The organism is Massilia sp. HP4, from assembly GCF_005222695.1.
Taxonomy (GTDB): Bacteria; Pseudomonadota; Gammaproteobacteria; order Burkholderiales; family Burkholderiaceae_D; genus Telluria.
The window spans coordinates 112,070-159,664 of record NZ_STGG01000013.1 but is presented as its reverse complement, the minus strand read 5'-3'; the positions used below and the strand labels follow the sequence as shown (position 1 = coordinate 159,664).

Here is a 47,595-nt window from a genome sequence, read left to right as displayed (position 1 = left end):
GGTTGGCGGCTTCGCCGCCGACGCGTCGATCGTTATCGACTCCGATGTCGTGCCGGATGATCTTGCTGCCAACCATCACCGCGTCGGCGGCGCAGCCGCCAACCCTATGCGAATTCGATCGATGATATGAAAAGGCCGGAGACGCTTGCGCGTCCCCGGCCTTTTTTGCTACTTGACCAGCCGCAGCTTAGGCCGCAGCGGCAGCCGTAGCGGCGCTGGCAGCATTGCCAGCTTTAGCAGCAGTCGCAGAAAATTGCGACACGGCTGCGTTCATATTGGTTTCCAGCGCTTCGACCGCCTGCTTGGAGGTCTTGCTGAACTGCTCGTAGCCGGCGTTGGCGTTGCTGATCGCGGTCTTGACGGCGGCAACGAAGCTCTCGGAGCCGGCCGGGGCGTTCTTGCTCACTTCGTCGACCAGCGAGATCACCTTGCGGTTGGCTTCGACGATCTGGCTTTCGGCGGCTTTCGAGAATTCGGCGCCGGTGCCGGTGGCGATCGAGGCCAGCTGGCGGCTGTAGGCCAGGGCTTTCTCGGCGTTAGGCTGGGCTTGCGAAGCGGTCAGCGAGAAGAATTCTTGCGGGTCTTTCGCGCCCAGCAGCTGGCGCGCGGCGGCCGACGAATCCTCGAGGGTGGAGCGGGCAGTGCTGAGGTTCAGCTCGACCAGCTTCTCGACGCCTTCGAAGGTTTTCGCGGTCAGCGACGAAAACAGGGCGAATTGCGATTCCAGGCTGGCCTTGGTGGCGTTCGAAAACTGTTCAGGGATTGCAAACATGTGGCTCTCCAAATATGTCGTTTCAAGAATGGACTATTGCTTCGTGAGACAGGTTCTTCATTAAAACGCGACGAAACTCTTTTTGTGCACCGCAACAGGGCAGATTTTCTGTCAGTTCGTTTGACGAGTCAAGCATTTTTGATGCAATGCACCATCCAAGATACATAATTTTCTTGAATGCATTTATTGCAAGAAAAGTCAATTGACGTAGCGCAAAGCATTGGCAGTTTTTGACTGGCCAAAACGCCGTACCTGCGAGCATGCTAGACTCGGTGCTTGCGTTTTTAATAAGTGCCGTGCACCACAACGGCGCATCGCCAGGACCATGTCGACCCACGCCACCACCATGCCCGGCAGCTCCTGGCTGTCCCCCGTTCCGCTGTTCTTCGTCTTCCTCTGGAGCACGGGCTTCATCGTCGCCAAGCTCGGCCTGCCATACGCGCCGCCGCTGACCTTTCTCATCGTGCGCTGCCTGGGCGTGCTGGCGGTGCTGCTGCCGCTGATGCTGATCTGGCGTGCGCCATGGCCGCGCGGCCAGGTCGGACATATCGCGCTCTCTGGCCTGCTGCTACAGGCAGGTTACCTGGGCGGCGTGTGGGCCGCGATCAAGCTCGGCATGCCCGCCGGGCTGACCGCGCTGATCGTCGGCATGCAGCCGATCCTCACCGCCGCCGCAGCGCCCCTGATCGGCGAGCGGGTGCGGCCGATCCAGTGGCTGGGCCTGCTGCTCGGCCTGTCCGGCGTGGGCCTGGTCGTGTATGCCAAGCTGGGCCTGGCAGGCTTGTCGCCAGCCGCCCTCGGCCTGTGCGTGTTCGCGCTCTTCTCCATCACGGCCGGCACCATGTACCAGCGCCGCTTCTGCCCGCGCTTCGACCTGCGCAGCGGCACCGCGATCCAGTTCGGCGCCACGGTGCTGGCCTTGCTGCCGCTCGCACTCTGGCTGGAAGACCTCGACCCCGCGTTCTCGACCGTCACCTGGAGCGCCGACTTCGTCATTGCCTGGCTGTGGTCGGTGTTCGCGCTGTCGATCGGGGCGATCTTTTTGCTCTTCAAACTCATCGGGCGCAGCCAGGCGACGGAGGTGACGAGCCTGATGTACCTGACCCCGCCGACCACGGCCATCATGGCCTGGCTGCTGTTCGGCGAAGCATTCAATGCACTCGGCCTGGCCGGGATGGCGGTGGCCGTCACCGGCGTCGCCTTCGTCGTGCGCAAACCACGGGAGACCTCATGATTTTGAATCCGAGCCAGGCGGCCGTCGATGCCGCCATCACCTCGCGCCGCTCGATCCGCGCCTTCCTGGATACACCGGTCGAGCGCGATGAGATCGCCCGTATCCTGGACGTGGCGGCGCGCGCGCCGTCCGGCACCAACACCCAGCCGTGGAAAGTCCATGTGTTGACCGGCGCCGCGCGCGCGCGCCTGTCGCAGGCGATCCTGGCGGCCTACCACGACCCGGCGCAGGCCGATGCGCATCACGAGGAATATCCCTACTATCCGCGCGAATGGGTCTCGCCCTACATCGACCGGCGCCGCAAGGTCGGCTGGGATCTGTATAGCCTGCTGGGCCTGACACGCGACAACAAGGCCGGCATGGCTGCCCAGCACGCGCGCAATTTCGCCTTCTTCGATGCGCCGGTCGGGATGATCTTCACTATCGACCGCATCATGGAGCAGGGCTCCTGGCTCGATTATGGGATGTTCCTCCAGAACATCATGGTGGCGGCGCGGGCGAGGGGGCTGGACACCTGCCCGCAAGCCGCCTTTACGCAGTATCATCGGATCATCGCAGCCGAACTCGGGCTGGCGGCGGGCGAGATGGTGGTGTGCGGCATGGCGCTGGGCTGGGCCGATCCTGGCCGCGTCGAGAATGCGCTGGAGACCGAGCGCGAGCCCAGTCATGTGTTTACGCGCTTCATGGACTAAAGTAGCAAGTATCAATATCTCATTGATATCAAACGAAAGTTTCGCCGAAGGTGGCGTGTGGTTTTAAGTGGGTTATTGCCGCACAGAATGTGATTTTCTCTTGCGATCGTGCGTCGTTCCGCTACACTCCATACGTATCTCATCAGTTCGGACCAGGGGCTTTTCGATGTTTAAACTTGCTTTGGCAGCTGTTGTCGCCACGTTGTTCGCTATTGCGCCGATGCAAGCATCCGGTGCGGGAGCGGGAGCGGGAGCGGGCGCCGGCGCCGGCGCCACTGAAAAAGCCCAGAAGTCCACGCCCAAGAAGGCCGTCAAGAAAAAGCCCAAGCGTAAAGCGACGACGGCCAAGCGCACCAAACGCAAGGAGGTCGCGAGCGCTGGCGACAATGGCCAGCGCACCGTGCGCCGGGTCAGGACGGTCAATGGCAAGCGCGTCGTCACTTATCACCCGGCGCGCACCGCTGCGGTCGCCGTCGCGGCAATGACGGCAGCCGATGCCGCCGGCCTCCATAAGACATCCGACCCGCTGGCGCTGCGCTCGAGCGTGGCCTACGTGGTCGACCAGAACAGCGCCGAAGTGCTGTTCGAGAAGAACGCCGACGTGGCATTGCCGATCGCCTCGATCACCAAGCTGATGACCGGCATGGTCGTGATGGACGCCAAACAAGACATGGACGAGGTGCTGCGCGTGACCGACGCCGACGTCGACCGCCTCAAGTACAGCAGCTCGCGCCTGCCGGTCGGCGCGCGCATGACCCGTCGCGAACTGCTGCACATCACCCTCATGAGTTCCGAAAACCGCGCCGCCTCGGCGCTGGGCCGGCACTATCCGGGCGGTAAAGAGGCTTTCGTGGCGGCGATGAATGCCAAGGCCCGTCAACTCGGCATGGCCGACACCCATTACGTCGATACCAGCGGCCTGTCGAGCAGCAATGTGTCGAGCGCGCGCGACCTGGCCAAGCTGGTGGTGGCGGCGCACGAAGACCCGGTATTACGTGAATTCTCGACCACGCCAAAATCGACCGTCCAGGCCAGCGGCCGCACCATGCACTACGCGAATACCAATTACCTGGTGTCGCTGCCCGACTGGGATATCGGCCTGCAAAAGACCGGCTTCATCAACGAAGCGGGGCGCTGCCTGGTGATGCAGGCCATGATCCATGGCCGCAATGTGGTGATGGTGTTCCTGGATTCGAAGGGCAAGATGTCGCGTACCGCCGATGCGGGCCGCATCCGCCGCTGGATCGAGTCGCTGCCCGATCGTATGGATGTCGACGCGGTGCGCACGCCGACCATCACGGCCAGCGCGCCGAGCTTGTCGCACTGACCTGCCAGCTCATACGTTGGCGACCGGCCGATAACCGAGCGTCGACGAAATCCGCGACGCCGTCTGCACCAGGTCTTCCAGCCAATCCTCTTGCAGCCGGTCGGCCGGCGCCGAGATCGACAAACCCGCCACCAGCTTGCCGCTGTCATCATGGATGCCGGCCGCCATGCAGCGCACGCCCAGTTCCAGTTCTTCGTTGTCGCGTGCATAGCCGCGCGCCCGCACCAGGCTCAGTTCGCGCTCCAGTCGCGCCAGCTCGGTGATCGAGTTGCGCGTGTGGCCCGCCAGGCCGGTGCGGGTGGCATAGGCGCGGATCGCCTTGACGTCGTCCACCGACAAGAACAGCTTGCCGGTCGAGGTCAGGTGCAGCGGGCCGCGTCCGCCGATGGCGCGCACCACCTGCATCCCCGAGCGCTCCGAGAAGGCGCGGTCGATGTACACGATCTCGTCGCCCTGGCGCACCGACAGGTTCACCGTCTGCTGGGTCTTGCGGTGCAGCGCGCGCATGGCGTCGAGCGCCGCCTCGCGCACCGACAGCCGGCTCTTGACCACATTGCCCAATTCGAGCAGGCGCATGCCGAGACGGTAGGTGCCCGGCTCGACCCGGTCGACGAAGCGCGTGACCACCATATCGTTCAGGATCCGGTGCGCGGTGGAAGGGTGCAGGCCCGATACCCGCGACAATTCCTTGAGGCTGACCGGGTCGGAATAACTCGCCAGGGCGTCGAGCAGCGCCATCATGCGTTCGATGACCTGGATCGATGTCTTGGCTGCTGGAGTGGGCGTTTCCATTTTCATGATGTGGTTGGTGCAGTGCAGTATCGTTCACTTTATACCATGATGTGAAACGGAGGCGCAAACGGCGACTTGCAAACTTGGCTGGTTTGCCACATGCTGCCCGTGGACGCGGCATAATGCTGTTCCCGCATCCACTGTATTGAGACGATGGAAAACCCGATCAGCGAATTCAAGACCTTGCGCGGCCTCGAGCGCATAGGCGCCGCCTGCCGCAATACCTGGGACGGTCTGCGCTGGGCCTGGCGCAGCGAAGCGGCGTTCAGGCAAGAGCTGGTGCTGATCGTGGTGGCGAGCATATTGGCGCTGCTGCTGCCGGTGTCCGGATTCCAGAAGCTGGCCCTGATCGGCGTGCTGGTGGTGGTGCTGGTGGTCGAGCTGATCAACTCGGCGATCGAGGCGGTGGTCGACCGCATCTCGCTCGAGCGCCATCCCTTGTCGAAGGCCGCCAAGGACCTGGGCAGCGCCGCCGTGGCCTTGACCCTGCTGCTGGCGTTCGCGACCTGGGCCGTCGTACTCTATAACCGCTTTATGTAGGCTTTTAGTGGCATCGTCCGCGGACGCTGCCGTGTGAATCAACCATGGAGAAGACTATGACCTTACGCCTCGGCGACACCGCACCCGATTTCGAGCAGGATTCCAGCATCGGCAAGATCCGCTTTCATGAATGGGCGGGCGATTCGTGGGTGGTGCTGTTCTCGCACCCGGCCGATTTCACGCCGGTGTGCACGACCGAACTGGGCCTGACCGCCAAGCTCAAGCCCGAGTTCGACAAGCGCAACGTCAAGGCGATCGCGCTGTCGGTCGACCCGGCCGACAAGCACGTCGACTGGATCAAGGATATCGAAGAAACCCAGCAGACCGTGGTCGGTTTCCCGATCGTGGCCGATGCCGACCGTTCGGTCTCGACCCTGTACGACATGATCCACCCGGAGCAGTCGGCAACCGCCACCGTGCGCTCGCTGTTCGTGATCGACCCGAACAAGAAGATCCGCCTGACCATCACCTACCCGATGAGCACCGGCCGCAACTTCGACGAAGTGCTGCGCGTGATCGACGCCTTGCAACTGACCGACGGCTATACCGTCGCCACGCCGGGCAACTGGAAGGATGGCGACAACGTCATCATCCCGCTGACCGTCACCGATCCCGAAGTCATCAAGCAGAAGTACCCGAAAGGCTTCGAGGCGCCGCGTCCTTACCTGCGCCTGACGCCGCAGCCGAACAAGTAAATGTCGCCCGGGCCGCAGGCCCGCGCGCCGCTACGGCGAGCCCGGCAATGCCAGGCTCGCCGTTTTTATTTGGAAATCAGCAACGCCAGTCGACAATCATTCGTCCGTCTTCGAATTTCTCCGTATAAGCACATGCGGTTTTGCCTCGCTGCCACATAGCAATTCGCATCTATGCAAATAATTATTCTTTCGTTTGCTTTATGAACATAGCGTGAGAATATGCGACTCCGATAGAAGAATTTGTAATAAGGACTCGCATGACTTCGCTTGCCATGCCAGGCAGCACAGCAGCGCACAAGCCCGCCAAGCGCCCGGGCCGGGTGATTCCCGGCTTCGGCATCTCGCTGGGCTTTACGCTGTTCTACCTGGCGCTGATCGTCCTCATCCCGCTGTCTGCGGTGTTCCTGAATACCTTCAGCATGAGCTGGGCCGATTTCTGGGCGACCGTCACGTCCGAGCGCGTGATGGCGTCGTATCGCCTGAGCTTTGGCGCCTCGCTGATCGCGGCCGCCCTGAACGTCGTCTTCGGCGGCATCGTGGCCTGGGTGCTGGTGCGCTACCAGTTTCCCGGCAAGCGTTTCGTCGACGCCCTGGTCGACCTGCCGTTCGCGCTGCCCACCGCGGTGGCCGGCATCACGCTCACCGCGCTGTATGCCCATAACGGCTGGATCGGCCAATACCTGGCGGAGCTCGGCATCAAGGTCGCATTCTCGCCGCTGGGCGTGGTGGTCGCACTGACCTTCATCGGCCTGCCGTTCGTGGTGCGCACGGTGCAGCCGGTGCTCGAAGAAGCCGAGCGCGAACTCGAGGAAGCCGCCGCCAGCCTGGGCGCCGCGCCGCTGCAAACCTTCATCCGCGTGGTGCTGCCGACCATTACCCCGGCGCTGCTGACCGGCTTCGCACTGGCCTTCGCGCGCGCCACCGGCGAATACGGTTCGGTCATCTTCATCGCCGGCAACCTGCCGATGGTGTCCGAGATCACGCCGCTCTTGATCATTTCCAAGCTGGAACAGTACGACTATGCCGGCGCTACCGCGATCGCGGTCGTGATGCTGGTGTTCTCCTTCATCCTGCTGCTGGCGATTAACCTCCTGCAGGCGTGGACGCGCAAACGGGCGGGCAAGTCATGAGCGCGGTCCTGGATAATATGGGGCAGCCGGTGGCTGCCAGCCGGGGCAAGCGCCTCGATACCAGCGTGCTCGAGCCGCGCTGGGTGCGCGTCGCGCTGATCGCGGTCGCGCTCATTTTCCTGACGCTGTTCCTGTTCATCCCCCTGGCGGCGGTGTTTACCGAAGCGCTCAAGAAGGGATGGGAGGTCTATGTCGAATCGGTGATCGACGCCGATGCGCTGTCGGCGATCAAGCTGACACTGATCGCGGCGGCGATCTCGGTGCCGCTGAACCTGGTGTTCGGCGTGGCGGCGGCGTGGGCCATCGCCAAGTTCGAATTCCGGGGAAAAAGCATCCTGCTGACCCTGATCGACCTGCCGTTCTCGATCTCGCCGGTGATCGCGGGCCTGATGTATGTGCTGGTGTTCGGCGCCTCGGGCTGGTTCGGTCCTTGGCTGGCCGAGCACGACATCAAGATCCTGTTCGCGGTGCCGGGCATCGTGCTGGCGACCGTGTTCATCACTTTCCCGTTCGTGGCGCGCGAGCTGATTCCCTTGATGCAGCAGCAGGGCACCGAAGAAGAAGAGGCCGCGCTGGTGCTGGGCGCCTCGGGCTGGTCGACCTTCTGGCGCGTGACGATGCCGAACATCAAATGGGGCCTGCTGTATGGCGTGATCCTGTGTAATGCCCGGGCGATGGGCGAGTTCGGCGCGGTGTCGGTGGTTTCGGGCCACATCCGCGGCGAGACCAACACGATGCCGCTGCACGTCGAGATCCTCTACAACGAATACAACTTCACGGCCGCCTTCGCCGTCGCATCGCTGCTGGCGCTGCTCGCACTGGTGACCTTGGCCATCAAGTCCTTTATCGAATGGCGTTTGCACGAGTCCCGCAAGGCCTCGACCAGCGCCCCTCACTGAATAAGCCGGAGTCACGCATGACGATCGAAGTACAAAACATCCGCAAGCAGTTCGGCCAGTTCACGGCGCTCGACAACGTCTCGCTGCAATTCCCGGACGGCGAACTGACCGCCTTGCTCGGCCCATCGGGCTGCGGCAAGACCACGCTGCTGCGCATCATCGCCGGCCTCGAATACCCGGATTCCGGCGCCGTGCTGCTCGACGGCCAGGATTCCTCGCACCGCCACGTGCGCGAGCGCCAGGTCGGCTTCGTGTTCCAGCACTATGCGCTGTTCAAGCACATGACCGTGTTCGAGAACGTGGCTTTTGGTTTGCGCGTAAAACCGCGCAAGGATCGTCCGAGCGAACAGCAGATCCGCGACAAGGTCAAGAAGCTGCTCGAGCTGGTGCAGCTCGACTGGATCGCCGACCGCTATCCGCCGCAGCTGTCGGGCGGCCAGCGCCAGCGCATCGCCCTTGCCCGCGCGCTGGCGGTGGAACCGCGCGTGCTGCTGCTGGACGAACCATTCGGCGCGCTCGACGCCAAGGTACGCAAGGAACTGCGCCGCTGGCTGCGCCGCCTGCACGACGAGCTGCACGTGACCTCGATCTTCGTCACCCACGACCAGGAAGAAGCGCTCGAGGTGGCCGACCAGGTGGTCCTGATGAACAAGGGCCGGGTCGAGCAGCTGGGCAGCCCGGACGAGGTCTATAACAACCCGGCCTCGCCTTTCGTGTACGGCTTCCTGGGCAACGTCAACCTGTTCCACGGCCGCGTCAACGACGGCGTGCTGGCCAGCGGCGACATGAACTTCCAGGCGCCGCAGCATGCGGGCGTGCGTGACGGCGCCGGCATCGGCTACGTGCGTCCGCACGACCTGGACGTTGAACGTTATACCCCCGGCGCGACCGGCGTGGTGGCCAGGCTGCGCCGCGCGCACGCGATCGGCCCACTGGCCCAGCTCGACCTGGAACGCTCGGACAACCAGCAGATCATCGAGGCGGTGATGCCGAACGAGCGCTTCATCAGCCTGGGCCTGAAAGAAGGCGAGACGCTGGTCGTGCGTCCGCGCCGCATCGAAGTGTTCGTCGACGAAGGAAACGCAATATGAATTTCCAGCAACTGCGCTCGGTCCGCGAAGCGGCCCGCCGCGACTTTAACCTGACCGAAGTCGCCAACGCCCTGTTTACTTCGCAGCCGGGCGTCTCGCGCCAGATCCGCGAACTCGAAGAAGAACTGGGCGTGGTCATCTTCGAACGCAACGGCAAGCGCCTGACCGGCCTCACGCCGCCCGGCAAGGGCATCTTGCGTATCGTCGAAAAACTGCTGGTCGAAGCCGAGAACCTGCAGCAGGCCAGCGCCGAGTATGCGGCCCAGGACAGCGGTACGCTGACGGTCGCCGTGACCCACACCCAGGCGCGCTACGCGCTGCCGCAGGTGGTGCAGTCGTTCCGCGCGGCCTTCCCGAACGTGCGCATCGCCCTGCAGCAAAGCTCGCCGGAACACATCGCCGAATGGGTGGCATCGGGCAAGGCCGACGTCGGCATCGCGACCGAGGGCCTGTCGGCCTTCCCCGAGCTGGTGTCCTTCCCGTGCTACCGCTGGAGCCACCTGGTGGTGGCGCCCGAAGGCCATCCGATCTTCGCCAGCAAGACGCCGCTGCGCCTGGAAGACCTGGCCGAGCATCCGCTCATCACCTACGACGTCGGCTTCACGGGCCGCAGCCATATCGACGCGGCCTTCGTCGAAGCCGGGCTGGCGCCAGACATCGTGCTGACCGCGATGGATTCGGACGTGATCAAGCAATACGTCTCGCTGGGCCTGGGCGTGGGCATCGTGGCCTCGATGGCCTTCGACCACGGCCGCGACAAGGGCTTGCGCGCGATCGAGGCGTCACACCTGTTCGCGCAGAACGTGACGCGCCTGGCGGTGCGCCGCGGCAGCTACCTGCGTGCCTACGCTTTCCACTTCATCGAGCGCTTCGCCCAGGGTTATACGCGGGCGGATATCGAGAAGGCGATCGCGACCGCCGACTGACGAGCCAACTCAGGCCCGCCATGCAGGCGAAGGCGGCATCGAAGCCGAGGAACAGGCGGCCGGTGGTCCAGGCGTTCACCAGCGGCAGGCTGGCCCACAGCAGGCAGGAGGCCAGCGCCAGCGCGCGCCAGCCCTGCGCCGCCGGGCGGCAGGCCGCGAACAATGCCGCCACGCCCCAGGCCGCGAAGAAGCAATGCACTTCCCACTGGGCGCGCGCCGGCAGGTCCAGCGGCAGCAGGCGATTGGCCAGCATGAAGCTCGCCACCGCGATCGACAGGCCGGCCACGCAGGCCACATTGCCCCGTTCCACCAGCAGCAGCCCGATGCCGGGCCGCGCCGTCTTTTGCCGGCGCTTGGCGACCCACAGCATTATGCCGCTCGCCACCATCGCGGCGCCGGCCAGGCTGCTCATGAAGTACAGCCAGCGCAGCAGGGGATCGGCGAAGCGGCCCAGGTGCAGGGCATAGGCGCCGCCCCAGGCACTCACTGCAGCGCTGGCGCGCTCGTGATCCTCCAGCAGGGCGCCGCTGGCGCCGTCGAACAGCAGCCAGGATGGGGCGACCGACACCCGGTCGCCATCGCCGCGCACGATGGCGATGCGGGCCGCGCTGTCGCCGGGATGGGTCACGATGACGCGGCCAACCTTGCCTTCGCCCCAGCGTGCATTCGCCTCTGCCATCAGCGGCGCCAGGCCGGCCAGCGGCGCCGCCTGGCCGCTGCGTGCCGGCGTGTCGAAGCGCGGCTGCATCACCTTTGCCATTTCGCTGCGCGCCTGCTGCGGGCCGAAGGCCGCCAATGCCGGCCATGGCATGTAGAAGAACATCAGGGTCACCAGCCCGGTGTACAGGATCATCAGGTGGAAGGGCAGGGCGAGCACCGAGAAGCCATTGTGCGCGTCCAGCCAGGAACGCTGTCCCTTGCCGGGCCTGAAGGTGAAGAAGTCGCTGAAGATGCGGCGGTGGATCACGATCCCGCTGACCACGACAACCAGCGCCATGATCGTGCACAGGCCGACGATCCAGCGGCCCAGCGTGGCCGGCAGGTAGTGCAGCGAGAAGTGGAAGTAATAGAAAAATTCGCCGCCCTGGGTCGCGCGCGGCGCGAGTACGGCGCCGCTGGCGGGGTCGAGCAGCGCACGTTCCCTGGCATCGCCACGTTCCCATGCGACCTCGATCGCATTGACGCGCGGACCGGGCAGGATCACATGCCATGCATCGGCGCCGCCGCCTTGCCGTGCCAGCGCGTCCAGCGCGCGCTGGCTTGCTGCGGCCTGGTCGAGCATGGCGGGGCGGGCCGGGATCTCGGGCCGCAGCCACTGCGTGAGTTCGTCGCGATAATAGCTGATGCCGCCGGTGACGAAGATGGCGAACAGCAGCCATCCGGCCAGCAGGCCGGCCCACAGGTGCAGGCCGGCCATCGACTGGCGCAGGCCGCGTTCGATCGGCGCCGGCATGCGTCAGAAGCGGTAGCTGGCGCTCACATTGGCGGTGCGCTCCGCATTGCGATAGCAGAAGGTGGCGTCGCAATCGAGCAAGACCTGCTTGTCGAACAGGTTGTTGACGTTGACCGAGAAGCGCCACGGCCCGCGCTCGATGCCGAAGGCGGCATCGACCATGCCGTAGTCCGGATTGCTGATGTTCTCGTTATCGTAGTCCTGGTAGGAGCGCGACTTGCCGTAGTAGCGCAGCCCCAGCGCGCCGTAGGCTTGCACGGTGTCGAGCAGCCTGAAGTCCTGGCGCGCCCACACCGAGGCGCTGTGCTTGACGGCGCCCGGTTGCCACAGGCCGCGGTCGCCGTAATTGCTGCGCGTGATCTCGGTATCGAGCCAGGTGTATTGGGCCACCACGCTCAGGTTGCGCGTGATGTTGGTGCGCGCCTCTAGCTCGAGGCCCTGCGATTCGACTTCGCCGGTCTGCACCGTGGCGGCCGGATCCTGCGGCGCGGCGGTCGTCACGTTCTGGCGCGCCAGCTTGAAGACCGAGGCGGTGTACACGGTGCTGGCGTTGTCGGGCTGGTAGCGCAGGCCGGCCTCGAGCTGGCGGCCGGTGGAAGGCTTGAGCAGCTCGCCGTCGACGTCGCGCCCGATCGTCGGCGTGAACGAGGTCGCGTAGCTGACATAGGGTGCCCAGCCGGAATCGAACAGGTAGACGGCGCCCAGGCGGCCGGTGGTCTTGCTGGCCGACTGGCGGTAGGCCAGCGTGGACGTGCCGGCGGCCGGCAGTTCGCGCGTGTTCGAATTCCTGGCGCGGTCGTGGCGCAGGCCCGCGGTCACCACCCATTTGTCCCATTTCAGCTGGTCTTGCAGGTACAGGCCGGTCTGCTCGAGCGGAAGCACCTCGTTGCGCGGCGCGGCGGCCGGCACGATCGTCTCGTGTCCGCCATGGACCGGCGCGTACAGGTCGAGGTTCGGCATCGGCGTGATCGCGTACGGGTAGCGGTCGGTAGTCTTGTTGTCCGCATAGTCCACGCCGACCAGCACATTGTGGTCCAGCGCGCCGGTCTGGAAGCTCGCTTGCAGCCGGGTATCGGCCTGCAGGCCGCGCCAGGCCGAGCCGCGCGGATAGAACAGGCGCGTGACCGAGCGGGCATCAAGCAGCAGCGCGCGCGGGAAGACATTGGTCTCGTCGCGAGCCAGTTCGGTGTAGCGCAGGTTCTGCTGCAAGGTCCAGGTGTCGTTGAAGCGGTGCTCGAACTCGTAGCCGAAGGCGTGGTTCTCGCGCTCCCAGCGGTTGTCGCGCCCGCCCAGGTTCACGCTCGCCGCCGGCTGGCCCAGGGGGCCGGGATTGCGCAGCTGGTTGGGCCAGGCATACGACTGGTCGTCCTTCTGGTATTGCGCCATCAGGGTCAGGCTGGTATCGGCGTTCGGCCGCCAGGTCAGGGCCGGCGCCACGTAGACGCGGTCGTCGCTGTCGAGGTCGAGGCGGGTGCCCGATGCGCGCGCCAGCACGGTCAGCCGCCAGGTCCATTCGGCACGCTCGTCAAGCGCGCCGCCGATGTCGGCCTTGAACTGCTTGCGGTCATAGGTGCCGTATTCGATGCCGATCTCGCGCACGGCATCGACCGAGGGCCGCTTGGAGACGGCGTTGATCATGCCGCCCGGCGGCGACTGGCCGTACAGCACCGAAGCCGGGCCGCGCAGCACTTCCAGGCGCTCCAGGCCATACGGCTCGATCGGCGCCGCGTAGGCGCGGCCCGAGGTCAGCAGGCCGTCGCGGAAGATGCCGGCCGCGCCCAGGTCAAAGCCGCGCAGCATCGAGAATTCGTCGACCGCCCACGGCTTCATGTTGGGCGTCACGCCGGCCGTGTAGCGCAGGGCTTCGTCGAGCGTCTCGGCCTTGCGGCTGGCCAGTTCGTCGGCCGTGATCACCGATACCGATTGCGGATTCTCGATCAGGCGCGTCAGGGTCTTGGTAGCGGTACTGCTGCGCCGGGCGACGAAACCGTCGACGTCGCCCGGGGCCTGGTCGCGGTCGGCCCGTACCAGCACCTTGGGCAGCGCCGGCAGGGTGGCCGAGCGCGGCGTGGCGGCGCCTGGTGCTGCCGGGGCCTGCTGCAGGATGTAGCGGCCGTCGCCTTGCGATACGGCCTGCAGCCCGCTGCCGGCCAGCAGGCGGAGCAAGGCATCCTGCGGCGCCAGCCGGCCCTGTACGCCGGGGCTGGCAACGCCGGCGGTGAGCGCGCCGTTGGCGGCGATGTACACGCCCGATGCGGCCGAGAAGCGCGCCAGCACGGCGTTCAGCGGGCCGGCCGCGATGCTGTAGTTGCGCAGCGTGGCTTGCTGGACCGCGGCGGCGTCGGCCGCGACGGCGGGCAGGGAACAGGCGAACATGCCGCATACCAGCAGGCGGGCGGCGAGGGCGGTTGGCGATGGTGTCATACGGGCTTTCGGAAAGGAGCAAAATGAAGGTCTTCACCCTGCTTTCCGAACGGCGCGCAAAAAGGGGAACCGGCCGCCGGATTATTTTCTCGGACCGACGCTGACCCACCACGGCAACACCTGGCGCGCCCGCACCGGCAGCGCCGCTTCCAGCATGGCGAGCGCCTTGTCGGTGTCGTGGATCGGGAAGGCGCCGACCACGCGCAGCCTGGCGATTGTGGGATCGCAGCCCAGGAAGCCATGCCGGTAGCGCGACAGCTCGGCCAGGAAGGCGTCCAGTGGCAGGTCGTCGGCGACCAGCATGCCCTGCGTCCAGGCCTCGCGGGTTGCCGGCAGGGGACGGGGCGCCGCGACGCCGTCCCGCGTAAACGTTATTTCCTGGCCGGGCTCGACAACCAGCATGGGGCCGTGGGCATCGAACGGCGTGACTTCGACCCGGCCTTCGCTCACGCCCAGGCGCGTGCTGCCGTCGAATTGCCGTACCTGGAAGCGGGTGCCGAGCGCGCGCATGCTGCCCTGGCGGCTGCGCACGACGAGGGGACGGCGCGCATCCTGGCCGCTTTGCAGCAGGATCTCGCCCCGGTGCAGCACCACCAGGCGCAGCGCGTCGTCGAAGCGCTGGTCGAGGGCCGTGCCGGAGTCGAGCCAGAGCCGGGTGCCGTCGGCCAGCACGGTCTCTCTGCGCTCGCCCACGCCGACGCGGTGCGATGCCTTGATCCCGGCGAGCGCCACCTGCACTTCTTCTTGCCGCGCCAGCTGCCAGCCAAGACCGGTGGTGATGGCGGCCAGCGCCAGCGTCTTGACCAGCTTGCGGCGCTGGCCCTGCGCCTGGCGCGCATGCAGGGCCGCGCCCGACGCCTCCGGCGTCTGCCTGGCGATGGCGACATGCTGGCTGATGGCTTCCACCCGCGCCCACGCCTGCCGGTTGCCGGCGTCCCGCGCCAGCCAGTCCTGCCAGCGCCGCCGTTCATCGTCGTCCACCGCGCCGGAGCGGAAGGTGGCGTACCACGCGGCCGCCTGTTCGAGCGTGGCGTAGGGGATATCCTGGGTGTCAGGCATGCTCACGCCAGCGCCGCGTGGAACGAGGACGCCGCCGTCAGGCAGTGCAGCATGGCCTGGGCCATGTATTTCTTGACCATGCGTTCGGACACCCCCAGCCGGGCGCCGATCTCGGCATAGGTGAGGTCGTGCAGGTGGGCCAGCAAGAAGGTTTCGCGCGGCTTCGGCGCCAGGGCGGCCAGGACGCGGTCGACTTCGACCAGGGTCTCGACGATGATGGCCTGGTGCTCGGCCGACGGATGCAGCGCCTCGGGGCGCTCCTGCATGGCGGCCAGCCAGGCGCGCTCGATGTCGGCGCGGCGCCAGTGGTCGACCACCAGCCCCTTGGCGATGGTGGTGAGATAGGCACGCGGGTTCGTGCCGGCGTCCAGCGCGCGCGGCCGCACCAGCAGGCGCAGGAAGGTGTCGTGGGTCAGGTCTTCGGCGGTGAAGGCGCAGCCCAGCTTGCGGCGCAGCCAGGCCTGCAACCAGCCGTGGTGGTCGGCGTACAGCGTAGTCAGCTGTGGCTGCGCAGTGGAATCGAGGCCCGCCATTCGGTGTCACCCGTATAATAATTGAGAATAATTCTCATTATTATATAGGTGTTGCCGAAGTCAATACAATTACTGGCCCGGATTGGTGATCCGGGCGTGGATCTCATCGATCCGCTTCACCACCTCGTCGCCCAGCACCACCTCGGCCGCATCGATGTTTTCCTTGAGCTGTTCGAGCGTGGTCGCCCCGACAATCGTCGATCCCATGAACCAGCGCGAATAGCACCAGGCCAGCGCCATCTGCGCCGGCGTCAAGCCGTGCTCGCGCGCCAGCGCCGCATACGCGCGGGTCGCTTCGAACACGCTTGGCCGCAGGTAACGCGGGCTCCAGGTCGGCGGATAGATCGTCAGGCGCCCGCGCGCCTGCGGGTCGTCGACATATTTTGCGCTGAGCTGGCCGAAGGCGAGCGGGCTGTAGGCCAGCAGGCTCACGTCTTCGCGGTAGCAGACTTCGTCGAGCAGCGTGGTCTCGAAGGCGCGCGCGGTCAGGTTGTACAGGTTCTGGACAGTGGCGATGCGCGGCAGGCCGTGGATCTCGGCCTGCTTGATGAATTCGCAGACACCCCACGGGCTTTCGTTCGACACGCCGATGTGGCGGATCTTGCCCGCCTTGACCAGGTCGCCCAGGGCGCGCAGCGTCTCTTCGATCGCCACGCCATCGCGCTCCTTGCGCGGATCGAACTGGCTGGCGCCGAAGATCGGCACGTTCCGGCTCGGCCAGTGCAGCTGGTAGAGGTCGATGTAGTCGGTCTGCAGGCGTTTCAGGCTGGCGTCGACGGCGGCGTGCAGGCTGGCTGCGTCGTGGTTATGCTTCGATCCGCGGATCCAGGCCTGGCTGGCATTCGGGCCGGCGATCTTGGTCGCCAGCACCAGCTTGTTGCGTCCACCGCGGGCCTTGAGCCAGGAGCCGATGAAGCGTTCGGTGGAGCCCTGGGTCGCCGCGCTCGGCGGTACCGGATACAGCTCGGCGGTATCGATGAAGTTGATACCGCGTTCGACCGCGTAATCGAGCTGGGCGTGCGCTTCCTGCTCGGTGTTCTGCTCGCCGAAGGTCATCGTGCCGAGGCAGACCGTCGTCACCTCGAGGTCGGTGCGTCCCAGCTTCTTGCGCGGCAGGCTCATTTCTTTTTCTTGGGCTGTTCGCGCAGGGCGTCGGCGCACTCGCGCACCAGGCGCGGGCCGGCGTAGATCAGGCCACTGTACAGCTGCACCAGCTGGGCGCCGGCCGCGATCTTCACTTTCGCATCCTGGCCGCGCATGATGCCGCCCACGCCGATGACCGGGATCTCGTCGCCCAGTTCGGCCTTGAGCGCGCGGATCACGATGTTCGATTGTTCGAACACCGGCGCGCCCGACAGGCCGCCGGCCTGCTGCGCATGCTTCATGCCTTCGACGTCGCGCCGGTTGAGCGTGGTGTTGGTGGCGATGACGCCATCGATCTTGTGGCGCAGCAGGGCGCCGGCGATGTCGCGGATCTGGTCGCCGTCGACGTCGGGCGCGATCTTGAGCGTGATCGGCACGTAGTGGCCGTGGTGGTCGGCCAGCCTGGTCTGTTCTTGCTTGAGTTGCGACAGCAGGCTGTCGAGCTCCGAGGCGCCCTGCAGCTGACGCAGGTTCTTGGTGTTGGGCGACGAGATGTTGACCGTCACGTAGCTCGCATACGGATAGACCTTGCGCAGGCAGTGCAGGTAATCCTCGGCCGCGTTCTCGATCGGCGTGTCGGCGTTCTTGCCGATGTTCAGGCCCAGCACGCCGCGCCGCTCCTGGTAGAAGCGCGAGGCCTGGACATTGGCCACGAAGGCGTCGACGCCGCCGTTATTGAAGCCCATGCGGTTGATGATGCCCTTGGCGCGCGGCAGGCGGAACATGCGCGGCTTGGGGTTGCCGGCCTGGCCGCGCGGGGTGACGGTGCCGATCTCGATCGAGCCGAAGCCGAGCGCGGCCAGCCCGTCGATATAGGCGCCATCCTTGTCGAGGCCGGCGGCCAGGCCGACCGGGTTCGGGAAGGTGATGCCCATGACCGTGCGCGGGTCGGGCAAGGGCTTCCTGAACGCGCCCGTCAGGCCGAGCGCGGCTGCGCGGCGCAGCATGGGCAGGGTCAGGTTGTGGGCTGCCTCTGCATCGAGCGAGAACAGTGCGGGACGAACGAGGGTGTACAGGAATTTGTCAGGCATGGGGGGCTCAATAAGGATCTCCCCATCATTTTAACTTGACGTGACCCCAGGACACGTATTCGAGTGTCGATGACTTTGTTAGCACTTGTATCACGCCGCCAGGCGGATTCAGCGCTGCAGGACGCCCCATTCGCCGTCGATGCGCGCTTCGAGCGGGCGGAAGTTGATCTTGTAGGCCATCTTGGGGCTCTGTTCGATCCAGTAGCCGAGGTAGACATAGGACAGCCCCAGCTCGTGGGCCTGGTTCACCTGCCACAGGATGTTGTAGGTGCCGTACGAGGCGTTCTCGACGTCGGGATCGAAGAAGGTGTAGACCGACGACAGGCCGTCGGACAGGACGTCGATGATCGACACCATGCGCAGGGTGCCGTCGGGCTCGCGGAACTCGACCAGGCGCGTGTTGACCCGGCTCTGCAGCAGGAACTGGGCATACTGGTCGCGGCTGTCCTGGTCCATGCCGCCGCCGACGTGGCGCGTGGTCTGGTAGCGCAGGTAGAGCGCGTAGTGCTCGTCGGAGAAGGCCAGGTTGGCCACCATCGCGACCAGGTCGCCGTGGCGTTTCCAGGCGCGGCGCTGGGTGCGGTTGGGGGTGAAGTCCTCGCACTTGACGCGCACCGGGATGCAGGCCTGGCAGCCATCGCAGTAGGGGCGATAGGTGAAGATGCCGCTGCGCCTGAAACCGTTCTTGACCAGCTCTGAATACACGTCGGCATTGATCAGGTGCGACGGCGTGGCGACCTGCGAGCGCGCCTGGCGCGCGTCGAGATAGCTGCAAGGATAGGGCGCCGTCGTGTAGAACTGCAGCGTCGCAAATGGCAGGTCGTGTAGGTGCGTCATGCAAAAACTCTCGAGACGACGTGGAATGGACCTATTCTAGCGAAAACCCGTCGGCGCCACCGTTAGCCATCCAACGGTGTCGCCGGCGCCTGGCTGGGCCTGGCGAGCGGCGGCGCGACCTGCCAGGTGTCGATCGGCGGCTCGCCGATGGCTGCGCGCAGGTGTTCCAGGAAGCGGCTGCGCGGGATCGGCGCCGCGCCGAGCGAGGCCAGGTGGCCGGTCTCCTGCTGGCAGTCGACCATCCCCACGCCGTTCTGGCGCAAGAAGGCCACCAGGTAGGCCAGCGCCACCTTGGAGGCGTCGGACACGCGCGCGAACATCGATTCGCCGTAGAACATGCGGCCGATGCAGACACCATAGGCGCCGCCGACCAGTTCGCCGTCGAGCCAGACTTCGGACGAGTGGGCGTAGCCGAGCGCGTGCAGGCCGCTGTAGCCGTCGATGATCTCGCCTGAAATCCAGGTGCCGGGGCCGTCGCGGCGCGGCGCGGCGCAGGCCCGCATCACATCGCCGAAGGCGCTGTCGAAGCGCACATCCCATCGTCCACCGCCCTGGCGGCTGCGCTCGACCTTGCGCAGGGTCTTGGCCAGGCTGTCGCTGACCTTGAAGTCGGCCGTGTACAGGACCATGCGCGGATCGGTGCTCCACCACAGGATGGGCTGGCCTTCGGAAAACCAGGGGAAGATGCCGTTGCGGTAGGCTTGCAGCAGGCGCGGCGGCGAAAGATCGGCGCCGGCCGCGAGCAGGCCGGGCGCTTCGGCCGTCAATGCCTTCGATACGTCGGGAAACGGCGTATCGGTCTCGAGCCAGGGAATCATGTCAGTCCGGTTCGCGTGGGGCGATCATCGGGCGATGGATGTCGCGGCTGTGAAAGCCGAAGCTGCCGCCCTCGCGCACTTTGATCCGGTCGGCGAAGAACAGTTCAAGCGTGGTGCGGATGGTGGGGAAGGCCAGTTCGTCCCAGGGAATCTGGTCTTCGGTAAACATCTGCACGTCGAGACTTTCGATGCCTGCCGCATAGTCGAGGTCGAGCAGGCGCGCCCGGTAGAACAGGTGGACCTGGTGCACATGGGCCACGTTGAGCAGGGTGAACAAGGGGCCGAGTTCGACATTGGCGCCGGCTTCTTCTTCGGTCTCGCGCGCGGCCGCCTGCTCGGTGGTCTCCTCGTTTTCCATGAAGCCGGCCGGCAAGGTCCAGTAGCCGTAGCGCGGCTCGATCGCGCGCTTGCACAGCAAGACCTGGAGCTGGCCGTCGCGCTCCCACACCGGGATGGAACCGACGACGAGCTTCGGGTTCTGGTAATGGATCGTGTGGCAATGGGTGCAGACGTAGCGCGGCCGGTTGTCGCCTTCGGGGATGGCCAGCAGGACAGGGTGGGCGCACTCGGAGCAGAATTTCATGGTCGTGTGACGAATTGGTATTGCCATTACTTTACACCGAATGTGGGGATGGCAGGGCAGGGCTGGGGTGCCACGCAGGCGTACATTTTGACGACAACCATGCCTTATATCGTGTTGCAATCGCACATGGCCGCCGTATTGCATTTGCCTAATGAGGGGAATGGGCGTATAATTCATTTCATCAGACGCGGGGTGGAGCAGTCTGGCAGCTCGTCGGGCTCATAACCCGAAGGTCACAGGTTCAAATCCTGTCCCCGCAACCAGATTCGAAGCCGCTGATTCGCAAGAGTCAGCGGCTTTTCCGTTTCTCAAGCCGCTTCTCGAGCGTCCCTTTCCCTGTCTTAACGGCCTCGACGCAGGTCAAACCCGCTCGCCTCTGGTGCAATGCACACAAGCCCGCCCGGTCCAACCCAGTGAGCCGCCGCGCGCATGCGCCATGGCGACATTCAGGGACGAAGACCATGATCGATGTAGACGACATCAACGAGGCCTGGGGCTGGGTCGGCATGAGCGCCGTCGAAGTACTCGGCGCCAATGCTTTCGGCAACCTCATCATCCGCGACGAGGACGACCATTTCTGGTGCCTGCGTCCGCAAGAACTGGTGTGCGAACCGCTGGCCCGCAGCCGCGCCGCGCTCGATGCGCTTGCCTACAATCAAGACTTTCTCAACGACTGGTATATGCCCGAGGCGGTGCGCCTGGCCGAGGCCGCGCTGGGGCCGCTGACCGAAGGCCGCAAATACTGCCTCAAGATTCCCAGCGCGCTGGGCGGGCATTATGGCTGCGATAACCTGGCCACGGTGCCGCTGGCCGAACTGATCCGGTTTTCGGGCGAAGGGGCGCAGCAGTTCGATGGCTTGCCGCGCTGGAACTGACCTGTTGCGCCGTTACTTTGTCCAGTGAGCCGACCCGGCGTCTCTGTCCACCCTACTTATCGCTCAGGCTGGCCCACAGGTAGGCGGCAGCCATGGTCCGATGCGGCGCGTAGCGTTCCAGCAGGCGCTGGGCTTCGAGCAGGGTCGGCCGCTGGGCGCTGCCCGTCAGCTTGTGCAGGGCGGCGCGCACCGCGACGTCGCCTTCCAGCGAGCAATCCGGGTAGCCATAGCCGCGCAACAACACGTAATTGACGGTCCAGGGACCGATGCCCTTGATCGCCAATAGTTCCTGGCTGACCAGGGCGGCGTCGCGTTCGCGCGCGAGCGACAGGCTGCCATCGACCGCCATGCGCGCCACGCGCAGCACGGTCTCGGCCTTGGCGGTCGAGAACTTGCGGCTGGTTAGGTCCTCCAAAGCAAGGCGGGCGACGTCCGGCGCTTCCGGATAGCACAGCAGACCGCTCGCATGCGGGCGGCCCGCCAGCTGGATCAGCGTGCGGCGCAGCGCGATCGCAAAGGTCAGGTTGATCTGCTGGCCGATGATTGCCCAGGTCAGGGCTTCGAACACGGTGGCCGATTGCACGATGCGCAGGCCCGGCTGGCGCGCGAGCAGCGGGCCAAGCACGGGATCGTCCTGCGCGAAGGCGGCGAAGGCGGCCGGGTCGATGCGCAGGCCCAGCACGTTCAATAGCGCGTCCCGGGCCATTGCTTGCAGATTGTCGCTGGCCGGCGCATCGAAGGCGATGCGGCAGCGCGCCAGCTGGCCGTCGAAGCGGATGTCGAGCAGGGTCGGCACGCCATCGAGCAGCACGCCCTTGCGCAGGCCGTCGGGGGCGACCTGTTCGGCCACGCCTTCTACATCGCGGCCATGGAAGGCGATAAGGTCGGCGACGCGGTAGCCCGGCGGCAGCGCAAGGTCAAGAGCGAGGTCGTGCGTCACCGCTTTCACTTGCCCGCTCCAGCCGCGGCGCCCAGGAAGCGCGGCTTGAAACCGGTGACCAGGGATGTGCCGAGCAAGACGATCGCCGATCCGACAATCGTGTGCCAGCCGATGGTCTCGTGCAGGAACAGCGCGCCCCACAGGATGCCGAAGATGGGGCTCAGGAAGGTCACGGTCAGCGCCGAGGTGGTGCCGACCTGCTCGATCAGCTTGAAGTAGATGATGTAGGCGATGCCGCTGCAGACCACGCCCAGGGCCAGCACGGCCGCCATGATGCCCATCGTCGGCTGGCCCGGCGCCGGCATGAAGGGCACCAGGGGCAGCACCACGATGGCGCCGGCCCACATCGAACCGTGGGCATTGGCGAAGGGCGCCACGCTGGGCGCGGATTTCGCGTACTGGCTGGCGATGCTGTAGCTGAGGGCCGCGGTCAAGGTCGCGCATACCGCCAGGCCGGCGCCCGAGCGTTCGATCACGTGGTCGAAGCCCACCAGCAGGGCCACGCCGCCGGCGCCGAGCAGCAGCCCGAGCGCGCCGCGCCTGGATACCGGCTGGCGCGCCCACACGGCCCCCACCAGCGCGCCCCACAGCGGCGCGGTGGCGTTCAGCACTGCCAGTACCGATGCCGACAAGGTGCGCGCGGCAAACGCGAACAGCAGGAAGGGCAGCGCGGAATTGAACACGCCGAGCATCAGGTAGTGCTTCCAGTGGCGCCGCACGCCGAGCGGCGCGCCCTGGCCGCGCCGGGCCAGCACCCAGCCCACCAGCGCCAGGAACAGCGCCGCGAAGGCGAGCCGGTACTCGATCAGCACCGCCGGCCCCAGTACGGGCGCGGCGATGCGCATGAAGAGGAAGGAGCCGCCCCAGATGGCGGCCAGCGCCACCAGGCGCAGCATGTTCGCGGTGTTCATCGGTAAAAAAAATGGCCTGTCAGGTAACAGGCCATTGTGGCAGGGCTGGCAGTTTCCTGCTCGCCGGTCCTTGCTTTTGAATCGGTCAGGCAGCGCTGGCCAAGGTCAGCGCCTCGGCATGCGGCACCAGCATCGTCTGCGGCACCGCGTTCTTCACGGCCGTCATCTCGGCCATGATCGAGATCGCGATCTCGGCCGGGGTCTTGCTGCCGATGTAGATGCCGATCGGGCCGTGCAGGCGCGCCAGTTCGGCTTCGGTCAGGTCGAACAGTTTGAGGCGCTCGCGCCGCTTGGCGTTGTTGGCGCGCGAGCCGATGGCGCCGACGTAGAAGGCGTCGGACTTGAGCGCTTCCATCAGCGCCAGGTCGTCCAGCTTGGGATCGTGGGTCAGCGCCACCACGGCGCTGCGCGCATCGAGCTTGGCATCGATCACCAGGTCGTCGGGCATGGCGTGCACCAGGCTCACGCCGGGAATCGAAAAGCCGCTGCGGTATTCCTCGCGCGGGTCGCACACGGTGACCCGGTAATCCATGCCGGCCGCGATCTGGGCCAGGAAGCGCGACAGCGGGCCGGCGCCGATGATGTACAGGCGCCAGCGCGGGCCGTGCAGGGTGTGCAGCACGCCATCCTCGATGCGCTGGATGGCGCTGGCCGGCGCCGGCTCGAGGCTGACCGCGCCCGTGGCCAGCTGCACGCGGCGCTCGACCAGTTCACCGCCATCGAGGCGCGCCAGCAGTTCGGGAATGCGGCTCTCGCTCGACAGCGGCTCGATCGCCAGTTCGATGGTGCCGCCGCAGGGCAGGCCGAAGCGGTGCGCCTCGTCGGCGCTGATGCCGTAGCTGATGATCTCGGGGAGGGAGAGTTCGATGCCGTTGTCGCGCACGCGGGCGATCAGATCGTCCTCGATGCAGCCGCCCGATACCGAGCCGACCACTTGCCCGTCTTCGCAGATGGCGAGGGTGGCGCCGACCGGGCGCGGGCTCGAGCCCCAGGTCTTGATCACCGTGACCAGCTGGCAGCGCTGGCCGCCGGCAAGCCAGGCGGCGCAGGTCTTCAGTACGTCGAGGTCGATGCTGTCCATGGTGTCGTGGCCGCCTTATGCGGTTCAGGTACAAGATGGACAATCATACAAAAAAAGCGGGCAGGGCGTCGGACCCGGCGTGCGCGGCGCCGGGGCCGCGCACGCCGGGGCAGCGCTTACGGCACCAGCGGCTTCTTGCCGCTCTTTTTGCCCTTGACCTCGGCCACTGCCTTGTCGATCGCCGCGATGCGTTGCGTGGTCGACGGGTGGTTGGCCGTGTAGCCGTTGAGGATGCGCGCCGGGTAGGTGGCGGCCAGCCGCTTCCAGAAGGCGGACGCCCCTTCGATGCGGTAGCCGGCGCGCGCCAGCAGGTAGATTGCCAGGCGATCGGCCGCCACGTCGTCGGCCACCGGCATGGCCTTGATGCCGCCGCTGCCGATCAGCATCGAGGTATCGGGCGTGATCGCGGTGAGGTTGTCGATGATGCTGCCGATGGTGGCCGCATTGCGCTGGGTAGCCGCGTGGCCCAGCATATTGTGGGCCATGGTGCGCGCGACCACGTAGGCCAGTTCATCGTCGTTCTGGGCAAAGCCCAGCATGCCGCGGGTGACCATCACGCGCGAACCGTCGGCGTAGGCGTTGATGTTGTCGGCGTTGCCCAGTTCGATGGCGAAGGCACAGGCGCGGGTGACCGGGATGGTCAGGTCGCGCCCGTTGCCATTGCGCTCGATCGACAGCGGCAGGGTGGCCTGCTTCGACATGATCGGGCCGAATACCGCGCCGGCCTGCGACAGGGCGTTAGGGCCTTCTGCCAGTTGCGTGCCGGCGGCCGCCAGCAGGCGGTCGCCCTGGCGCAGGCCGGCCTTGGCCGCGCCGCTGCCATTGAGGACGTTGGTCACCTGCAGGCGCTCGCCCATGCCGAGCACCACCCAGGCTGCCTCGTTGTACTGGCCGGGATAGGTGTGGCGGTTCTTGGCCGTGAAGCCGAGCAGGTTGCGCGCATGCTTGGTGCACAACTCGGCGTTGTCGATCAGGAGGGGGGCCGCGATCCGGTACAGGCGGTCGTGCTGGGTCGCCATGCGGGTGAGCGTGTCGGCGGCGGCCGCCATCTGCGGCGTGACCTGGGGTTTGCCCGGCGCCTGGTCGGGGATGACGCCAGGCGTGGTCGACGATTGCATGGGCCCTGGCGTGCTGCAGGCCGCGAGCAGGGCCGCGGTGGCTGCGACCAGGGCAGCGGACTTGAAGCGTTGAAGACAGTGCATTGGGATCATGGTCCTCCTCACGTGTTGTTATTGTTTGCCGGTGCTTCCGAAGCCTCCGGCGCCACGGTCGCTCGATGCGAACTCGTCCACCACGTTGAAGCCAACCTGCAGTACCGGCACCACGATCAGCTGCGCCAGGCGGTCCATCGGCTGCAGTACGAAGGTGGTGGCGCTGCGATTCCAGGTGGAGACCATCAACTGGCCCTGGTAATCGGAGTCGATCAAGCCTACCAGATTGCCAAGAACGATGCCGTTCTTATGGCCGAGCCCACTGCGCGGCAGGATCATCGCGGCATAGCCCGGATCGCCGATGTGGATGGCCAGGCCGGTCGGCACCAGCACCGTCTGGCCAGGTTCGATGGTGAGCGGCGCATCGAGGCAGGCGCGCAGGTCGAGACCCGCGCTGCCCGGCGTGCCGTAGGCCGGCAGTGCTTCTTTCATGCGCGGGTCGAGGATCTTGAGGTCGATATTCTTCATCTGATACTTGTCATGTGTTTAGGTAAGCAGCGAGCGCTGCTCGATGCGCTTGGCGATCTCGGATACCAGCTGGCGCGCCAGGGTGAGCTTGTCGGCCCGCTCGAGCACCGTGTGGCCGCTCTCGTCGAACAGGATCACGGTATTGTCATCCTGCCCGAAAGTCTGGTGGCCGATATTGCCCACCAACAGGGGGATGCCTTTCTTTTCGCGTTTCGCGGCGCCGTACTGTTCCAGCTGCTCGGATTCGGCCGCGAACCCCACGCAATACGGCCAGCCGGACAGCGTGACGGTGGCGGCGACGGACGCCAGGATATCGGCGTTCTGCGCGAATTCGAGCTGCGGCGGGGCGCCGTCCGCCGTCTTCTTGATCTTCTGGTCGCTGGCATTGGCCACCCGCCAGTCGGCCACCGCAGCCACACCGATGAACACGTGCTGGCCTTCCACGCCGGCCATCACGGCGTCGTGCATCTGCTGCGCGGTGAGCACATCGATGCGGCGCACGCCATGCGGCGTGGGCAGCGACACCGGGCCCGAGACCAGGGTCACTTCGGCGCCCGCCTCGCGCGCCGCGCGCGCCAGCGCATAGCCCATCTTGCCCGACGACAGATTGGTGATGCCGCGCACCGGATCGATCGGCTCGAAGGTCGGGCCGGCCGTGATCAGCACGCGCCGTCCGGCCAGCACCTTGTGCTGGAAGGAGGCAAGCAGTTCTTCCACCAGTTCCTCGGCTTCGAGCATGCGGCCCAGGCCCGTCTCGCCGCAGGCCTGCGAGCCGCAGCCCGGACCGAACAGGCAAATGCCGTCTTCAACCAGCTGCGCCACATTGCGCCGCGTGGCCGGGTTTTCCCACATCTCGACGTTCATCGCCGGCGCCACGTGCAGCGGCACATGGCGCGGACGCGCCACGCACAGGGTCGACAACAGGTCGTCGGCGGCGCCGTGCGCCAGCTTGCGCATGAAGTCGGCCGAGCAGGGGGCAATCAGGATTGCGTCGGCGTGACGGGTCAGGTCGATGTGGGCCATATTGTTGGCCATGCGCGCGTCCCACTGGTCCAGGTAGACCGGTTGGCCCGACAGCGCCTGCATGGTGACCGCGCCAATGAAGTGCGTGGCCGCTTCGGTCATGACGACCTGCACGCTGGCGCCCTGCTTGACCAGGGCGCGGCACAGTTCCGCCGCCTTGTAGCAGGCCACGCCGCCGGTCAGGCCAAGGACGATCCGCTTGCCTTTCAGCTCCATGATGGTTCTCCTTACGACGTGCGGTTAAGACTTGTTCACGCGCCGCAGTTCGTCCAGCACGAACAGCACGGCGCCCACCGAGATGCCGATGTCGGCGATATTAAAGGCCGGGAAGTGGCCGATGCCGGTCCAGTAGAAATCGAGGAAGTCGATCACGTGGCCGTGCACCACGCGGTCGATGCCGTTGCCGATCGCGCCCGCCATGATCAGCGACAGCGCAAAGCAGAACAGGCGCTGGCTCGCGTTCTTGGACATCATGTAGATGCAAAATACCACGGCGCCGATGGCGATCCCCAGGAACAGCCAGCGCTGCCAGCCGCCGGCGTCGCCCAGGAAGCTGAACGCCGCGCCCGGGTTGTATACCTTGATCAGGTTGAAGAAGCCGGTGATCGGCAGCGTTTCGGCATACGCGAAAGTGCGTTCGACGGTGATCTTGGTGACCTGGTCGAGCAGGACGATGATCAGCGCCAGGCCGATCCAGGGAAACAGGCTCGCGCCGGTACTGCGGGTGACGAGTTTCGGACCTGGTACAGCGGATTTCTTTTTGGTTGCCATGGTGTGTGGTGTCGGTACGCGCCATGCCGCGCTTGGCGCGGCATGGCGGCTAAACCCGCGGGTCGTTCAACCCTTGGGACTCAAGCGAAACGGCGCGCTTCGCCGGCGCCGAACAGGTTGCTCGTGCAGCGGCCGCACAAGGTCGGATGCGCGTGGTCGTGGCCGACGTCGCGGCGGTAGTGCCAGCAGCGCTCGCACTTCTCGGCAGTCGAAGGTGCCACGGTCACGCTTTCGTCGGCTTCGGCGGCGACTTCAGCGACGGTGGCCTGCGAGGTGATGAACACGAACTTGAGGTCATCGTCCAGGCTGGCGAGCGCGCGGTATTTGTCGCCCGACGCCTTGATCGCCAGTTCCGCCTGCAGCGAAGAGCCGATCGCGCCCGAGGTACGGACTTCTTCGAGCTCCTTGGTCACGTCGAGGCGGACCTGGCGCAGCAGCGCATATTTCGCCAGCAAGGCCTCGCCATCTTCGAGCTCGGGGAAAGTCCACAAGGTCTGGGTGAAGATGGTCTCGTCGCTGTCGGCGAATTTCTGCTGGCCGGCGAACACGGCCCATGCTTCCTCGGCGGTGAACGACAGGATCGGCGCCATCACGCGCAGCAGCGAGTGGGCGATGTGCCACAGCGCGGTCTGGGCCGAGCGGCGCGCCTGCGATTCCACGCCCGTGGTGTACAGGCGGTCCTTCAGGATGTCGAGGTAGAAGCCGCCCAGGTCTTCCGAGCAGTAGTTCTGCAGGCGCGACACGACCGGATGGAACTCGTAGCGCTCGAAGTGGCTCGCTACGTCCTTCTGCAGCTGGGCCATCGAGGCGATCGCATAGCGGTCGATCTCGAGCAGTTCGGCCATCGGCACGGCGTGCTGCGCCGGGTCGAAGTCCGAGGTGTTCGCCAGCAGGAAGCGCAGCGTGTTGCGGATGCGGCGGTACGATTCGGTCACGCGCTTGAGGATCTCTTCTCCGATCGACAATTCGCCCGTGTAGTCGGTCGAGGCCACCCACAGGCGCAGGATGTCGGCGCCGAGCGTATCCGAGATCTTTTGCGGCGCCATCGTGTTGCCGAGTGACTTGGACATCTTCTTGCCGTTCTCGTCGACGGTGAAGCCGTGGGTCAGCAGCGCCTTGTACGGCGGCGTCCCGTTCAGCATCGAGGAGGTCAGCAGCGACGAGTGGAACCAGCCGCGGTGCTGGTCCGAGCCTTCCAGGTACAGGTCGGCCGGGAAGCTCGACTGCTCCTTGTGCGAGCCGCGCAGCACGGTCTGGTGGGTGCTGCCCGAATCGAACCAGACGTCCAGCGTGTCCTTGTTCTTTTCATAGGTCGCGGCATCCTCGCCCAGCAGGGTGGCCGGGTCCAGATTGTGCCAGGCGTCGATGCCGCCCGCTTCGATCAGCGTGGCGACCTGCTCCAGCAGTTCGGGGGTGCGCGGATGCAGCTCGCCGCTTTCCTTGTGGATGAAGAAGGCCATCGGCACGCCCCACTGGCGCTGGCGCGACAGGGTCCAGTCCGGACGGTTCTCGATCATGCCGTGCAGGCGCGCCTGGCCCCAGTCCGGGAAGAATTCCGTTTTCTCGATACCCGCCAGCGCGGTCTGGCGCAGGGTGGCGCCGCCATCCTTCGGCACGACGTCCATGCCGGCGAACCACTGGCTGGTGGCGCGGTAGACGATCGGGGTCTTATGCCGCCAGCAGTGCATATAGCTGTGATCGAACATCTTCAGTTCGAACAGGGCCTCGGCGTCGGTCAGCGCGGCGCAGATCGGTTTGCTCGCTTCCCAGATCGTCATGCCGCCGAACAGCGGCAGGGTCGAGGCGAAGCGGCCGTCGCCCATCACGGGTTTCAGGATGTCGTCGTCCTGCATGCCATGCGCCTTGCACGACTGGAAGTCTTCCAGGCCGTAGGCCGGGGCCGAGTGGACCACGCCGGTACCGCTGTCGACGGTGACGTAGTCGGCCAGGTAGACCGGCGACAAGCGATCGTAGAAGGCGTCCTGCGCATGCAGCGGATGCCTGAATTTCAGGCCGCCGAGTTTGTCGCCGACCGTGGTGGCGATGACCGTGCCTTCCAGCTTGTAGCGCTGCAGGACCGATTCAACCAGTTCCGAGCCCAGGATCAGGAGTTGCGGCTGGCCGTCGCGTTCGACCTGCACCAGCGAGTAGGCCACTTCCGGGCCCACGTTCAGGGCCTGGTTCGACGGGATGGTCCACGGGGTCGTGGTCCAGATCACGATGAAGCCCTTGTCCGTCGGCAGCCGGTCCAGGCCGAAGGCGGCGGCGATCTTGTCGTGTTCGTGGAAGGGGAAGCCGACGTCGATTGCCGGGTCGCGCTTGTCCTGGTATTCGACTTCGGCCTCGGCCAGCGCCGAACCGCAGTCGAAGCACCAGTTGACCGGTTTCAGGCCGCGATACACATAACCTTTTTCGAGCAGGGTGCCGAGCGCGCGCAGCTCGTCGGCTTCATTGCTGTAGGCCATGGTCATATAGGGGTTGTCCCACTCGCCCAGCACGCCCAGGCGGATGAAGCCGGCGCGCTGGCGGTCGATCTGCTCGAGCGCATAGGCACGTGCCTTTTGCAGCACTTCGGCGGTCGGCAAGTTCTTGCCATACAGTTTTTCGATCTGGATCTCGATCGGCATGCCGTGGCAATCCCAGCCCGGCACGTACGGGGCGTCGAAGCCGGCGATCGTGCGCGACTTGATGACCATGTCTTTGAGGATCTTGTTGACGGCGTGACCCAGGTGGATGTCGCCGTTGGCGTACGGTGGACCGTCGTGCAGGATGAATTTCGGACGGCCGGCGGCGGCCTTGCGCACGCGCTCGTAGAGTTTTTTATCCTGCCATTGCTTGACCCAGCCCGGTTCACGCTTGGCGAGGTCGCCCCGCATCGGGAATGGGGTGTCGGTCATATTGACCGGGTATTTGCTTTCAGGCTTTTTCGGGCCCTTGGGACCGTTGTTCTGTTTTGTATCGGACATAAGCTTCTTCTGGTAAGTGTTCTTGTGCACGGCGCAGCGCACCGCGGCAGAGTTGGGTGAGGCGCTTCCGGTGCGTCATGGCGGCCGGGAAGCGCGCTCAAATTCGGTCGGTCGCCGTCAGCGCGCTATTGCGGTGGGCGAAGAAGGCGCGCGCCTGCGCCGCGTCATTGTCGATCGCGGCGGTGAGCGTAGCCAGGTCGTCGTATTTTTCTTCATCGCGCAGCTTGGCCAGGAATTCCACACGCACCAGCTTGCCGTAGCACTGCTGGGCATAGTCGAAGACGTGGACTTCGAGCAGCATGCGACCGGCATCCTCGACAGTCGGACGCACGCCCAGGCTGGCCACGGCCGGCAGCGGCGCGTCGGCCAGGCCGTGTACCTGCACCACGAAGATGCCGGACAGGGCAGGGCGGTGGGCGACCCGCAGGTTCATGGTCGGAAAGCCCAGCGTGCGGCCCAGCTTCTGGCCATGGATCACGTGGCCCGACATCGCATACGGATGGCCGAGCAATTCACCGGTTCGGACGAAATCGCCTTCGAGCAGGGCGGCGCGCACGGCCGAGGACGAGATGCGCTGGTCGCCCAGCATGACGGCGTCCAGGGTCTGGACCTCGAAGCCGAATTCGCGGCCGGCCTCGACCAGCATCGCGATATCGCCCAGGCGCCGCGCGCCGAAGCGGAAATCGTCGCCGACCATCAGCCATTTGACGTGCAGGCCGTCGACCAGCACGCGCTCGATGAAGTCGCGCGGCGACATGGCGGCGAATTGTTCGTTGAAGTGTTCGACGATGACGCGGTCGATGCCGGCGTGGTCGAGATCCTCGAGCTTGTCGCGCAGGTTGGCGATACGGGCCGGGGCGCGGGACAGGTCGCCCGATTTGTGGGCGAAGTATTCGCGCGGGTGAGGCTCGAACGTCATCACGGCCGCTTCCAGGCCGAGTGCCGCTGCGGCGCTGCGCACGTGGGCCAGCAGGGCCTGGTGGCCGCGATGGACGCCGTCGAAATTGCCGATCGTGAGCGCGCACGGCGCGCGCGCCCTGTCGTTGGGAAGTCCGCGAAATACCTTCATCAAATCTGGGTCCGGTTGCGCGCCGCGCTACGTTGGTGCGGCGCCGAAACCCTGATTATACGGTAAAGCGATTGTTGCACCGAGGTAGGGTTGGCCTCGGCGGCCCCGCGCTATGCCGCCGACGCGGTGGTAGTTGGCAGCCAAGTCATTCGGTACGAGATCGGCACCGATAACAAACACCGCGTCGGCGGCGAAGCCGCCAACCCTACTCTCCAATAAAAACGCCGCCCGAAGGCGGCGTTCATGAAACCGATCTCGGAACGATCAGCTCAGCGGATTGTTGATCGCCATGATCCAGTAGCGGGCCAGTTCGGCGGTGCCGTCCTTGCCGCCCACGGTCTTGAGCGTGGCGATGGCTTGCTGCTTCTTGCCGGCCGCTGCATAGGCTTCGCCCAGGCGCAGCTTGGCGTCTTCGGCGTTCTTCAGACCACCGGCCTTGATCGCGGCTTCCATCATCTTGAGGCCCTTGTCGGCCTGGCCAGCCTGCACCAGCGCGTAACCCAGGCCCACCAGCGAGTCGTTGTCCTTGACGGCGGTGTGCTCGGCTTCCAGCGTCGCAAAGTTCTTGTTTTGCTCTGCCAGGTTCTTCTCTGCCAGTTCCTTCAGGCGCTGGTGACGCGCGGCGTCGGTGCCGGTGCCCAGGGCGCCGGCCTTGTAGCCCTTGTCGATGATCTTGAGCGCTTCGGCCGGGGCTTTCGCCTGCAGCACCAGCTGGGCCATTTCCATGTACTCGCTCGGCTTCTTGAGCAGGTTATTGGCCAGCTTCAGGCGGTACACGTCGACGTTCAGGCGCTGCGAGTAGCCTTTCTGGCGCTGGACACGGTTCAGCAGGTCGGTCCAGTACTGGGCCTTCGGATAGCTGGTGGCCAGCTTCTCGATGGTGCGCACGTAGCCGGCGGTATCGTTCTTTTTCAGCTGGATATTGGCCAGCATGCCCAGCTGGTCTTCGCTCAGGCGGCCGCTTTTCTCGACGGTACGCAGTTCTTGCTCGAGGGCGGCGGTATTACCTTGCTTGTAATAGTTCTGCAGCAGGTAAGCGCGCAGCTTTGGATCTTCCTTCTGCTTGAGCAGGGACTGGATGGTGCTGTTGGCTTTGTTCAGGTCGCCAGCGCGCATATAGATGCCCACCAGGCCTTCGGCGAATTGCGAACGCTCATTGGCGCTCAGCTTGCCAGATGCGAGCAGGGCTTCGAAGGATTTGGCGGCGGTGTCGTAATCGCCGGCCGACGAGGCTGCCCCGGCGCGCACGCGCTCGATCAGGTAGCTTTCATTGGCGGTCTTGTTGCTTACTTTGTCCAGTCCGCGCAGGGTGGCCAGTGCGTCTTTGTGCTTGCCCTGTTTCATCTGGGCCTGGGCTTGCTGCAGCGGTTTGCCAATCTCCGCGCGCATGGCTTCCTGCGCGACGACGGAAGACAGGCCGATTACCGGGGTGAGCGCGGTAAAGCCCAGAGCGGCCATTGCAAGGCTAAGGTGAGCGAGACGGAACTTGATCATCTGAAAAATCCTTATTTCAAAATGGACACGGCAGGGATAGCCCTGCCGTGTTGGTCAAACATGGAACGATTACTGGAACTGCTCGTTACCGACCATGCCGATTTTGGTGACGCCAATACGCTGGGCAGATGCCATGACACCGGCAACAACCTTGTACTCTACCAGCTTATTCGGACGCAGGTGCACTTCGGGCTGGTCAGGGATGGCGGCAACGGCGTTCATCTTGGCTTCCAGCGTAGCGCGATCCGGCACGACTTCGCCATCCCAGAGGATGGTACCGTCGAAGTCGACGTCGATCGTGATCACGACAGGCTTGATATCGCTTGGCGGCGGGTTACCAACTGGCATGTTCAGATTAACCGAGTGATCTTGCTTCGGAATCGTAATAATCAGCATGATGATGAGAACGAGCAAGACGTCGATCAACGGCGTCATGTTCATTTCCATCATCGGTTCCGGATCCGCATCCGCTGCGGAGCCTCCACCTACGTTCATACTCATGGTGTGTCCTTATCAAATGTTGGGGAGAAGGTTGCGGCGCCCGGTTTGACAACCAGGCGCCGCGTGCAGCGCTATCAGCTTATTGCGGCTGAATAACGAAACCAACCTTCTGCACACCAGCACGTTGTGCCGTGTAAATGACCCGGCCGATTGCTTCGTAGCGGGTTTCTTGGTCGCCACGAACTTTCACCGCCGGTTGCGGCACTTTCACCGACTGCTCCGCGAGGAACTTGAACAGCTCGTCCGTGTTCGCGAGGTGAGTCTGGTTGTAGTACATCTCACCGTCTTTATTGACGGTGATATTGACGTCTTCCGGTTTGGACAGGGTGACCTGGTTCTCTTCTTCAGGCAGCGTAACTTTCTGCAGATTCAGAACCACCGGGCTCGTGATCAGGAAGATGATCAGAAGAACCAACATGATGTCAACGAGTGGCGTCGTGTTGATCTCTGAATTCAGTGCATCTTCGCCGGAATCGGAACCGACACTCATCGACATAATTTATCCAATCTTTTTAGCTTGTGCAGCTGCGTTCGAGGTCGACATTGCGCCCGAGATCAGCACCGAGTGCACGTCAGCCGAGAACGAGCGGACTTCTTCCAGCACGGTCTTGTTACGACGCACCAGCCAGTTGTAACCCAGGACGGCAGGAACTGCAACGAACAGACCGAAGGCGGTCATGATCAGTGCTTCACCGACTGGACCTGCGACCTTGTCGATCGAGGCGTTACCCGACATGCCGATGGCGGTCAGTGCGTTGTAGATGCCCCAGACGGTACCGAACAGACCGATGAACGGCGAGGTCGAACCGACGGTTGCCAGGAACGACAGGCCATCTTGCAGACGCGACTGGACGCGGTCGACCGAGCGCTGGATCTGCATGGTGACCCAGGTCGACAGGTCGATCTGCTCGAGCAGGGCGCCGTCGTGGTGCTGGGTAGCCTTGGTGCCGGTTTCAGCGATGAAGCGGAATGGCGAACCTTCTTTCAGCTGAGCCGAACCAGCAGCGATCGACGGTGCTTTCCAGAACTTGGCTTGCATGTCTTTAGCTTGACGCATCACTTTTTGCTGATCGATCAGCTTGGTGATAATGATGTACCACGAACCGATCGACATCAGCGACAGGATGATCAGGGTGCCCTTGTTGACGAAGTCGCCGTGTTCCCACATGGCTTGCAGGCCGTACGGGTTGTAGACTTCTTCGGTCTGCTCGCCACCTGGAGCAGCGGCTGGCGCGCCAGCATCTGCCGGAGCAGCAGCGTCAGCAGGAGCAGCAGCTGGATCGACAGCTGGTGCAGCTGCGTCGGTCGCCACTGGAGCCGCGTCGGCTGCCGGGGTTTCTTGAGCGAAGGCCGGGGCCGAGACCAGAGCCGATGCTGCAGTAACCGACAACAGGACAGCCGCCAGGAAAGCGGACAAACGGGTATTCTTAAACATGCTTCCTCCAAAGATATTAAATAGACAGTTCGCTGAACTAATGACAACGACAATCAAAATTTGAGACGGTGTTCTGCCTCGGTTTTATTCCAGCGTCCAGACGTACTGCACCGCTGTCCACGCCTGTTCCGGCTTGCCATCAATCATGGCGGGCTTGAATCGGCATTTGCTCAGAGCCGATTGCGCGGCCCGGTCCAAGTCACGGAAGCCACTCGACTTCGCCAGCTTGGCTTCGATCACCCGACCATCGACACCGATCAGGAACTGCAGGGTCGTGGTACCGGTTTCTTCATTGCGCTGCGACGAACGCGGATATTCCGGACGTGCGCAAGTATTAAAGTCAGCGACTGCCTCGGTGCGGCTAGGACCACGTGCCGGCGGTGCCGGCGGAGCCGGAGGTGCGGGCGGCGCCGGCGGAGCCAGCTGGGTGGTTGGCGGCGGCGTGTTGGTCGCGGTAGCGATCGTGTTTTGCGGTGGCGGCGGCTGCTGCACTTGCACTTCGACCGGCGGGATGAACGGCGGCGGCGGCGCTTTCATTTCTGGCGGCGGCGGCGGCGGCGGGGTTTCCGGCGGTGGTGGCGGTGCGGTCTCTTCAATCAGCTTGGTTTCCACCGCTTCGGTCACCGTGGTGACAATCCGGGTGCCCAGGCCAGCCACGAGTGCCCATCCCACGAGAATGTGGAAGATGAGGACAACGATGAATCCTGTGAGATTCTTCCCGGGTTGCTTCTCATTCGAAAAATTCATGCCATATTTCTCCAATACCAACTCTTTTTTGTTGCTACCAAACCCACTAAACACGACAAAAGCCTAGAGCCGCATCCGGGACATCGAAGAATTATACCTACGAATTCTTTTTTGCACATACATTTTTACGGCACCGAAAGGTGCGCTAACTACCTGTAAATGCAGGCAAACAAGCTCATCTATACAAACTTGGCGAAGTCGTTTTGCGGGGTCCGGAAGGCCGGAAAATTTGTAGTTTTGTGTAGCAGTTCTCCTCATGCGTGGAAGATCAGTGCGGATGTTAATTTCACCAAATTAATGACGCTAATTCGACAACTCAGCAAATATCATATGAGGAAAACTGGTTAATTTGCAAACAATAGCCAATCCTCATCATGTGCCGGCCTGCGCCGGACACCCCCTGGTAGCCGCCTCGAGCGCACACAAGGTATAGATAAAAGTGATACCCGTTATACCGCTTGCGATGCCTCAACCGTGCGCTATATAACTACTTCATCTTGGAAGGAACAAATGCTGCGCACCTCCACACCTTCTGAGACAAACTTTATTACTTAGTGTTGCTAGGCGCTTCACCACCACATTGCCATGACTTGGTTGTGACAGCGCTAACATGTGATGTCGCGAACATACCATGAAATCTGTATGTTGGCGATACCGTATGAGCGTAATTGAACATGCATAAGCAAGGCAAGCTGCTTGTACCTCGCAGTGGGAGGAGAAAAGCAGCATCGGCGGCGTCACCGCCAGCCCTGCGCATCGTCGACGCAGTCCCCGCTACGAGCGCGTCGATGCGCCGCGGCCGTGGCGGCCGCGTCCACTACGCATACAGGGGGAGAAATCAGCGCCCGCGCTTCTCGCGCCGGCACTCCAGGAAGCTGACCACGTGGCCGGCCGGGTCGGCCGTCTCGAGCCGCACGTCGAAGCCCCATAGCCGCGCCACGTGCTTGAGCACCTCTTGCGCCTGCCCATTCAGGGGGCGACGGTTGTATTGCGTGTGGCGCAGGGTGAGGGCGCGGTCGTCGCGCGTATTGACTTGCCAGACCTGGATGTTCGGCTCGCGGCTGCCCAGGTTGTATTGCTCGGCCAGCTTGTGGCGCACATAGCGGTAGCCGGCCTCGTCGTGGATGGCGGAGATGGTCAGCTTGTCGCTGCGGTCATCGTCCAGCACGGCGAAGAAATGGAAATCGCGGATCAACTTGGGCGACAGGTATTGGGCGATGAAGCTTTCGTCCTTGAAGTTGCGCATCGCGAAGTCGAGCGTCTTGAGCCAGTCGCTGCCGGCAATGTCAGGGAACCAGATTTTATCTTCATCGGTCGGGTTCTCACAGATGCGGCGGATATCGGTCATCATCGCGAAACCGAGCGCATACGGGTTGATCCCGCTGTAATACGGGCTGTTCGCGGGCGGCTGGTAGACCACGTTGGTATGGCTTTGCAGGAACTCGAGCATGAAGCCGTCGCCGACGATCCCCTCTTTATACAGGTCTTGCAGGATCGTGTAGTGCCAGAAGGTGGCCCAGCCCTCGTTCATCACCTGGGTCTGGCGCTGCGGATAAAAATACTGGGAGATCTTGCGTGTGATGCGTACCAGCTCGCGCTGCCAGGGTTCGAGCAGCGGGGCGTATTTCTCGATGAAATACAGCAGGTTTTCTTCGGGCTCAGGTGGGAAGCGGTGGGCGGGCGCATCGGCCGCCACCTGTTCTTCGCGCTGGGGCAGGGTGCGCCAGATCGAATTGACCTGGGATTGGGCGTATTCTTCGCGCTCCTTGGTGCGCGCCGCCTCTTGCGCCACCGACAGCTTGGCCGGCCGCTTGTAGCGGTCGACACCATAGTTCTGCAGGGCGTGGCAGGAATCGAGCAGCTCCTCGACCGCGTCGATGCCATAGCGCTGCTCGCACTCGGCGATATAGTTCTTGGCAAACACCATATAGTCGACGATGGCGTCGGCATCGGTCCAGCTGCGGAACAGGTAATTGCCCTTGAAGAAAGAGTTGTGGCCGTAGGCGGCGTGGGCAATCACCAGTGCCTGCATCGTCAGGCTGTTTTCTTCCATCAGGTAGGCGATGCAGGGATTCGAGTTGATGACGATCTCGTAGGCCAGGCCCATCTGGCCGCGGCGGTAGCTTTTCTCGGTGCTCAGGAAGTGCTTGCCGAACGACCAGTGGTTATACGACACCGGCATGCCTACCGAGGTATAGGCATCCATCATCTGCTCGGCGGTGATGATCTCGAGCTGGTTCGGATAGGTGTCCAGGCCATAGCGCTTGGCCACCCGCTTGATTTCTTCGTGCGCCTGCTCGATCAGGTCGAAGGTCCACTCCGACTGTTCGGGCAGGGCGCGCGGATTGCTTGGATCTCTTGGCATATGCGCCTCGCTATTGTCTGCAGGTGGCGTCCCTCAGCCGCAGGTCATTTGGCCTGCTTCTTGAACAGTTCCCGGAATACCGGGTAGATGTCGGCCGGGGTCACGATCTTTTGCATCGCGAAATTGCGGTGCTGGGCGGCGACGTCGCAGTATTGTTCCCACAGGTTCTGCGGCGGGCCATCGGTGATCTCGACATAGGTGTAATACTGCACGCGCGGCATGATCGCGCTGCTGAGGATCTGCTTGCACAGCACCGAGTCGTTGTCCCAGTTGTCGCCATCCGAGGCTTGCGCCACATAGGCGTTCCAGTCGGCGCTGCCGTAGCGCTCGGTGATCACTTTTTGCAGCAGGTGCAGGGCCGAGGACACGACCGTGCCGCCCGACTCGCGTGAATGGAAGAACTCGTTCTCGTCGACCTCGGCCGCCGCCGTATGGTGGCGGATGAACACGACGTCGATTTTTTCGTAGACCCGCTTCAAGAAGAGATAGAGCAGGATAAAGAAGCGCTTGGCCGTGTCCTTGCGCGTCTCGTCCATCGAGCCCGACACGTCCATGATGCAGAACATCACGGCCTGGGTGCTGGGCTTGGGCACCTTGATCCGGTTTGCATAACGCAGGTCGAACGGATCGATGAATGGAATGGCGTTGAGGCGGATGTGCAGGTGGTGGATGCGGTCCTTCAGTTCGATCACCCCCTCATCATCCGACGGTGCGCCGTCGTCGAGCAGCGCCTGCAGCGCTTCTTCGGCATCCGCCAATTCGCGCCGCGCGGGGCCGCCGATGGCAATGCGGCGTCCCAATGCCCCGCGCAGCGAGCGCAGCACGTGGATATTCGACGGCGTGCCGGACACGTTGTAGCCGGCGCGCTGGTTCTTGTATTCGATGGTCTGGCTCAGCTGCGTCTTGACCATATTCGGCAGCTCAAGATCCTCGAAGAAATAATTCATGAATTCTTCGCGCGACAGCTCGAAGATGAAGTCGTCTTCGACGGTCTGTTCGCTATTGCCGGCGCGACCGCGCCCGGCGCCGCCGGCGCCACCGCGTGGGCGATTGAACTGGTCGCCCTTTTGATATTCGGTATTGCCGGGGTTGACGGTTTCATACACGCCGCCATGGGCGTGGCCGAAATGGGGTTCACTCACGTCCTTGACGGGAATGGTGACCTTTTCGCCGTTCTCGATGTCGGTGATCGAGCGGCCCTTGATCGCGCGGCCGACCGCATCCTTGATCTGCGCCTTGTAGCGGCGCAGGAAGCGTTCGCGGTTGACCGCTGACTTGTTCTTGCCCTGCAAGCGACGGTCGATGAGGTAAGTCAAAACAGGCCTCCTGCTCATATATAAGCGCGGAACTGTCGGCACACGATCTACCGCTCGCGCTCTGGTGTCGTCGTCAGGCGGCGACACCTCTATCTTAATACGCTGCGCGAACGAGCGTGCGGCGCACGCGCAGCGTTTGCACATCGCCGGTGGCGGCCTGCGGCCAGCCGGCAACGCGCATGGGCTGCCATTACGACGATTTGCGCACGCGCAGATACCATTCGCACAACAGACGTACCTGCTTTGGTGTATAGCCTTTCTCTACCATGCGGGCGACGAAGTCGGCATGCTTGTTCGCATCCTCGGCACTCGCTTTTGCATTGAAGGAAATCACCGGCAAAAGTTCCTCGGTATTCGAGAACATCTTCTTCTCGATTACGCTGCGGAACTTCTCGTAGCTGGTCCAGGCCGGATTCTTGCCGGCATTGGTGGCCCGCGCCCTGAGGCTGAAGTTGACGATCTCGTTGCGGAAGTCCTTGGGATTCGAGATGCCGGCCGGCTTCTCGATCTTTTCCAGCTCGGAATTCAACGATTCGCGATCGAAGCTCTCGCCGGTATCGGGATCGCGGAATTCCTGGTCCTGGATCCAGAAGTCGGCGAAGGTCACGTAGCGGTCGAAGATATTCTGGCCATACTCGGAATAGCTTTCCAGGTAGGCAGTCTGGATCTCCTTGCCGATGAAATCGACGTAGCGCTGCGCCAGGTGTTCCTTGATATACGACAGATAGCGCTGTTCTGTCTCTGGCGGGAATTGCTCGCGCTCGATCTGCTGTTCGAGCACATACAGCAGGTGGACCGGATTGGCCGCGACCTCGGTATTGTCGAAGTTGAAGACCTTGGACAGGATCTTGAAGGCGAAGCGGGTCGACAGGCCGTTCATGCCTTCGTCCACGCCGGCATAGTCGACATATTCGTGCAGCGATTTGGCCTTGGGATCGGTGTCCTTGAGGTTGTCGCCATCGTAGACCAGCATCTTGGAGAAGATGCTCGAGTTCTCGGGATCCTTCAGGCGCGACAGTACGGCGAATTGCGACATCATGCGCAGGGTGCCGGGCGCGCACGGCGCCTTGTCGAGCGAGGAATTACGCAGCAACTTGTCGTAGATCTGCACTTCGTCGGACACGCGCAGGCAATACGGCACTTTCACGATATAGATGCGGTCGAGGAATGCCTCGTTATTGCGGTTATTGCGGAAGGTCTTCCATTCGGATTCGTTCGAGTGCGCCAGCACGATGCCGTCGAAGGGAATCGCGCCGAAGCCTTCGGTGCCCTTGTAGTTGCCCTCTTGCGTGGCCGTGAGCAGTGGATGCAGCACCTTGATCGGCGCCTTGAACATCTCGACGAACTCCATCAGGCCCTGGTTCGCCAGGCACAGGCCGCCGGAATAGCTGTAGGCGTCCGGATCGTCTTGTGGAAAGTCTTCGAGCTTGCGGATATCGACCTTGCCGACCAGCGAAGAAATATCCTGGTTGTTTTCGTCGCCCGGTTCGGTCTTGGAAATGGCGATCTGTTTCAAAATCGACGGATAGCGCTTCACCACACGGAATTTATTGATGTCGCCGCCGTATTCATGCAGGCGCTTGACGGCCCACGGACTCGGGATGGCGCGCAGGTAGCGGCGCGCAATGCCGTAGTCTTCTTCGAGGATGGTGCCGTCTTCTTCTTCGCTGAACAGGCCCAGCGGCGATTCGTTCACCGGCGAACCCTTGATCGCATAAAAGGGCACGAGTTCCATCAGGCTTTTCAGTTTTTCGGCGATCGACGATTTACCGCCGCCGACCGGGCCGAGCAGATACAGGATCTGCTTGCGTTCTTCGAGCCCCTGCGCCGCATGGCGGAAATAGGACACCACCTGTTCGATCACTTCTTCCATGCCGTAGAACTCGCGGAAGGCCGGATAGATCTTGATCACCTTGTTGGCGAAGATGCGCGACAGGCGGGGATCGAGGCGGGTATCGACCAGGGTCGGTTCGCCGATCGCGGCCAGCATGCGTTCAGGTGCGCTGGCATAGGTCAGCGGGTCTTTCTTGCATAGCTGGAGAAATTCGGCGAGGGAGTATTCTTCTTCCCGGGTACGCTCGTATCGGGCCGCGTAGTTTTCAAAGATGCTCATTGAAGTTCCTTTAATGTGCCAACAACGAATCACTGTCACAGCAGTTGGTGAAACTGCCCGGGGCCCCGGTATCTTTGTCGCGCGCTCCTCGTCTGTTCGCTGTGGAGAACGTCTTTTTTGCGTTTATGAAATTTATTATGTGCCTATTAGTTTCCGAAGTCAAAGCTGTGTCGTGCGGGCTGGCGACGTAGTACCAAGTACTTGATTCAGCTATGGAAAGTCGGTTTTTGCAGGCGTCGCGGCGGCCCTGGGAAGGCGGGACCGGAACACGGCGTCGAGGCCGGTCGGAACGAGAAGATCGACGCGCCGGCGGCACCTCCATTTTCTTCCCTTGTGAGCCGATAGTGCACGAACTGCTCAACACGCGGCGCACGCGAATCGTGCATGTCGTCGAGGCGAACCATAGAGGCGAACCGGACAATTTTTGCTGCGGCGCAGGCGAAAGCCAGCATGCGTTACACTTGTCGGTCGGTCCCGGTCGGCATGACCGATCGGCCCGCACTTTTGAATATTGTCTGATGTACCTGTTGGAGAAAACCATGCTCGACGAACGCCTGCGCAAACTGCTGCAGAACATGCCCAAGGCAGAACTGCACATCCACATCGAGGGCTCGCTCGAACCAGAACTGATTTTTGAGCTTGCGCAAAGAAACGGCGTCAAACTCGCTTATAGCTCGGTCGAAGCGTTGCGCGAGGCCTACGCTTTCAGCGATCTCCAATCCTTCCTCGATATTTACTATGCCGGCGCCAGCGTGCTGCTGAAGGAGCAGGATTTCTACGACATGACCGCGGCCTATCTCGCGCGGGCCCATGCAGATAACGTCCGCCATGCCGAGATCTTCTTCGATCCGCAAACGCATACCGCGCGCGGCGTACCGTTCGAGACCGTCGTCAACGGCATCTGGCGCGCCTGCCAGGACGCGCCGCTCAGCGCCAGCCTGATCATGTGCTTCCTGCGCCACCTGTCCGAAGACGAGGCGATCGACACGCTGGAGCAGTCGCTTCCCTATCGCGACAAGTTCATCGGCGTCGGCCTCGATTCGTCCGAGGTCGGCCACCCGCCCGAAAAATTCGCGCGCGTGTTCGAGCGCGCCCGTTCGCTCGGCTTGCATCTGGTGGCGCATGCGGGCGAAGAGGGCCCGCCGGCGTATATCGAAAGCGCGCTCGACGTGCTCAAGGTCGAGCGCATCGACCACGGCGTGCGCAGCCTGGAAAGCCCTGGACTGGTCGAGCGCCTGGCGCGCGAACAGATGGCATTGACCGTGTGTCCGCTGTCGAATATCAAGCTGCGCGTGTTCGACGTAATGGGTTCGCACAACCTGCGCACCCTGCTCGACGCGAATCTCGCGGTGACCGTCAATTCGGACGATCCGGCCTATTTCGGCGGCTACGTCAACGAGAATTATTTCGCCGCCTTCGCCGCGCTGCCGCTCGATGAAAGCCACGCACGCCAGCTGGCGCGCAACAGCTTCCAGGCCGCCTTCGTCGACCCGGAGCGCAAACGCGCCTTCCTGGCCGAAGTCGACGAATTCTTCGCCAACGCTTGACTGATAACTCATAGAGGGGATCGACTCCATGTTCGTCCAGGCTCTTCGCATGACGGCGCGCGACTGGCGCGCCGGTGAGCTGCGCTTCCTGCTGGTGGCGCTGATCGTCGCGGTCGCGGCCTTGACCTCGGTCGGCTTCTTCATCGACCGCATGCGGGCGGGCATGGACCGCGACGCCCACCAGCTGCTCGGCGCCGACCTGCTGGTCAACACCGACGATCCGGTACGCCAGGAATGGCGCGCCGAAGCGCAGAGGCGCGGCCTGGTGCTGGCCGATACCGTCACCTTCCCGAGCATGGCGCAAGCCGGCGAGGGCGACGACTCGCTGGCCCAGCTGTCGTCGATCAAGGCCGTCTCGCCAGGCTATCCGCTGCGCGGCCAGGTGAGCATCACGACCGACCCGGTCGCTGCCGGCGGCGCGCAAGGCCAGCCCACGCGCGAGGTGCCGGCGCGCGGCACGGTCTGGGTCGATCCCGGCCTGCTGCCGCAGCTGCACACCGAAGTCGGCGCCATGCTCACCCTGGGCAACAGCCAGTTCCGCATCGCCCAGCTGATCGCGACCGAGCCCGATAAGGGCGCCTCGTTCGCCAACTTCGCGCCGCGCGTGATGCTGGCGCTGGAAGACCTGCAGGCCACGGGCCTGGTCGACGACTTCGCGCGCGTGAGCTTCCGCCTGATGGTCGCGTCAAAAGACGCCAACGACATGGCCGCGGTGCGCGACTACGAACAGTGGATACGCGCCCAGATCCGCGACAACAATATCAAGGGCGTGCGCATCGAGACGCTGGAAAACGGCCGTCCCGAGATGCGCGCCACGCTCGACCGCGCCGGCCTGTTCCTGTCGCTGGTGGGCCTGTTGTCGGCGATGCTGGCGGCGGTGGCAGTGGCGATGGCGGCGCGCCGCTTCATGGGGCGTCACCTGGACGCCTGCGCCATGCTGCGCTGCCTGGGCCTGACCCAGAACCAGGTCACCGTGCTGTACCTGCTCGAATTCGGATTCATCGGCCTGCTCGGCAGCGCGATCGGGGTGCTGGTCGGCTTCGGCGCCCACTTCGTGCTGCTCGAGATGATCGCTTCGCTGATCAAGACCGCGCTGCCGCCGGTATCGATGCTGCCCGCGCTGCAGGGCGTGGCCACCGGCATGCTGCTGCTGGTGGGCTTTGCGCTGCCGCCGATCCTCCAGCTGCGCAACGTGCCGCACAACCGCGTGATCCGGCGCGAGCAGGGCGCGCCGCAGCCGGCGGCGCTGGCGACCTATGGCCTCGGCATCGGCGTGTTCTTCCTGCTGCTCTTGTGGCAGGCGGGCGACGCGACCCTGGCGCTGGTGACCGCCGGCGGCTTCCTGGGCGGCTTCGCCTTCTTCGCGCTGGTCGCCTGGCTCGGCCTGCAAGGGCTGCGCCGCATGCGCGGCGCCTTCAGGCACCAGGCCTGGCGTTTCGCCGTGACTTCGCTGCAGCGCCGTCCCGGCGCCACCGTGGTGCAGGTGGTGTCGCTGGCGCTCGGCCTGATGGCGCTGCTCCTGCTCACCGTGGTGCGCGGCGACCTGATGGCGGCCTGGCAGCTGGCCACGCCGGCCGACGCGCCGAACCGCTTCGTCATCAACATCCTGCCCGAGCAGAAGCAGGGGGTGGAAGGCCAGCTGGTGGCGGCCGGCGTCAAGGAGCCGGTGCTGTACCCGATGATCCGCGGCCGCCTGACGGCGCTCAACGACAAGCCGATCACGCGCGACACCTTCCAGGACGGCGAGGCGCGGCGCCTGGCCAACCGCGAATTCAACCTGTCGACCACCAAGGTGCTGCCGCTGGCGAACGAAGTGGTGCAGGGCGAGTGGTTCAAGGACGGTCCCGGCGTGGCCGAGGCCTCGGTCGAGCAGAGCATCATGGAGCGCCTGGGCCTCGAGTTGGGCGACACGATGCGCTTCGACATGGCCGGCTTGCTCGTGGAGGCGAAGATCACCAGCGTGCGCAAGCTCGAGTGGGGTTCGATGCGCGCCAACTTCTTCGTCATCATCAATCCGGCGGCGATGGCCGATGCGCCCACCACCTATATGACGGCCTTCCACGTGCCGCCTGAAGGCGCGAACCTGGGCAATGCGTTGACCCGCAACTATCCGAACCTGACCGTGATCGACGTCTCGGGCATCATCCGACAGCTGCAGGACGTGCTGGACCAGGTGGTGACGGCAGTCGAGTTCCTGTTCCTGTTCACGCTCGCCTCGGGCGTGCTGGTGCTGTACGCGGCGCTGATGGGATCGCAATCCGAGCGCACGCGCGAGGCCGGCCTGCTGCGCGCGCTGGGCGCCACCCGCCAGCAGCTGGCGCAGGCGCAGCGCATCGAGTTCGTGCTGGTCGGCGGCCTGGCGGGCCTGCTGGCGGCGAGCGGCGCGGCGGCGCTGGGCTGGGCCCTGGCGACGTACCAGTTCAAGTTCCCGTGGGTGTTCGAGCCGGGCGTGTGGCTGGCGGGCCTGTGCGTCGGCGCGCTGTGCGCGATCGTCGGCGGCTGGCTGGGCCTGCGCGGGGTGTTGCGCCAGCCGCCGTTGCAGACCTTGCGCGAAGCTTGATGCTGGCGTGAACACCGTAAGGTTGGCCTCGGCGGCCCCGCGGTTCGCCGCCGACGCGTTGATTGTTATCGGTGCCGATGTCGTGCCGGATGAATTTTCGGCCAACCATCACCGCGTCGGCGGCAAAGCCGCCGACCCTACGCTATCATGGCGGAATGTCTGAACATAACACCGAAACGAGCAACGAAGTACAGGCCGAACCCCAGACCCTGTACGAGATGATGGGCGGCGGCGAGCGCCTGCGGGCGCTGGTCGACCGCTTCTATGACCTGATGCAGCTGGAGCCCGATTTCGCCGGCATCCACGCCATGCATCCGGTGCCCAACGACAGCTCGCGCGAGAAGACCTTCATGTTCCTGTCCGGCTGGATGGGTGGCCCTGACCTGTACATCGAGCGCTACGGCCACCCACGCCTGCGCGCGCGCCACCTGCCGTTCGCGATCGGCAGCGCGGAACGCGACCAGTGGTTGCGCTGCATGGCCTGGGCCATGGAAGACCTGGGCTACGACGACACGCTGCGCGTGCGCATGATGAATTCCTTCTTCCAGACTGCGGACTGGATGCGCAACAAACCTGACTGAGCGCCGCCATGACCGTCGCCGACATCCTCATCCTGGCCGGCCTCGTCATCGTGGCCGGCCTGCTGCTTGCTGTCCTGCTGCGCATGCGCAGCAACGGCGACGGCAACCACGTCGAGCGCCTGGAGCGCGAGCTGCGGCAAGAGCTGCAAGCCAGCGCGCAATCGACCCGCCAGGAACTGGCCGGTCACCTGGCCCAATATCACAATGCCACCGTCCAGCAACTGGACAGCATGCGCCAGCAGATGCAGCTGCATTCGAGCAGCGGGCGAGAAGAGCAGGCGCGCGCACTGAAGCGCTTTGCCGATACCTTGCAGCAGACCCTGGGCAACCTCACCGAGTCGAATGCCCAGCGCATGCTCGAGGTGCGCAACACGCTCGAGACCAAGATCCGCGACCTGCAGGGCGACAACGCGAAGCGCCTGGAAGAGATGCGCCAGACGGTCGACGAAAAACTGCATGCGACCCTGGAGACGCGATTGAGCGAATCGTTCCGCCAGGTGTCGGAACGGCTCGAAAAAGTGCACCAGGGGCTGGGCGAGATGCAGCAGCTGGCGATCGGCGTGGGCGACCTGAAGCGCGTGCTCACCAACGTCAAGACCCGCGGCACCTGGGGCGAGGTGCAGCTCGAGATGCTGCTGGAGCAGGTGCTCACTGTCGACCAGTACGGCAAGAACGTCGAGACGGTGGCGGGATCGAATGCGCGCGTCGAATTCGCGATCAAGTTGCCGGGCGTGGTCGACGGCGGTGCGCCGCTCTGGCTGCCGATCGACGCCAAGTTTCCGAAAGAGCAGTACGAGCGCCTGCTGGCGGCGGCCGACGTGGCCGATGCTGACGGCGTGGCGCGTGCTGGCGCTGAATTGGAACGTGCAGTGCGTACGGAAGCGCGCACCATTTGCGACAAATACGTGTCGCCGCCGCAGACGACTGATTTTGCGATCCTGTTCCTGCCCACCGAGGGCCTGTATGCCGAAGTGATGCGCCGTCCCGGCCTGGCCGACGACCTGCAGCGCACCTTGCGGGTGACGATCGCCGGCCCGTCGACCCTGGCCGCGCTGCTCAACAGTCTGCAGATGGGCTTCCGCACCCTGGCGCTGGAGAAGCGCTCATCCGAGGTGTGGCAGGTACTGGGCGCGGTGAAGACCGAGTTCACCAAGTTCGGCGACGTGCTGGCGACCACCAAGCTGGCCCTGGAAAAGGCAGCCAAGAATATCGAAAGCGCCGAGGTGCGCAGCCGCCAGATGGCGCGCAAGCTCAAGTCGGTGGAGGCCTTGCCGAGCGAGGCGGCGCAGTTGATGCTGGGGCCGGACGGACTGGAACGCGACGACTGACGCGTGGGTGGATCAGCTGGTGGCGCCAAGCATTTTCGCGCACAGCTTTTTGGTCAGCGATCCTACTTTCTCGGAGATACGCTCGGCCATCACGCGTTCGCCCGGCGCCAGCATGGGCAGGACCTCTGCGGTTGCCAGGGGCAGGGCGGCCAGGATCGCGGTCGCCATATCGGCGCCGAGTTTCCGGAGATATGCCGGCTTCACCCCAAGCTCGTCGGCCAATGCCTGCACATGGCGTGTGTCGAGCTGGCCGGGATTATTCTCGCCGTTAATCCTGAATGCGAATTCGGTACCAAGTCCTCTGTAAACGCGCG

43 protein-coding genes and 1 tRNA gene (1 of these 44 running past the window's edge) are annotated in these 47,595 nt (G+C 64.2%); 15 read left to right on the top strand and 29 right to left on the bottom strand.

All coding sequences use genetic code 11. The annotated features are described in order from the left end of the window. Positions 1–187: 187 nt before the first annotated feature. Positions 188–772: a phasin family protein gene (locus E8M83_RS08715; RefSeq protein WP_137172968.1), complete on the bottom strand. Its 585-nt coding sequence runs from the start codon at positions 770–772 to the stop codon at positions 188–190. 325 nt (positions 773–1,097) lie between these two features. On the opposite strand from E8M83_RS08715, the gene E8M83_RS08705 reads away from it, so the two are divergent. The 3 genes from E8M83_RS08705 to pbpG all read left to right on the top strand — a co-directional run bounded on the left by E8M83_RS08705 (position 1,098) and on the right by pbpG (position 4,025). Then, complete coding sequence (locus tag E8M83_RS08705; RefSeq protein WP_170976735.1) at positions 1,098–2,006, top strand: DMT family transporter; 909 nt, start codon at positions 1,098–1,100, stop codon at positions 2,004–2,006. Further along, positions 2,003–2,698, top strand: a complete 696-nt coding sequence (locus tag E8M83_RS08700) for a nitroreductase (protein ID WP_137172966.1) — start codon at positions 2,003–2,005, stop codon at positions 2,696–2,698. The genes E8M83_RS08705 and E8M83_RS08700 overlap by 4 nt, the downstream gene beginning before the upstream one ends. A gap of 166 nt (positions 2,699–2,864) precedes the next feature. Continuing rightward, entirely contained in the window at positions 2,865–4,025 is a 1,161-nt protein-coding gene (gene pbpG, locus E8M83_RS08695) for a D-alanyl-D-alanine endopeptidase (RefSeq protein ID WP_373995038.1), read from the top strand. Positions 4,026–4,034: 9 nt separating this feature from the next. Here the strand turns inward: pbpG and E8M83_RS08690 are convergent, their stop codons facing one another. Next, positions 4,035–4,823 (bottom strand): IclR family transcriptional regulator, encoded by a 789-nt coding sequence (locus tag E8M83_RS08690; RefSeq protein ID WP_137172964.1) that lies wholly within the window; start codon positions 4,821–4,823, stop codon positions 4,035–4,037. Between the two features lie 147 nt (positions 4,824–4,970). On the opposite strand from E8M83_RS08690, the gene E8M83_RS08685 reads away from it, so the two are divergent. The 6 genes from E8M83_RS08685 to E8M83_RS08660 all read left to right on the top strand — a co-directional run bounded on the left by E8M83_RS08685 (position 4,971) and on the right by E8M83_RS08660 (position 10,098). Continuing rightward, a complete protein-coding gene (locus tag E8M83_RS08685) occupies positions 4,971–5,357 on the top strand; it encodes a diacylglycerol kinase (RefSeq protein WP_137172963.1) in 387 nt (128 codons plus the stop codon). A gap of 44 nt (positions 5,358–5,401) precedes the next feature. Next, positions 5,402–6,052, top strand: coding sequence for a peroxiredoxin (locus E8M83_RS08680; RefSeq protein WP_267874199.1), 651 nt, complete (start codon positions 5,402–5,404; stop codon positions 6,050–6,052). A 257-nt stretch (positions 6,053–6,309) separates the two neighbouring features. Continuing rightward, positions 6,310–7,182: a sulfate ABC transporter permease subunit CysT gene (gene cysT, locus E8M83_RS08675; protein WP_137172961.1), complete on the top strand. Its 873-nt coding sequence runs from the start codon at positions 6,310–6,312 to the stop codon at positions 7,180–7,182. 17 nt (positions 7,183–7,199) lie between these two features. Further along, complete coding sequence (cysW, locus tag E8M83_RS08670; RefSeq protein WP_229491461.1) at positions 7,200–8,081, top strand: sulfate ABC transporter permease subunit CysW; 882 nt, start codon at positions 7,200–7,202, stop codon at positions 8,079–8,081. A 17-nt stretch (positions 8,082–8,098) separates the two neighbouring features. After that, on the top strand, positions 8,099–9,172 hold the full coding sequence (locus tag E8M83_RS08665; protein WP_137172959.1) for a sulfate/molybdate ABC transporter ATP-binding protein: 1,074 nt from the start codon (positions 8,099–8,101) through the stop codon (positions 9,170–9,172). Further along, entirely contained in the window at positions 9,169–10,098 is a 930-nt protein-coding gene (locus E8M83_RS08660) for a CysB family HTH-type transcriptional regulator (RefSeq protein ID WP_137172958.1), read from the top strand. The genes E8M83_RS08665 and E8M83_RS08660 overlap by 4 nt, the downstream gene beginning before the upstream one ends. On the opposite strand, the gene E8M83_RS08655 is transcribed toward E8M83_RS08660, so the two are convergent. The 9 genes from E8M83_RS08655 to E8M83_RS08615 all read right to left on the bottom strand — a co-directional run bounded on the left by E8M83_RS08655 (position 10,031) and on the right by E8M83_RS08615 (position 19,979). Beyond that, on the bottom strand, positions 10,031–11,551 hold the full coding sequence (locus tag E8M83_RS08655; protein WP_137172957.1) for a PepSY domain-containing protein: 1,521 nt from the start codon (positions 11,549–11,551) through the stop codon (positions 10,031–10,033). The genes E8M83_RS08660 and E8M83_RS08655 overlap by 68 nt on opposite strands. Before the next feature lie 3 nt (positions 11,552–11,554). Next, positions 11,555–13,975 carry a TonB-dependent siderophore receptor gene (locus E8M83_RS08650; protein WP_229491460.1) on the bottom strand — a complete coding sequence of 807 codons (2,421 nt, stop codon included), beginning with the start codon at positions 13,973–13,975 and terminating at the stop codon, positions 11,555–11,557. Positions 13,976–14,056: 81 nt separating this feature from the next. Next, positions 14,057–15,034: a FecR domain-containing protein gene (locus tag E8M83_RS08645; protein WP_137172956.1), complete on the bottom strand. Its 978-nt coding sequence runs from the start codon at positions 15,032–15,034 to the stop codon at positions 14,057–14,059. Positions 15,035–15,036: 2 nt separating this feature from the next. Further along, on the bottom strand, positions 15,037–15,567 hold the full coding sequence (locus E8M83_RS08640; RefSeq protein ID WP_137172955.1) for a sigma-70 family RNA polymerase sigma factor: 531 nt from the start codon (positions 15,565–15,567) through the stop codon (positions 15,037–15,039). A gap of 69 nt (positions 15,568–15,636) precedes the next feature. Next, positions 15,637–16,689 (bottom strand): aldo/keto reductase, encoded by a 1,053-nt coding sequence (locus tag E8M83_RS08635; RefSeq protein WP_373995037.1) that lies wholly within the window; start codon positions 16,687–16,689, stop codon positions 15,637–15,639. Then, positions 16,686–17,741, bottom strand: a complete 1,056-nt coding sequence (locus E8M83_RS08630; RefSeq protein WP_137172954.1) for a quinone-dependent dihydroorotate dehydrogenase — start codon at positions 17,739–17,741, stop codon at positions 16,686–16,688. Before E8M83_RS08630 ends, E8M83_RS08635 begins: the two co-directional genes overlap by 4 nt. A 108-nt stretch (positions 17,742–17,849) precedes the next feature. After that, positions 17,850–18,578 carry an arginyltransferase gene (locus E8M83_RS08625; protein ID WP_137172953.1) on the bottom strand — a complete coding sequence of 243 codons (729 nt, stop codon included), beginning with the start codon at positions 18,576–18,578 and terminating at the stop codon, positions 17,850–17,852. A 62-nt stretch (positions 18,579–18,640) separates the two neighbouring features. After that, a complete protein-coding gene (aat, locus tag E8M83_RS08620) occupies positions 18,641–19,396 on the bottom strand; it encodes a leucyl/phenylalanyl-tRNA--protein transferase (protein ID WP_137172952.1) in 756 nt (251 codons plus the stop codon). A gap of 1 nt (position 19,397) precedes the next feature. Next, on the bottom strand, positions 19,398–19,979 hold the full coding sequence (locus E8M83_RS08615; RefSeq protein ID WP_137172951.1) for a zinc ribbon domain-containing protein: 582 nt from the start codon (positions 19,977–19,979) through the stop codon (positions 19,398–19,400). Between the two features lie 186 nt (positions 19,980–20,165). Here E8M83_RS08615 and E8M83_RS08610 point away from each other — a divergent pair. After that, positions 20,166–20,242: transfer RNA gene (locus tag E8M83_RS08610), tRNA-Met, on the top strand. 198 nt (positions 20,243–20,440) lie between these two features. Beyond that, complete coding sequence (locus E8M83_RS08605) at positions 20,441–20,854, top strand: T6SS immunity protein Tdi1 domain-containing protein (RefSeq protein WP_005665771.1); 414 nt, start codon at positions 20,441–20,443, stop codon at positions 20,852–20,854. Between the two features lie 52 nt (positions 20,855–20,906). Here E8M83_RS08605 and E8M83_RS08600 read toward each other — a convergent pair whose 3' ends face one another. The 17 genes from E8M83_RS08600 to E8M83_RS08520 all read right to left on the bottom strand — a co-directional run bounded on the left by E8M83_RS08600 (position 20,907) and on the right by E8M83_RS08520 (position 41,265). Further along, entirely contained in the window at positions 20,907–21,803 is an 897-nt protein-coding gene (locus E8M83_RS08600) for a DNA-3-methyladenine glycosylase (protein WP_229491459.1), read from the bottom strand. Further along, positions 21,800–22,705 carry a DMT family transporter gene (locus E8M83_RS08595; RefSeq protein ID WP_229491458.1) on the bottom strand — a complete coding sequence of 302 codons (906 nt, stop codon included), beginning with the start codon at positions 22,703–22,705 and terminating at the stop codon, positions 21,800–21,802. Before E8M83_RS08595 ends, E8M83_RS08600 begins: the two co-directional genes overlap by 4 nt. 85 nt (positions 22,706–22,790) lie before the next feature. Then, positions 22,791–23,786, bottom strand: a complete 996-nt coding sequence (locus E8M83_RS08590; RefSeq protein WP_137172950.1) for an XdhC family protein — start codon at positions 23,784–23,786, stop codon at positions 22,791–22,793. 116 nt (positions 23,787–23,902) lie between these two features. Beyond that, the gene (locus E8M83_RS08585) at positions 23,903–24,997 is read right to left on the bottom strand and encodes a M48 family metallopeptidase (protein ID WP_137172949.1); all 1,095 of its coding nucleotides are present in this window, start codon (positions 24,995–24,997) and stop codon (positions 23,903–23,905) included. An 18-nt stretch (positions 24,998–25,015) separates the two neighbouring features. Further along, positions 25,016–25,465: a dUTP diphosphatase gene (gene dut / locus E8M83_RS08580; RefSeq protein WP_137172948.1), complete on the bottom strand. Its 450-nt coding sequence runs from the start codon at positions 25,463–25,465 to the stop codon at positions 25,016–25,018. Between the two features lie 18 nt (positions 25,466–25,483). Next, positions 25,484–26,704 (bottom strand): bifunctional phosphopantothenoylcysteine decarboxylase/phosphopantothenate--cysteine ligase CoaBC, encoded by a 1,221-nt coding sequence (gene coaBC / locus E8M83_RS08575; RefSeq protein ID WP_170976734.1) that lies wholly within the window; start codon positions 26,702–26,704, stop codon positions 25,484–25,486. Positions 26,705–26,728: 24 nt separating this feature from the next. Then, on the bottom strand, positions 26,729–27,259 hold the full coding sequence (gene lspA, locus E8M83_RS08570; protein WP_137172946.1) for a signal peptidase II: 531 nt from the start codon (positions 27,257–27,259) through the stop codon (positions 26,729–26,731). An 80-nt stretch (positions 27,260–27,339) separates the two neighbouring features. Continuing rightward, positions 27,340–30,225, bottom strand: a complete 2,886-nt coding sequence (ileS, locus tag E8M83_RS08565) for an isoleucine--tRNA ligase (protein WP_137172945.1) — start codon at positions 30,223–30,225, stop codon at positions 27,340–27,342. Between the two features lie 97 nt (positions 30,226–30,322). Further along, a complete protein-coding gene (locus E8M83_RS08560; protein ID WP_137172944.1) occupies positions 30,323–31,294 on the bottom strand; it encodes a bifunctional riboflavin kinase/FAD synthetase in 972 nt (323 codons plus the stop codon). Between the two features lie 264 nt (positions 31,295–31,558). Beyond that, positions 31,559–32,788 (bottom strand): tetratricopeptide repeat protein, encoded by a 1,230-nt coding sequence (locus E8M83_RS08555; RefSeq protein WP_137172943.1) that lies wholly within the window; start codon positions 32,786–32,788, stop codon positions 31,559–31,561. Between the two features lie 69 nt (positions 32,789–32,857). Then, positions 32,858–33,289: a biopolymer transporter ExbD gene (locus E8M83_RS08550; protein ID WP_206077442.1), complete on the bottom strand. Its 432-nt coding sequence runs from the start codon at positions 33,287–33,289 to the stop codon at positions 32,858–32,860. Between the two features lie 79 nt (positions 33,290–33,368). Next, complete coding sequence (locus E8M83_RS08545) at positions 33,369–33,785, bottom strand: biopolymer transporter ExbD (protein ID WP_137172942.1); 417 nt, start codon at positions 33,783–33,785, stop codon at positions 33,369–33,371. 3 nt (positions 33,786–33,788) lie between these two features. Then, entirely contained in the window at positions 33,789–34,724 is a 936-nt protein-coding gene (locus E8M83_RS08540; RefSeq protein ID WP_170976733.1) for a MotA/TolQ/ExbB proton channel family protein, read from the bottom strand. An 84-nt stretch (positions 34,725–34,808) separates the two neighbouring features. Continuing rightward, positions 34,809–35,471 carry an energy transducer TonB gene (locus E8M83_RS08535; RefSeq protein ID WP_123068891.1) on the bottom strand — a complete coding sequence of 221 codons (663 nt, stop codon included), beginning with the start codon at positions 35,469–35,471 and terminating at the stop codon, positions 34,809–34,811. An 838-nt stretch (positions 35,472–36,309) separates the two neighbouring features. Continuing rightward, on the bottom strand, positions 36,310–37,836 hold the full coding sequence (locus tag E8M83_RS08530; protein ID WP_137172941.1) for a SpoVR family protein: 1,527 nt from the start codon (positions 37,834–37,836) through the stop codon (positions 36,310–36,312). 44 nt (positions 37,837–37,880) lie between these two features. Further along, the gene (locus E8M83_RS08525; RefSeq protein ID WP_137172940.1) at positions 37,881–39,152 is read right to left on the bottom strand and encodes a YeaH/YhbH family protein; all 1,272 of its coding nucleotides are present in this window, start codon (positions 39,150–39,152) and stop codon (positions 37,881–37,883) included. 190 nt (positions 39,153–39,342) lie between these two features. Next, positions 39,343–41,265, bottom strand: a complete 1,923-nt coding sequence (locus E8M83_RS08520) for a PrkA family serine protein kinase (RefSeq protein WP_137172939.1) — start codon at positions 41,263–41,265, stop codon at positions 39,343–39,345. 539 nt (positions 41,266–41,804) lie between these two features. Here E8M83_RS08520 and E8M83_RS08510 point away from each other — a divergent pair. The 4 genes from E8M83_RS08510 (at position 41,805) to rmuC (ending at position 47,281) form a co-directional block, all read left to right on the top strand. Continuing rightward, a complete protein-coding gene (locus tag E8M83_RS08510; protein ID WP_137172937.1) occupies positions 41,805–42,812 on the top strand; it encodes an adenosine deaminase in 1,008 nt (335 codons plus the stop codon). Between the two features lie 28 nt (positions 42,813–42,840). After that, positions 42,841–45,372: an ABC transporter permease gene (locus E8M83_RS08505; protein ID WP_137172936.1), complete on the top strand. Its 2,532-nt coding sequence runs from the start codon at positions 42,841–42,843 to the stop codon at positions 45,370–45,372. Positions 45,373–45,527: 155 nt separating this feature from the next. Further along, positions 45,528–45,953 carry a group II truncated hemoglobin gene (locus E8M83_RS08500; protein WP_137172935.1) on the top strand — a complete coding sequence of 142 codons (426 nt, stop codon included), beginning with the start codon at positions 45,528–45,530 and terminating at the stop codon, positions 45,951–45,953. Between the two features lie 8 nt (positions 45,954–45,961). Continuing rightward, positions 45,962–47,281: a DNA recombination protein RmuC gene (rmuC, locus tag E8M83_RS08495; RefSeq protein ID WP_137172934.1), complete on the top strand. Its 1,320-nt coding sequence runs from the start codon at positions 45,962–45,964 to the stop codon at positions 47,279–47,281. A gap of 12 nt (positions 47,282–47,293) precedes the next feature. On the opposite strand, the gene E8M83_RS08490 is transcribed toward rmuC, so the two are convergent. Beyond that, a protein-coding gene (locus E8M83_RS08490) for a type II toxin-antitoxin system HipA family toxin (protein WP_137172933.1) crosses the window boundary here: on the bottom strand, positions 47,294–47,595 show its final stretch. It continues 994 nt past the right edge of the window; only the last 302 of its 1,296 coding nucleotides appear in the window; the start codon falls outside the window, past its right edge; its stop codon occupies positions 47,294–47,296.

Bases quoted from the DNA above. Each gene is read 5' to 3' on its own strand.
- E8M83_RS08715 (WP_137172968.1), bottom strand. From the start codon at position 772: ATGTTTGCAATCCCTGAACAGTTTTCGAACGCCACCAAGGCCAGCCTG.
- E8M83_RS08705 (WP_170976735.1), top strand. From the start codon at position 1,098: ATGTCGACCCACGCCACCACCATGCCCGGCAGCTCCTGGCTGTCCCCC.
- E8M83_RS08700 (WP_137172966.1), top strand. From the start codon at position 2,003: ATGATTTTGAATCCGAGCCAGGCGGCCGTCGATGCCGCCATCACCTCG.
- pbpG (WP_373995038.1), top strand. From the start codon at position 2,865: ATGTTTAAACTTGCTTTGGCAGCTGTTGTCGCCACGTTGTTCGCTATT.
- E8M83_RS08690 (WP_137172964.1), bottom strand. From the start codon at position 4,823: ATGAAAATGGAAACGCCCACTCCAGCAGCCAAGACATCGATCCAGGTC.
- E8M83_RS08685 (WP_137172963.1), top strand. From the start codon at position 4,971: ATGGAAAACCCGATCAGCGAATTCAAGACCTTGCGCGGCCTCGAGCGC.
- E8M83_RS08680 (WP_267874199.1), top strand. From the start codon at position 5,402: ATGGAGAAGACTATGACCTTACGCCTCGGCGACACCGCACCCGATTTC.
- cysT (WP_137172961.1), top strand. From the start codon at position 6,310: ATGACTTCGCTTGCCATGCCAGGCAGCACAGCAGCGCACAAGCCCGCC.
- cysW (WP_229491461.1), top strand. From the start codon at position 7,200: ATGGGGCAGCCGGTGGCTGCCAGCCGGGGCAAGCGCCTCGATACCAGC.
- E8M83_RS08665 (WP_137172959.1), top strand. From the start codon at position 8,099: ATGACGATCGAAGTACAAAACATCCGCAAGCAGTTCGGCCAGTTCACG.
- E8M83_RS08660 (WP_137172958.1), top strand. From the start codon at position 9,169: ATGAATTTCCAGCAACTGCGCTCGGTCCGCGAAGCGGCCCGCCGCGAC.
- E8M83_RS08655 (WP_137172957.1), bottom strand. From the start codon at position 11,551: ATGCCGGCGCCGATCGAACGCGGCCTGCGCCAGTCGATGGCCGGCCTG.
- E8M83_RS08650 (WP_229491460.1), bottom strand. From the start codon at position 13,975: ATGACACCATCGCCAACCGCCCTCGCCGCCCGCCTGCTGGTATGCGGC.
- E8M83_RS08645 (WP_137172956.1), bottom strand. From the start codon at position 15,034: ATGCCTGACACCCAGGATATCCCCTACGCCACGCTCGAACAGGCGGCC.
- E8M83_RS08640 (WP_137172955.1), bottom strand. From the start codon at position 15,567: ATGGCGGGCCTCGATTCCACTGCGCAGCCACAGCTGACTACGCTGTAC.
- E8M83_RS08635 (WP_373995037.1), bottom strand. From the start codon at position 16,689: ATGAGCCTGCCGCGCAAGAAGCTGGGACGCACCGACCTCGAGGTGACG.
- E8M83_RS08630 (WP_137172954.1), bottom strand. From the start codon at position 17,741: ATGCCTGACAAATTCCTGTACACCCTCGTTCGTCCCGCACTGTTCTCG.
- E8M83_RS08625 (WP_137172953.1), bottom strand. From the start codon at position 18,578: ATGACGCACCTACACGACCTGCCATTTGCGACGCTGCAGTTCTACACG.
- aat (WP_137172952.1), bottom strand. From the start codon at position 19,396: ATGATTCCCTGGCTCGAGACCGATACGCCGTTTCCCGACGTATCGAAG.
- E8M83_RS08615 (WP_137172951.1), bottom strand. From the start codon at position 19,979: ATGAAATTCTGCTCCGAGTGCGCCCACCCTGTCCTGCTGGCCATCCCC.
- E8M83_RS08605 (WP_005665771.1), top strand. From the start codon at position 20,441: ATGATCGATGTAGACGACATCAACGAGGCCTGGGGCTGGGTCGGCATG.
- E8M83_RS08595 (WP_229491458.1), bottom strand. From the start codon at position 22,705: ATGAACACCGCGAACATGCTGCGCCTGGTGGCGCTGGCCGCCATCTGG.
- E8M83_RS08590 (WP_137172950.1), bottom strand. From the start codon at position 23,786: ATGGACAGCATCGACCTCGACGTACTGAAGACCTGCGCCGCCTGGCTT.
- E8M83_RS08585 (WP_137172949.1), bottom strand. From the start codon at position 24,997: ATGATCCCAATGCACTGTCTTCAACGCTTCAAGTCCGCTGCCCTGGTC.
- dut (WP_137172948.1), bottom strand. From the start codon at position 25,465: ATGAAGAATATCGACCTCAAGATCCTCGACCCGCGCATGAAAGAAGCA.
- coaBC (WP_170976734.1), bottom strand. From the start codon at position 26,704: ATGGAGCTGAAAGGCAAGCGGATCGTCCTTGGCCTGACCGGCGGCGTG.
- lspA (WP_137172946.1), bottom strand. From the start codon at position 27,259: ATGGCAACCAAAAAGAAATCCGCTGTACCAGGTCCGAAACTCGTCACC.
- ileS (WP_137172945.1), bottom strand. From the start codon at position 30,225: ATGTCCGATACAAAACAGAACAACGGTCCCAAGGGCCCGAAAAAGCCT.
- E8M83_RS08560 (WP_137172944.1), bottom strand. From the start codon at position 31,294: ATGAAGGTATTTCGCGGACTTCCCAACGACAGGGCGCGCGCGCCGTGC.
- E8M83_RS08555 (WP_137172943.1), bottom strand. From the start codon at position 32,788: ATGATCAAGTTCCGTCTCGCTCACCTTAGCCTTGCAATGGCCGCTCTG.
- E8M83_RS08550 (WP_206077442.1), bottom strand. From the start codon at position 33,289: ATGAGTATGAACGTAGGTGGAGGCTCCGCAGCGGATGCGGATCCGGAA.
- E8M83_RS08545 (WP_137172942.1), bottom strand. From the start codon at position 33,785: ATGTCGATGAGTGTCGGTTCCGATTCCGGCGAAGATGCACTGAATTCA.
- E8M83_RS08540 (WP_170976733.1), bottom strand. From the start codon at position 34,724: ATGTTTAAGAATACCCGTTTGTCCGCTTTCCTGGCGGCTGTCCTGTTG.
- E8M83_RS08535 (WP_123068891.1), bottom strand. From the start codon at position 35,471: ATGAATTTTTCGAATGAGAAGCAACCCGGGAAGAATCTCACAGGATTC.
- E8M83_RS08530 (WP_137172941.1), bottom strand. From the start codon at position 37,836: ATGCCAAGAGATCCAAGCAATCCGCGCGCCCTGCCCGAACAGTCGGAG.
- E8M83_RS08520 (WP_137172939.1), bottom strand. From the start codon at position 41,265: ATGAGCATCTTTGAAAACTACGCGGCCCGATACGAGCGTACCCGGGAA.
- E8M83_RS08510 (WP_137172937.1), top strand. From the start codon at position 41,805: ATGCTCGACGAACGCCTGCGCAAACTGCTGCAGAACATGCCCAAGGCA.
- E8M83_RS08505 (WP_137172936.1), top strand. From the start codon at position 42,841: ATGTTCGTCCAGGCTCTTCGCATGACGGCGCGCGACTGGCGCGCCGGT.
- E8M83_RS08500 (WP_137172935.1), top strand. From the start codon at position 45,528: ATGTCTGAACATAACACCGAAACGAGCAACGAAGTACAGGCCGAACCC.
- rmuC (WP_137172934.1), top strand. From the start codon at position 45,962: ATGACCGTCGCCGACATCCTCATCCTGGCCGGCCTCGTCATCGTGGCC.